We start from the raw sequence: 55,765 nt of genomic DNA, 5'->3' as shown, positions 1-55,765 counted from the left end.
GAGGGCGCGGACCACGCCCTGAGGGTCGGCCGCACCGCGGCCGTGGACCAGGCGGACACGCTCGCGCTGCTGCCCGCCGCGGTGGACCGGTTCCTCGGCCGGGTGCTCCCGGCCCGCTGAGCCGCGGCGGGTCTTCAGCGGCGCGCCCGGCAGGACTACGGTGAGGACCACAGCACACCGCGATCCGACCGCGAGCAGGGAGAGAACCGTCATGGCCCGCACCCCAGAGTCCCCCGACCCGGACCGGCCCGCACCCGCCCCCGGGGAGGAGCCGCGGTCACCGGCGCCGGACGGGTCCGGCCCGGCAGCACCGGCGGCCGGCCGGGAGCCGGCCGCCCGGCAGCGCGTCGGCACGGACCCGGCGCTGGACGAGCACCAGAAGCAGGGCGTCTCGGGAGCCATGTGGACGGCCCTGATCCTGGGACTGCTGGTCCTGATCCTGCTGCTGATCTTCATCCTGCAGAACAACGTCCCGGCGGACTTCACCTACATGGGCTGGACGTTCAGCCTCCCCCTCGGCGTCGCCATGCTCCTCGCGGCCGTCGCCGGCGCGCTCATCATGGGACTCGTCGGTTCCGTCCGGCTCTTCAAGCTCGGTCACCGGGTGCGCAAGCTGGAGAAGGAGCGCGCCGACATCAAGCGCGCCCTGCGCTGAGCCGGGGCCGGCCGGACCGGAGGCCAGGGGGCCGGCCGGCAGGCCCCGGGCCTCGACCCGGGACGCCGCGGAGCCCCGGACCCATTGCGCTCAGCGGATCAGGCAGTAGCCTGACAGCACCCCGAACGACAGGACGGATCCCATGAGCTCCCCCGCACCCCCTGACGACCGCCCGGCCGCCGAGGACGGTGACGCGATCGCCCCCGCGACCGCCGTCGACCTCACGAGCGGCACCGCCCACATCACTCCGGTGCTCGTCGACGGCGAGGCCCGCTACGCGGTGGACCTGCCCGAGCAGCCCCTGGCCCAGGACGACGTGGCGAGCCTCGCCGTCGCCCTGCAGGTCGCGCAGTCCGGCCCGGCCGTGCTCGTGGACGTCGAGGACTACCTCGGGGCGGAGGCACCGCCGGAGGAGGACGCAGGGCACCGGCCGCTCTGACCGGCCGGACCTCGGCCCGGAAGCCGTGGCGCGGCGGTACGTGCCGGGATGACGGCGCCCGGGCCTGCTGGCCGACGGATCTGACGGGCCCGCAGGCGCGCCCGACGCCGCGCATGCGGGACAATCGTCGGATGGACGATCTGCACGTTCCCCCGGGCCCCGGCGCGCCCCGCGGCCTCAGGGTGCCGGCGGGAGAGCTGGTCGAGCAGTTCTCCCATGCCTCGGGACCCGGTGGCCAGGGCGTGAACACCTCCGACTCGCGGGTGCAGCTCTCCCTCGACCTGGGGACGACGAGCGCACTCACCGACAGTCAGCGCGCCCTCGTCCTCGACCGGCTCGCCGGGAGGCTCACGGGCACCGTGCTCACCGTCAGCGCCGCGGAGCACCGTGCGCAGCGCCGCAACCGCACGGCGGCGAGACAGCGCCTGGCCACGCTCCTGCGCGATGCCCTGGTCCCGGATCCCGTCCGGCGCCCCACCCGGCCCACGCGCGGGTCGCGCCGCCGGCGGCTCGAGGTCAAGCGCCGGCGCTCCGAGACCAAGCAGTACCGCAGGCGGCCCGGACACGAGTGACGGGTGCGCCGGTGCGGACCCCGGCGCTCAGACGTTGAAGCGGAACTCCACCACGTCGCCGTCGCGCATGACGTAGTCCTTGCCCTCGATCCGGACCTTTCCGGCGGCCTTGGCCTCGGCCATGGAGCCGGCGGCGTCGAGGTCCTCGAAGGAGACGATCTCGGCCTTGATGAAGCCGCGCTCGAAGTCGGTGTGGATGACCCCGGCCGCCTGCGGGGCGGTGGCACCCACGGGGATGGTCCAGGCCCGGGACTCCTTAGGGCCGGCCGTGAGGTAGGTCTGCAGCCCCAGGGTGGAGAACCCCGTGCGGGCGAGCTTGTCCAAACCGGCCTCTTCCTGCCCGGACATCTCCAGCATCTCCTTCGCCTCGTCCTCGTCGAGCTCCACGAGCTCCGCCTCGAGCTTCGCGTCGAGGAACACGGCGTCGGCCGGCGCCACGAGCTCGCGCAGCTGCTGCTGCTTCGCCTCGTCGCCGAGCACGCCGTCGTCGGCGTTGAAGACGTAGATGAAGGGCTTGGCGGTGAGCAGGCTGAGGTCGCGCAGCTGGTCGACCTCGAGCTTCTCCTGCTCGGCGGCCCCGAAGATGGTGTCCCCGCGCTCGAGGATCGTCTGCGCCTGCTGCATGGCGGCGAGCTTGGCGGGGTCGGCCTTCTTGATCTTGACCTGCTTCTCGAGGCGCGGGATCGCGTTCTCGAGGGTCTGCAGGTCGGCGAGGATCAGCTCGGTGTTGATCGTCTCCATGTCCGAGGCGGGGTCGACCTCGCCGTCGACGTGGATGACGTCCGGGTCGTCGAAGGCCCGGACCACCTGGGCGATGGCGTGGGCCTCCCGGATGTTGGCGAGGAACTGGTTGCCCAGGCCCTCCCCCTCGGACGCGCCCTTGACGATGCCGGCGATGTCCACGAAGGACACGGTCGCGGGCAGGATCCGCTCCGAGCCGTGGATCTCCGCGAGCCGGTCCAGCCGCGGGTCCGGCAGGTTGACCACGCCGATGTTCGGCTCGATGGTCGCGAACGGGTAGTTCGCCGCCAGGACGGTGTTGCGGGTCAGCGCGTTGAACAGGGTGGACTTGCCGACGTTGGGCAGTCCGACGATTCCGATAGTAAGAGCCACGGGAGACCATCCTACCGGCCGGGCGAGCCCGCACGCCCCTCGGGCTTGGGGGCCCGTGACGGAGGTCATGGGCGTGTCGTGGCCCGCGGAGCTTCCGGGACGGCCCGCGGTGGAGCAGAGTCGGGGCATGAGATCCTCCCCGGCTTCCAGGACGGCGCGGCACGCGGTCGCCGAGGGCTCCCCCGCGGTCGACGTCACCGGGGTCCGGAAGGGCTTCGGGCACGGCGAGCGCCGGGTCCGGGCCGTGGACGGCGTGAGCCTGCGCGTGGAGCGCGGCGAGGTCGTCGCGCTCCTGGGGCCCAACGGCGCCGGGAAGACCACCCTCCTCGACATGGTGCTGGGCTTCACCGACCCCGACGACGGCACCGTGCGCACCCTGGGTGCCGCGCCGCGCGAGAGCGTGCGGGCCGGACGGATCGGCGCCGTGCTCCAGACCGGGGGTCTGCTCGACGACCTCTCCGTGCGCGAGACCGTCGCGATGGTCGCGACCCTGCACCGCGACCACCTTCCCGTGCACGAGGCCCTGGAGCGGGCGGGGGCCGCCGGGTTCGCGCGGCGGAAGGTCTCCAAGTGCTCGGGCGGGGAGCAGCAGCGGCTGCGCTTCGCGCTGGCCCTGCTGCCCGAGCCGGACCTGCTGGTCCTGGACGAGCCGACCGCCGGGATGGACGTCGGCGCCCGGCGGGACTTCTGGGCCGCGATGCACGCCGAGGCGGAGCGCGGCCGGACGGTGGTGTTCGCGACCCACTACCTCGGCGAGGCGGAGGAGTTCGCCGCGCGCACCGTGGTGCTCAAGGGCGGGCGGGTGGTCGCGGACGCCCCCACCGCGCAGGTGCAGGCCATGGCCGGCCACCGGGTGGTCAGCTTCCGCTGGGCGGGTCCGGGACCCGTCGTCGTCCCGGGGGCGGCCCCGCTGCCGCCCGCCGGCGGGCGGCAGCGGCTCACCGGACCGGACACCGACGCCATCGCCCGGCACCTGCTCGCGACCCCGGGGGCGAGCGAGCTCGAGATCACCCACGCCGGCCTCGAGGAGGCCTTCCTGGGCCTCACCGCCGACTGACCCCGCCGACCGACCCCGCCCGCGGGACCGCGCCCGGCTCCGCCCTCAGGAGGACGAGCACCATGAGCATCGCCTACGCCGCCCACGACCTGCGCCGCACCGTGCGCATGGTCGAGAACACCTTCTTCATCGTGGTCCTGCCCGCCGTGCTGTACGTGATGTTCACGGCGCTCGGGGACTTCTCCGACCTGCCCGTGGGCCACGGCAACGCCGGCGGGTACAACATGATCTCCATGGCGGTCTACGGGGCGGTCACCGCGACCACCTCCATCGCCGGGTCCGCGGCCGTGGAGCAGGCCCGCGGCTGGGGCCGGCAGATCGGGCTCACCCCGGCCCCGCGGCACGGGTACGTCCTGGCCAAGGTGGCCGTGGCCCTGACCATGGCCGTGCTGCCCGTCCTCGTGGTCTACACGGTGGGGGCCCTGACCGGTGCCGAGCTGGGCGGCTGGCGCTGGCCCGTCACCGCCGTGATCGTGGTGGCCGGGTCCTCGGTGTTCGCCCTCTACGGGCTGGCCGCCGGACTGCTGTTCCGCTCCGAGTCCGCGGTGGGAGCGGCCTCCGGGATGCTCGTGGTGCTCAGCTTCTTCGGCAACCTCTTCGTCCCCCTCACCGGGGTGATGCTCGACATCGCGCGCTTCACCCCGCTCTACGGCCTCGCCGGGCTGGCCCGGTACCCGCTCGTGGAGGGCGACGTGGTGGCGACCAGCGGGCCTCCCGTGGAGTCCGACCCCCTGTGGGCGCTGCTGCTCAACGCCGGGCTCTGGACGGTGGTCCTCGCCGTGGTGGTGCTGCTGGCCGCGCGCCGCACCACGGTCCGGCGCTGAGCGCTCACCGCCCGCCCCGCGGAGCGGGCGGCGCCGGGCGCCGCTGCCGTGCGGTGTCCGGCCGGCGTGCCACACTGCTGGGCATGACCGTGAGCCTCGTCGTCGTCCTCGTCCTGTTCGCCCTGCTCGTGGGCGCCCTCCTGGGCGCCGCCGTCGCCCGGGCCCGCGCCGCCCGGGAGCTGCGGACGGCGGCGGAGGAGCGGACCGGGCTCCAGGCCGAGCTCGCCGCCGTCCAGGACCGGCTCGTGGACCTGGCCGGCGAGCGGGCGGCGGCCGTCGAGGCGCGCGCCCAGCTCGAGGAACGGCTGCGGGAGTCCGACGCCCGCTCCGTGCAGGACAACAACGTGCTGCGGGCCCTGGCGCCGGTGGCCCACCAGCTGCGCTCGGTCGAGGAGCACGTGAGCGCGCTCGAGCGGGACCGGGCCGAGCAGTACGGAGGCATCACCCAGGCCCTCGCCCACACCCGCGAGGTCGGCGACCACCTGCGCACCGCCACCACGTCCCTGTCCTCCGCCCTGCGCTCGGGCTCCGCCCGGGGCACGTGGGGCGAGGTGCAGCTGCGCCGGGTGGTCGAGGCCGCGGGGATGACGGCGCACGTCGACTTCCGGGAGCAGGTCGCCTCCACCGGCACCACCGCGGACGGCGAGCGCAGCGCGATCCGCCCGGACATGGTCGTGCACCTGCCGGGGGGCCGCGACATCGTCCTGGACGCCAAGGCGCCCATGACCGCCTACCTGCGCGCCCAGGACGCCGAGGACGACGCCGGGCGACGGGCCCAGCTGGCCGGCCACGCCAAGGCCGTGCGCGGGCACGTGGACGCGCTGGCCTCGAAGAAGTACTGGGAGGCGCGGGACTCCTCCCCCGAGCTGGTGCTGTGCTTCCTGCCCGCCGAGTCGGCGCTGTCCGCGGCCCTGGACGCGGACCCGACCCTGCTGGACCACGCCGCGGGCCGCAACGTGGCGCTCGTCTCCCCGGTCTCGCTGCTGGCCTCGCTCAAGGCGGTCGCCTTCACGTGGCGGCAGAACGGGCTCACCGAGAACGCCAAGGAGCTCTTCGACCTCTCCCGCCAGCTCTACGAGCGGCTGGGCACGGTCGGCAAGCACCTCGACGACATGGGCCGGTCGCTGCAGAAGTCGGTGGAGACCTACAACCGGCTCACGGGCTCCGTGGAGACCCGGGTGTTCCCCACGGCCCGGCGGATCAACGACCTCGACCCCACGCTCGCGGAGGACGAGCGGCTGGTCACCCGTCCGCTCGTGGTGGCCCCGCGCCCGCTCACGGCCCCGGAGTTCACCGCGGCGGCGCAGCCGCCGGAGTCCGCGGCCCCGCCCGAGGCCGGGACGCCGCCGGAGGCCGTGACCCCGCCGAAGGCCGGGGGGCGTCCGGGCCGCACCGGCCCGGACGGGGCCGTGCCGCAGCGGCTCGGCGAGCGGGCCGCGGGCTGAGGGCGCGGGGCCGTCCGCGGCGCTGCCGCCGGACGGCGCCGCGGACGGGCCGCCGGACGGCTCGGCGGACGGGCTGCCGGACGGGCGGCTCCGTGGGCGGGGACCGACCGGCCGGTCAGCGGGTGGGGCGGGCTCCCCGGCCGCCGAGCCGGTGGGAGGTGTCCCCGGCGGCGGTGAGCCGGGCGCGCAGCTCCTTGGGCAGGGAGAACAGCACGTCCTCCTCGGCGGTGACGACCTCCTCGACCTCGCCGTAGCCGTAGTCGGCGAGCAGGCGCAGCACGTCCTTCACGAGGACCTCCGGCACGGAGGCCCCGGAGGTGACGCCCACGGTGGCGACGCCCTCGAACCAGGCCTCGTCCACCTGGTTCGCGAAGTCCACGCGCTCGGCGCGGCGGGCGCCGTACTCGAGGGCGACCTCCTTGAGGCGCACGGAGTTCGAGGAGTTCGCCGAGCCCACCACGATCACGAGGTCCGCGTCCGGGGCGATCTTCTTGATGGCGGTCTGCCGGTTGGAGGTCGCGTAGCAGATGTCGTCGCTGGGCGGGTCCTGCAGGGAGGGGAAGCGCTCGCGCAGCTTCTGCACGGTCTCGAGGGTCTCGTCCACGCTGAGGGTGGTCTGGGACAGCCACACCACCTTGTCCGGGTCGCGGACGACGACCTGGTCGACCTCGTCGGGGCTGTTCACCACCTGGATGTGCTCGGGGGCCTCGCCGGAGGTGCCCTCGACCTCCTCGTGGCCGTCGTGGCCGATCAGGAGGATGTCGTAGTCGCTCTTGGCGAAGCGCACGGCCTCGCGGTGCACCTTGGTCACCAGCGGGCACGTGGCGTCGATGGTGCGCAGTTCCCGGGCCTGCGCCGACTCCACCACGGCCGGGGAGACGCCGTGGGCGGAGAAGATCAGCAGGGAGCCCTCGGGGACCTCGTCGGTCTCCTCGACGAACACGGCGCCCTGCTCCTCCAGGGTGCTGACCACGAACTTGTTGTGCACGATCTCCTTGCGCACGTACACCGGGGCGCCGTAGTGCTCGAGCGCCTTCTCCACGGCGATGACCGCGCGGTCCACGCCGGCGCAGTAGCCGCGGGGGGACGCGAGCAGGACCTTCTTGGGCCCGGCCACGGGGGCGGCGGCGGCCACGTCCTCGGGCGAGCGCCGGGCACGGGGGACGGTGGGCATGGAGAGCGCAACGGTGGTCGGCATGGCCTCCATGCTACGCGGTGGGGCGGCGCCCGCGCCGTGATCCGCCCGACACCAGGATGGCCCCGACGAGGCCGACCACGCCGGTGACCCCGGCGGCCCACGCGGCCGTGGCCATGTGCTCGCCGAGGGAGCCGGTGAGCAGGACGGCCACGCGGTCGACCGCGAGCCGGACCACCGGGTCCGAGCCCAGGGCACCGGCCGCCCGCTCCACGCCGTGCTCCACGAGCAGCCACACCCCGCCCAGGCCGGCGAGCGCGCCCAGCCCCATCACGGCGAGCACAGCGAAGCGGTGGCGGGCCACGACCAGCGCGAGGACCCCGAGCACCGCGGCGACCCAGGTGAGCGGCACGGCGAGGTCCGTGAGCCGGGTCCCGGCCTCGATCAGGGGCCCGGTGCGCGAGCCCGGGACGGTCATCGTGCCCTCCCGGTCGGAGAGCCCGACGTCCACGCCCGCGGTGCGCTCCACGGCCGCGTCCACCTCGCGGAGCATCGGCCCGAGGTCCAGCACGAGGTCCCGGGGCGCCTCCGCCACCCCGCCCTCGGCCGGGACGTTGGCGGCGTGCGTGCGGGCCAGGCTCTGCGTCCAGGCGCGCTGGTAGGACGGGTCGGACGTCAGGCCCACGGCGACGTCCGCGGCCCGGCGGGTCAGGTTCTCCAGGGCCCGGTCCAGGAAGGGCACGCCCGTGGCCCGCTCGCCCAGGAACCGGTCCGTGGCCTGTCCCACGGCCGTGCGGGCCAGCTCCTCCTGGAACGCCCGGTCCTCGGCCAGGGTCCCCACCACCTGGGTGAACCCGTCCCGGGACACCACGGTGTCCTCGGCCCAGTGCAGGGGCACGAGCAGCGCCACGAGGGAGGCGGTGGCGAGGCCGAGGACGGTGCCCAGGCCGGTGCGCAGCACGGTCGTGGCACGCCGCCGGGAACGGTGTGCGGTGGCGGGGGGCGCGGAGGACGTCACGGAACCACTGTACGCACGGGCAGCGCGCGCACGGCTGTCCCCGCCGGGTGGTATGCATGGGGGATGACGTTTCTGGAGCCGCCGCAGGACGCGCCGGCGGGTGCCGCACGGGAGCTGCCCGCACGGGCGGACCGCACCACCCCGGAGAACCCGTGGCCGCTGCGGATGCTCTCGGAGAACCTGCACGCCTACATCGCCCGCTGCGCGCCCACGTGGGTGGAGGGGCAGATCATCGAGCTCAACCGGCGGGCCCGCGTCACCTACGTGACCCTGCGGGACGTCGACGCCGAGATCTCCGTGCCCGTGACCCTCTTCGCCCAGGAGACCGCCCACCTGGACCGCCCCCTGGAGAAGGGGATGCGGGTCGTGGCCCAGCTCAAGCCGGACTTCTGGGCCAAGACCGGCCGCCTGTCCATGCTGGGCCGCGGCATCCGCCCGGTGGGACTCGGGGACCTGCTGGAGCGTCTCGAGCGGCTCCGGCGCGCCCTCGCGGAGGAGGGCCTGTTCGACGCCTCCCGCAAGCAGCCGCTGCCGCTGCTGCCCCGCCGGGTGGGCCTGGTCACCGGGCGCAACTCCGACGCCGAGAAGGACGTCATCCGCAACGCCTCCCTGCGCTGGCCGGCCGTGGACTTCGAGGTGCGGGAGGTCGCGGTGCAGGGCTCCGGCGCGGTGCGCGCCGTGACCCAGGCGCTGCGCGAGCTCGACGGCCTGCCGGAGGTGGACGTCATCGTGATCGCCCGCGGCGGCGGCTCGTTCGAGGACCTCCTGGCCTTCAGCGACGAGTCCCTGATCCGCGCCGTGGCGGCCGCGCGGACCCCGGTGGTCAGCGCCATCGGCCACGAGAACGACCAGCCGCTGCTGGACTGGGTGGCGGACCTGCGGGCCTCCACCCCCACGGACGCCGGCAAGCGGATCGTGCCCGACGTGGTCGAGGAGCGCGCCGGGGTGGCCCGGGCGCGGGCGGGCCTGGACCGGGCCGTGCGGGGCTTCCTGGAGCGGGAGGCCTCCGGGCTGGCCGCCGTGCGCTCGCGGCCCGTCCTGGCCCAGCCGGAGGACATGATCCTGCTCCGGGAGGAGGACGTGGACCGGTGGCGCACCCGGGCCCTGTCCGCCGTGGACTCCCGGGCGCTGCGCGAGCTCGACGCCGTGCGGCACCTGCGCGCCCGGGTGCGGGCGCTGTCCCCCCAGGAGACCCTGCAGCGCGGCTACTCCGTGGTCCTGGACGCCTCCGGCGCCGTGGTCACCGACGCCGCCGCGGTGCGGACCGGGGACCTGCTCGGGGTGCGCCTGGCCGCCGGAGAGCTCGGCGTGCGCACCGAGACCGTCTCCGCCCGCCGGCCCGGCGAGCAGCCCGGCTCCCCCTGACCCCCTTCCGACCCCTCCGGGCACCGTCCGTCCCGACCGTCCCGTCCCGTTCCGTCCCGATCGAGAGGCGCCCCCATGGCGAACACCGACCACCCCGCAGCACCCGACCTGTCCGACATCGCCGGCCTGGGCTACGAGCAGGCCCGTGAGGAGCTCGTGCAGGTCGTCTCCCGGCTCGAGACGGGGGGCACGTCCCTCGAGGAGTCCCTCGCCCTGTGGGAGCGCGGGGAGGCCCTGGCCGCCCGGTGCGAGCAGTGGCTGGACGGCGCCCGCGAGCGGCTCGACGCGGCCCGCGCCCGGCGCGCCGACGGCGACGGGAGCGGCGAGGACGGGGACTCCGCGCGCGGCTGAGGCCGCCTCCCGGGTCCGGACACCGGGCCCGCCCGGGGTTCCGGGGCCCGCCGGCGCTGCCGGTCAGAGCTCGGCGAGGCGCCGGCGGGCGTCCTCCACGTCGTAGCCGGGCTCCGGCCAGTCGAGGCGCAGGTCGCGGAGCGCGGAGATCAGCAGCTCCTGGACCACGGCCCGGGCGTACCACTTCCGGTCGGTGGGCACCACGTACCAGGGCGCGTGGTCGGCGTCGGTGGCGTCGATCGCTCGCTCGTAGGCGGCCATGTAGGTGTCCCACCGGCTGCGGGCCTCGAGGTCCGCGGGGTCGAACTTCCACTGCTTCGTCCGGTCCCCGATCCGGGAGAGCAGGTTCTCCCGCTGCTCGTCGAGTCCCAGGTGCAGGAACACCTTGACGAGGACCACCCCGTCGTCGGAGAGCTCCTGCTCGAAGTGGCGGATCTCGGTGTAGCGCCGTTCGAGGTGCCGGTCGTCGAGCACGTCCCGCACCACGGGCACGAGCACGTCCTCGTAGTGGGAGCGGTCGAACGCGCCGATCACCCCGGGGCGGGGCAGCTGGCGCCGGACCCGCTGGAGGAAGTGCTGGGCCGCCTCCTCCTCGGTGGGCCGGCCGAAGCCGTGGGTGTGCACGCCGTGCGGGCTCAGCCCGCCGAGGACGTGCTGGATGACACCGCCCTTGCCGGAGGTGTCCATCCCCTGGAGCACCAGCAGCAGCCGGTGCCGGGCGCCCACCGTGGCGTTGGCGTAGATCTGGCGCTGCAGCGCGGACAGCTCCGCGTCCCGGGCGGCCCGCAGCGCGGTCCCGCTCCGCTTGTCGCCCGTGAACCCGGGGGTGGAGCCGGTGTCCACGGCGTCCAGGGACAGACCGGGCCGGACCCGCAGCAGGACCCGCACGTCCTGGTCGAACCCGTCGCACGGGTTCCGGCCGGCTGCGCTCATGCGGGACCTCCTGGGGTGCGGGGCAGGCCGCGGCGGGCGGCCCGCCGGTCTACTGGCGGTAGCTGCCGAGGAACTCCTCGATCCGGTCCAGCGCCGTGGCCAGCATCTCCACGGACGGCAGGGTGACGAGCCGGAAGTGGTCGGGCTCGGGCCAGTTGAACGCCCGGCCGTGGCTGACGAGGATCTTCTGCTCCTTGAGCAGGTCCAGGGCGAACTTCTCGTCGTCGACGATGCCGAACTTCTCCACGTCGAGCTTCGGGAACAGGTACAGGGCGCCGTCGGCCTGCCGGCAGGTCACGCCGTCGATCTCGTTGAGCCGCCGGTGCGCGAGGTCGCGCTGAGCCTTGAGCCGCCCGCCCGGCAGGATCAGGTCGTTGATCGACTGGTAGCCGCCCAGAGCGGTCTGGATCGCGTGCTGGGCCGGGACGTTGGCGCACATGCGCATGTTGGCGAGCAGCTTGATGCCCTCGATGAAGCTCTCGGCCTTCCAGTTCGGGCCGGTGATCGCCAGCCACCCGGCCCGGTACCCGGCCACCCGGTAGGCCTTGGACAGCCCGGAGAACGTCAGGCACAGCACGTCCTCCCCGGTGAGGGACGCGGTGTTGATCATCTCGGCGGCGTCGTAGGTGATCTTCTCGTAGATCTCGTCCGAGAACAGGATCAGCTCGTGCTCGGCGGCGAGATCCACGATGGTCTGCAGCACCTCGCGGGAGTACACCGCGCCGGTGGGGTTGTTCGGGTTGATGATCACGATGCCCTTGGTGTTGGGTGTGATCTTCGCCGCGAGGTCCTCGAGGTCCGGGTTCCAGTCGTTGTCCTCCTCGCACCGGTAGTGCACGGGGGTGCCGCCGGACAGGGCCACCGACGCCGTCCACAGCGGGTAGTCCGGGGAGGGGATGAGGATCTCGTCGCCGGGGTTGCACAGCGCCTGCAGCGTCATGGTGATCAGCTCGGAGACCCCGTTGCCCAGGTACACGTCGTCGGTGTCCAGGTTCATGATCCCGCGCGTCTGGTAGTACTGCACCACGGCGGTGCGCGCCGAGTAGATGCCGCGGGAGTCCGAGTAGCCCTGCGCGTTGGGCAGGTTCTTGATCATGTCCACGAGGATCGCGTCGGGTGCCTCGAAGCCGAAGGGTGCGGGGTTGCCGATGTTGAGCTTGAGGATCCGGTGGCCCTCCGCCTCCATGTGCTCCGCCTGCTCCAGCACGGGGCCGCGGATGTCGTAGAGGACGTTCTTGAGCTTGTCGGACTGCTTCACCACTGACATGCGGTACACCTTACCCCCGGGCCGGGCGCCGCCCGCGGCGCCGCGGGGCGGGCCGATCAGGTGTCGTCCCCGCCCTCGAGCCAGTACCGCGCCGCCTCCTCCGGGGTGTACGGGTCCCGCGCGGAGGTCATCCGGGTCATCAGCACCAGGTCGTCGGTGCCGATCTGCGCGGAGACCGTGTCGACGACGTCCGCGGCGGCGTCCGGCAGGCCCTCGGCGGCCACGGGGACCACCCGTTGCGGCACGAAGTTGTTGAGGGGGTCGGCCAGGACCACCAGGGCGTTGTCCTCGATCGCCGGTGAGGCCGTGAACAGGGCCGCCGCCTGCACCCGGTCCCGGAGCAGCGCGTCCACGAGGTCCTCCTGGTCGGCGAACGGCACGAACCGCCCGGGCACGCACTCGTAGGCCTCCTCCAGGCCCCGCGGACCGTAGGAGCGGCCCGCGAAGTCGAGGTCCGTGCCGAGGGCCAGCTCGTCGCACACCGGGCCCAGGTCCTCCAGGTCGGAGAGCTCGTGCTCGACGGCGGTCGGGCGGGTCACGACGACCGCCACCGTGTTCTCCGCGGGCGCCGGCTCGAGGGTGCGCAGCCCCTCCGGCAGCACCTCCTGCACACCGGCCAGCACGTCGTCGTCGTCGGCGCGCTCCTCCCCCAGCCCCAGCAGCTCGGAGAGGTCCTCCGCGAGCCCGCCGTCCTCGGCGGACGGCGACGGCGTGGGGGTGGGGGCCGCGCTGTCCGTGGGCGCCGCCGTGGCCGGCCCGACGGGGGCCCGCCCCCGCAGGTGCAGGTAGAGGTTGCCGGAGTAGTCCGCGGCGACCTCCACGTCCCCCCGCTCGAGGGCGCCGAGGTAGTCGGAGCGGTCGGGGCCGGGGTCGACCACGCTCGCCTCGAAGCCGGCCTCCCGCAGCCGCCCGGCGTAGACGTGCGCGAGCACGGCCGTCTGCCCGGTGGGTCCCGCGGCGATCCGGACCGGCTCCCCCGGGGTGGGCGTCCCGCTCACCGGCGGCGGCGCCGGGGTCGTGCCCGGGCCGCCGCACCCGGTGAGCGCCGCGACGGCGAGCAGCCCCGCGGCCGCGCCCCGGCGGCTCACCGGTGCTCGCCCGTCCCCGCGGGCAGCGCGTCGACGAGCCCGGCCAGCTCGAGGCCCACGGGCACCAGGCTGACCAGGGGCAGCTGCGGCAGGGCGGTGAGGGGGACCCAGCGGGCCTCGTCGGAGGAGCCGTCCAGCTCCGAGGTGAGCGTGCCGCCGGTGATGTGGGCGCGGTAGATCACGCGCAGGGCGTGGAAGGGCCGGCCGCGGCCGTCCAGCCGTTCCTCGGGCGCCATGTGCCGGCTGTGCACGCCGAGGAGCTCGTCGAGCTCCACCGTGAAGCCGGTCTCCTCGTGCACCTCCCGGACCGCGGTCTGGGCGGGCTGCTCCCCGATCTCCATGCCGCCCCCGGGCAGGCTCCACGCCCCCCGCAGCGAGGGGTGGCGGGGGTTCCAGTGGCTGAGCAGCACCGCCCCGTCCCGGACGATGACGGCGTAGGCACCCACCCGGGTGTCCATGGGGAAACTCATGCCCCCCATTCTAGGAACGCCCGGACGGTGCCGGGCACGCCGCGCGGTGCGCGGGCACGGCCGTCCCGGGCCGGGGACGGCGGGCCGGGGATAATGGGTGCGTGAGCATCGTCGACAACGCCGTCTACCGGGGCGGGCAGCGCATCGCGTCCCCCGCCACGCTCGAGGAGACCTACCGGCTGCTCGCGCGGCTGCGCGCCGAGGACCCCCGCTGCGCCGATCCCGGTGCGCACTGTCTCCTCGCCTGGATCGGCCTGCACCGGCCATCCCCGGACGAGCTCGACTCCCTGGCCGGGCAGTTCGGTCTGCACGAGCTCGCCGTGGAGGACATCCGCCAGGCCGAGCAGCGGCCCAAGCTGGACCGCTACGGGGAGATCCTGTTCACCGTGCTGCGCCCCGCCGTGTACCAGGACGCCACCGAGACGGTCGACTTCGGGGAGATCCACATCGTGACGGGTCCCGGCTTCGTGATCACCGTCCGGCAGTCCGAGCACGGGCGGGTGGGGCGGGTGCGCTCCCGGGTGGAGTCGCAGCCGGCCCTGCTGGGCACCGGCGCCGAGGCCGTGCTGTACGCGGTGCTCGACCAGACCGTGGACGACTACTACCCCGTGGTCGAGGGGCTCGAGAACGACATCGACGAGATCTCCGACGCCCTGTTCTCCGGCTCGGGGGACGGGGTGGTCTCGCGGCGCATCTACCAGCTCACCCGGGAGGTCAGCGCCTTCCACCGGGCGGTCGCCCCGCTGGAGATGGAGCTGCGCCAGTTCCTGGAGGAGCTCGACGGCGCGGGCGCGGACCCCGAGCTCCGGCACAGCCTGCGGGACGTGCTCGACCACCTGATCTTCGTCACCAACAAGGTCGAGGCCTTCCAGTCCTCCCTGACCAACGCCCTGATGCTGGACTCCACCCAGCTCGCCGCCCGGCAGAACGAGGCCGCGATCGAGCAGAACGAGCAGATGAAGCGGATCTCGTCCTGGGCGGCGATCCTCTTCGCCCCCTCGATCATCGGCTCCGTGTACGGGATGAACTTCCACGTCATGCCGGAGCTGTCGTGGGTGTGGGGGTACCCCATGGCCCTGGTGCTGATGCTGCTGACCGGGGTGGTGCTCTACACCGTGTTCCGGCTCAAGCGGTGGTTGTGACCCCCGTGCTCACGGCTCTCCCCGTTCGCGGCGGGCGGCGTCCGACAGGCCCCTGCGGTTGCGCAGCACCCGCTTGAGCACCCACCAGCCGAGCAGGAGCGCCACGGTGACGACCACGATGCGGGAGAAGACGCCGGCGTACTGCTCGGCGATGTGCCAGTTCTCGCCCAGGTAGTACCCGGCCAGCACGAAGATGGTGTTCCAGATGAGGGAGCCCGCCGTGGTGAGCAGCACGAACGCCCCGAAGGACATCCGCTCGATGCCGGCGGGCACCGAGATCAGCGACCGGAAGACCGGGATCATGCGGCCGAAGAAGACCGCGGCCTTCCCGTGCCGCTCGAACCACGCCTCCGTGCGGTCCAGGTCGTGCAGGTCCACGAGGGGCATCCGGTCCACGACGGCCCGCAACCGGCGGCGGCCGAGCGCGGCGCCGATCCAGTAGAGCGCCACGGCCCCGACCACGGCCCCGAGCGTGGTCCAGAAGATCGCCCCGCCCAGCGAGAAGCTGCCCTGGCTGGCCGTGAAGCCGGCCAGGGGGAGGATCACCTCCGAGGGCAGCGGGGGGAAGAGGTTCTCGAGGGCGACGAGCAGCCCGGCGCCCGGGGCCCCGATGGCCTCCATGACGTCGACCGCCCAGGCGGCGATCCCGCTCAGCGCCTCGGTCCCCGAGGTGCCCGAGGCGAGGACGGCCGTGCCCGGGTCGAGGGCGTCGTGGGCGGCGGTCGGGGCGGGGCTGGGGGCAGTCATGGGTCCTCGGGGTGGTCGGGGTGCGGTGGCGGCCCGGCGGGCGCGACCCCCATTGTGCCCGACCCGCCCCGGCGGCGGCTGGACGGGTCCCGAGCGGCGGACATCGTTCGTTACGCTTCCCCCATGCTCTTCCCCGCTCTGCTCCCCCTGTCCTCCCCCGTGCCGTCCCTGGACCCGATGTGGCAGTTCTGGCTCGACAAGCCCCTGCGCATCCTGCTGGTGCTGGTGGGCGCCTCGATCCTGGGCGCCGTGGTGCGGCTGCTGATCCGCCGGGTCACCGGCGGGATCGCGCGGGGCAGCCGGTCCCGGATCGTCCGCCGGATGGAGCGGGGTCGGCCCCGCTGGGTCGAGGACACGGGCCTCGCCGGCGCCCGGCAGGCCCAGCGCGCCCACACCATCGGCTCGGTGCTCTCCTCCGTGGCGACCGTGGTGATCTGGGCGGTCGCCCTCGTGATGATCATCTCGGAGCTGGACTACGACATCGGGCCCGTCCTGGCCTCCGCCGGCATCGCCGGCGTGGCCCTGAGCTTCGGGGCGCAGTCCCTCGTGAAGGACTACCTGTCCGGGATCTTCATGGTCGCGGAGGACCAGCTCGGCATCGGGGACGTCGTCGACCTCGGCGAGGCGAGCGGGACCGTCGAGTCCGTGGGGCTGCGCGTGACCCAGCTCCGCGACATCAACGGCACGCTGTGGCACGTGCGCAACGGGGAGATCCTGCGCGTGGGCAATCAGTCCCAGGGCTGGGCCCGCTGCGTCCTGGACCTGCCGGTGCCCTACGACACGAACATCGAGCTGGTGACGGAGCTGATCCTGCACGAGGCGGCTCTGCTGCGGGACGACCCCAAGGTCGGCGAGTACATCACGGAGGACCCCGAGGTGTGGGGCGTCGAGGCCGTGACCGGGGAGTCCGTCACGGTGCGCGTGGCCGTCCGCACGGTCCCCCTCAAGCAGTGGGACGTGGCCCGGGCCCTGCGGCTGCGGATCAAGAAGATGCTCGACCGCGAGGGCCTGCACGTGCCGCTGCTCAACCAGACGGTGATCCGGCACGCCGAGGACGGAGCCGCCGTCCCCGCTCCGCCGGAGACCGGCCAGGTCCGGTCCGTCCGGCGCAATGTGCCAGGATCGGACGCATGAGCATCGTCAAGATCAACGCCATCACCGTCCCCGCGGACTCGGGCGACGAGCTGGGCCGGCGCTTCGCCGCCCACGGCGGCTCCATGGCCGGGGTCGCGGGATTCGAGGGCTTCGAGCTGCTGCAGCCCACGGACGGGCGCACGCAGTGGCTCGTGCTGACCCGCTGGGCGGACGAGGAGTCCTACGGGGCCTGGCGGTCCTCGCAGGACTTCGCCCGCTCCCACGGGGGCGGCCCCGCCGGAGAGGGCGAGCGACCCCGCCCCGTGGGCACCGCCTCGGAACTGTGGTCCTACACGGTGGCCGTCGCGCAGGCGTAGCCCGCCGGGCGGCTCAGCGGCGGCCGCGGCCGCCGCTCCGGCGCCCGCCCGCGGGCCCGCCGCGTCCGCCCCGGGGCCCGCCCGCCCGGCGCGTCGCCGGCGCGGGCCTGCCCCCGCGGCGCGCCGACGACGCCCGCGAGGACTTCTGGCCCGGCGCCGGCCGCTCCTCCGTCGCCGGGGGCGCCGGGGAGCCAGTGCCCCGGGAGCTGTTGAGCCCTCGGCCGCGGACGACGCCCACGAAGTCCTGCACGAGCTCCTCCTGGTCCTGCGGCAGGTCCTGCGGCCACACCAGTGCCACGGGCACCGCCGCGGCGTCCGGCACCACCCGGTGGACGAGGTCCTTGCGGTGGTGCAGCCGCGCGAGGGACATCGGCACGACCACCAGCCCGAGACCCGCGGCGACGAGCTCGACGGCGTCCCGGGTGTGTCGCATCGGGGGCAGCGGGGCGTCGGCGGCCACGGCCGCCGGGGAGCGCAGCCGCTCCCGCTCGGGCAGGGTCGCGGGCTCCTGCAGCAGCACCTCGTCCACGAGCTCCGCGACGGGCACCTCCTCCAGCAGGGTCAGCTCGTGGTCCCGGGGCAGCACCACAACCTGCTGCTCCGCGTAGAGCTCGACCGCCCGGTAGCGCTCGCGCAGCGCGGTGAGGTCGTCGACCCCGGGCCGCGGGTGGGAGGGCAGCCGCACGAAGCACGCGTGGGCGCGCCCCTCGGCCAGCTCGTCTCGCCACGCGTCCGTCTCCAGGGGGTGCTCGGCCAGCACCCGGCCGGGGTTGCGGTCCCGCCACCGGAAGAACCACTTGCCGGGCATGACCCCGGGGACGAAGGCGACCACGAGGTCGGCCGGTCCACCCGGCCCCTGGGCGCGCCCCGCCCGGCGCCCCTCGGCGTCCGGCGCGGCGGAGGGGTCCTGGGTTCCGGGCGTGTCGTCCATGGCCGCCAATCTACCCACTGCGGGGACCGCTCCCCGACCACCGGCGGGCGGCGCCCCGGACGCGCCGAGCGCCCGGGATGCGAAACCGGCGCGGGATGTATAGGATGGAACGGTTGCTCCGGGGCTATAGCTCAGTTGGTAGAGCGTTTCGTTCGCAATGAAAAGGTCAGGGGTTCGATTCCCCTTAGCTCCACGGAACGAGGAAGCGGGACATCCCACCGGGATGTCCCGCTTCGTCGTCTCCTGGGCCCGGCGGCCGGGCCGTGTCAGGCGAGGTCCTCCCGCAGCTGGGACAGGAGCACCCCCACCACGTCCGCGGCGCCGTCGGTCCCGGCGCGCAGCCGGGCCGCCTCGGCGCCGTGCAGCACCCCGACGGCGTAGCGGTCCACGCCGGACCGTGCGAGCGCCCCCGCCGTGGCCGCGAGCCACCGCTCCACCACCGCCGCGTCCATGACCTGGCCCAGCTCGTCCTGGTAGTCCTCCGCGTCCCGGGCCGCGCGCCGCAGGCGCTTGCCCGGGCGATTCCCGGTCCGCTGCAGCACGGCGTCGACGTAGCGCACGCGCTTGACCGCCTTGCGCACGTCGTGCAGGTGCTCCAGCCGCTGCGGAGCATCGGTGTCCCCGGCCTGCTCCGCCTCGGCGACGCCCTCGGCCACGCGCACCACCTTCCCGAGCGCCCGGCGCACGAGCGCGTCGGGGACCTCGCGACCCGAGAGCCGGGCGCACTCCTCGGTCACGGGCGGGGCGGCCGCGATCTCCCGGACGTCCGCGAGGAGCCGGAGGTGGTCACGGCCGGTCACGTGCCGGCGCGCCCGACCGGCGGCCGTCCGTGCCTGCTCCTCCGCCCGGCTCCGCAGGTCCTCCGCCGCCGCCGGCCCCACCAGCCCGTCGAGGTCGGCCACGCGCCCGGACAGCAGCTGCGCGGTCACCTCCGCGTCCCGGGCCGCGGACAGCGTGCGGGCGAGCTCCCGCAGCCGGGCGTCCAGCTCCTCGACCACGTCCGGGTCGAGCATGGGCGCGGCCGCCCGGAGCACGCTGCGCAGGGAGCGGGACGTCACGCGCAACTGGTGCACCGCGTCCGGCACGTCGAGCCGGAGCTTGAAGTCCCAGAGCACCAGCTGCTCCGCGAGCTCGGACAGCACCGCGCGCAGCACGTCCGGCCCGGCGTCCGCGGCGGCCTTCTTCCCCTTGGCGCCCTTCTTCCCCGCGGCGGCCTTCTTCCCCTTGGCGCCCTTCTCCTCCTTGGTGCCCTTCTTGCCTTCGGAGCCCTTCTGGCCTTTGTCCTTGCCCTTCTTGCCGTTGCCCTGGTCCTCCGTCCTTGCGCCCTTCCCTGCGCCCTTCCCGGTGCCCCGGCCCGAGGACCGGCCGGACGTCCCGTCCGCCGCCGCTCCCGGTTCCTGCGGCTGCTCCGGTCGGGAGCCGGCCGCGGCGTCGTCGTCCTCCTCGCCGAGCGCGCGGGCGATCTTCGCCCGGGAGCTGGACGGAGTCCCCCCGGCGGCGCGCACCACGGCCTCGACCGCGGCGAAGACCTGCTCCTGCCGCTCCTCGGGCATCGTGCCGTCGAGGAGCTCGACCTCCCACTCCGACCAGGACCGGCGCGTGCCGGTGCGCTCGTCGACGGCCTCGACGGCGTCCACGGCCAGCTCGGCGACCTCGGTGCCCGTGCTGTCGCTGATCGTGCGCACCTGCCGGTCGGTGCGCAGGGTCGCCACCGGGCGCAGGTCCTGGCCGCCGGTCAGCCCGGCGAGCAGGTTCCGCACGGACGCCGGCATCCGGTCCGGCGTGCGCAGCAGCGGCACCTGCAGCTCGTGGCGTCCGCCCGGGTCCTGGAACTTCACGTGCCAGCCGTCGTCGGCCCCGCCCCGGCGCCGGCGCAGGGCCACCAGCCGGCGGCCCAGGGCCATGTCCTCGGTGTCGTGGTAGACGGCCTCCATCCGGTGCTCCACGGGATCGGCCGAGACCGTCCACCCCTCCAGCCTGCTCCAGTCGACGCGGGCCTCCGCGCCCTCCGGGAACTCGTACTTGCGCTCGACCTCGCGCTGGGCGACGGCGGTCATGGGGGTCCTCCTGCTCGGGGCCACCGGCCGCCGGTGCCGGCGGCCGGCCGTTGCGGCGATGATACCGGGACCGGTGCACCGCCCCGGGAAGCACGAACCGCCGCGGCCCCCTGGGGTGGGGACGCGCGGCGGTCCGTGCGGCCCGGTTCCCCGGGCCCGGCGGTACGGGCGGTCAGGCGCGGCGGCGCTTGAGGACGTCGTCGAGGTCGAGGGCCGCGCGGCCCTGCTCCTCCCCCGTGCGTACGGCGTCCTTCAGGCTCGCGGCGCGGGCGGTGGGCTGCTCCGGCACCGGGAGGGGCTCCGGCTCGGGGCGCTGGACCACGGGGGCCTCGGCGTAGGTCGGCCGAGGCACGGGGACCGGCTCCCAGGTCCGGCCGGGTGCTGCGGACTCCCGCGCCACGCGGAGCGCCTCGGCCCGCAGCTCCTCGACCGTGAAGGCCGCGGGGGCGGGAGGGGCGGGCCGTTCCTCGGCGGCGGGCAGGTCGAGGTCCTCGGCGGTCGCGCGCGACTGCTCGCGGGCCTCCTCCGCCACGGCGTGCTCGTGGTCGAACAGGGCCACGTCCTCGCGCGGGGCGTGCGGCTGCGCCTCGGGCGCCCGGACCACCGGGGCCTGCTCGCGGCGGGCGGCCCGGTCCTGGACGGCCAGGTAGCGCAGGGCCAGGACGGAGCCGGTGCCCAGCAGCAGCAGGAACACGGGCCACGGCCAGCTCACGGCGGCGGAGAACGGGGCGACCGCCGCCGTGACGAGCGCGCCCAGCAGGGCGGCGCACCCCGCGAGGAGGATCCCGGCGCGGTCCCGCCTGATGCGCAGGGGGCGGGGGTCGCCGTCGGCGGGCCGGGAGACGGTGTCGGTGGTCGCCATGATGTTCCTTCGTCGGCGGGACGCGGGCGGGGACTGCTCGAGGGGCGCGGGGTCGTGGTCCGGGGCGGCCCGGGACTCGGCGGCCTCCCGGCGGTGCTGCAGCCGGGGCACGACCCAGAACAGCGAGAGGGCGCACACGACGGCCAGCACGGCCGAGCTGGACACCCAGATCATGGTCGCGGTCCTGCCTCTGCGGTCACGGGTTCGAACGGACGGAAGCCGCCGGCGGGGTGCGCCGGCGTGTCCAGGGCCCGGGCTCGGGCCGTGAGGAACAGCCTACTACCGCGAGGGCGCGCCTGTGGGTATCCCTGTGGACACGCCCGCCCGGGTCACCGCCAGACGGCGGGCCGGTCCGATCCCGTGAACCGGCGGACGAGTCCCTCGGGCACCTCGGGCGCGGTGAGCGCGAAGCTGCGGTGGTCCGTCCAGCGCCCGTCGATGTGCAGGAAGTCCTTGCGCAGCCCTTCGTCCCGGAACCCCAGTTTCTCCACCACCCGCAGGGACTTGGTGTTCTCCGGCCGGATGTTGATCTCCATCCGGTGCAGACCGAGGCCCTGGAAGCAGTAGTCGGTGGCCATGGCCACCGCCATCGGGGCCACGCCGCGGCCGGCCTGGTCCCGGTCCACCCAGTAGCCGAGGGACGCGGACAGGAACGACCCCCACGCGATCCCGGAGACGGTCAGCTGGCCCACCAGGCCGAACTGCTCCGTGCCCGGGACCCGCTCCGTGATCAGGAAGGGCAGCGCCGTCCCCTGCCGGGCCTGCTGGTCCAGGGTCCGCACGAACTGCCCGAACGTGGGCGGTCGCCCCCCGGGAGCGGGGTTGGTGGCCTCCCAGGGGTCCAGCCAGTCCCGGTTGCGCCCGCGCACGGCGTCCCACTCCCGGCGGTCCCCCCGGGTCAGCGGGCGCAGCCGGAGCTCCCCCCAGGAGACGGTGACGGGCCACCGGAGCTGTCCGGCCACGGGCGCGTGGCCTCTCAGCCGACCGGCAGGGACCGGGTGTACTCCCGGAGCCACTCGCACAGCTCGGGCCCGAGGTCCTCGCGCTCCGAGGCCAGGATGATGTTGGCCTTCAGGTAGCTGAGCTTGTCACCGGTGTCGTAGCGGCGTCCCTTGAAGACCACCCCGTAGACCCCGCCGCCCTCGCCCTCGCGCCCGGCGAGGGTCTGCAGCGCGTCCGTGAGCTGGATCTCGTTGCCGCGCCCGGGGGCGGTGTTCTCGAGGACCTCGAAGACGTCGGAGTGCAGGACGTAGCGGCCGATGATGGCCAGGTTGGACGGGGCCTCCTCCGGGGACGGCTTCTCCACGAGCCCGTTGATCCGCACGTAGTCCTCACCCTCCACGGGGGTGACGTCGGCGCAGCCGTAGGAGCTGATCTGCTCCTGCGGGACCTCCATGAGCGCGACGACGGAGCCGCCGGTGCGCTCCTGCACGGCGATCATCTGGGTCAGCAGGTCGTCCCGGGCGTCGATCAGGTCGTCGCCGAGCAGCACCGCGAAGGGCTCGTCGCCGATGTGGATCTTGGCGCGCAGCACCGCGTGCCCCAGACCCTTGGGGTCGGCCTGGCGCAGGTAGTGGATCTCGCCGAGCTCGGAGGCGTGCTCCACCTCGCGCAGCAGCTCGGTCTTTCCGGACGCCTCCAGCTGGTGCTCCAGGGCGGGCACACGGTCGAAGTGGTCCTCCAGGGCCCGCTTCGAGCGGCCGGTGATCATCAGGACGTCCTGCAGGCCGGCGTCGACGGCCTCCTGGACCACGTACTGGATGGCCGGGCGGTCCACGACCGGCAGCATCTCCTTGGGCATGGCCTTCGTCGCGGGCAGGAACCGGGTGCCGAGCCCGGCGGCGGGGATGACGGCCTTCCGGACCGTCCGGGGGTTGCTGTTTCCACTCATGGGCACAGGCTAACGGATCGAAGCCGCCCGCCAGCGGATTCCTGTCCGGGCCCGGTTGCCCGCCGCGGCGGCCCCGGCTAGCCTCGCACCACCGGCCCGGGCGGGCCGGTGCGCCCGGGGCCCGCCCCGGCCCGGGCGCCGGACGAGGAACGGATCCCACGATGACCGATCCCGGTGGTCCCGCCGCGGCCAAGGCCCGGCTGCGCCGCGAGCTGCGGGCCGCCCGCGCGCGGCGGTCCCGGGCCGCCCGGGAGCACGCCGCCGTCGGCTTCGGCCGGCACCTCGCCGAGCTGCTCGCCGACCGCCCGCACCTGGACATCGCCGCGTACCTGCCGCTGCCGACCGAGCCGCCGCTCGAGCCGGCCCTGGTCACCGCCCACCACCGCGGGCACCGGATCTGGGTGCCCGTGTGCGAGCCGGGGCGCCGGCTGTCGTGGGCGCACTGGTCGCCGGGGACGCCCGAGCGGGCCGGGGTGGCCGGCGGGCTGCGCGAGCCCGTCGGCGCCCGGCACGGGGCGGAGGTCATGCACTCCGTGGGTCTGCTGCTCGTGCCCGCGCTGGCCGTGGCGCCCGGCGGCGCGCGGCTGGGCTTCGGCGGCGGCTACTACGACCGCTTCCTCGCGACGCTGCCCCGCACGGCCCACCCGGAGCTGCGCACCGCGGTGTGCGTCTTCGCCGACGAGGTCCTCCCCTCGGGGAGCGTGCCCATGGAGGAGCTCGACGCCCCGGTCCCCCTGGCCCTCACGGAGAACGGCCCCGTGCGTCTGGACGGTCCCGCCGCCACGGCCCCGGGAACACGGTAGAATCAGCAGTCGACCCCTGCGAGTGCCAGAGTGCGCGCTCGTCGACCCTTCTCAGGAGGACCCATGCCCGTCTACGCCTACGCCTGCAAGGACTGCGGCCACGCGTTCGACATCCGTCAGTCGTTCAGCGAGAGCGCCCTGACCGTCTGCCCGGAGTGCGAGGGTGGCCTGCGCAAGAAGTTCAACACGGTGGGCGTGGTGTTCAAGGGCTCCGGCTTCTACCGCAACGACTCCCGCGGCACCGGCTCGACCGGCACCGACACGTCCGGCACCAGCTCGTCCGGCACCGGCTCGCGCGGCGGCGGGGACTCCGGCGACTCCTCGTCCTCGGCCGCTCCGGCGGCTCCCGCCCCGGCGACGGCCGCCGCGGGCGCGTCCTCGTCCGCCGGTGCCTCGGCGGGCGGCTCCTCCGACTGAGCCGCACCGTCCCGGCATCCTGACTGCACGGGGCCGAGGACACCCCGCCACGGGGTCCGCTCCGCCACAGGCGGCTCCGGTGCTCGACGCCCCGGGGCGCCCGCGTCCTAGGGTGCGGCGCATGAGCCCACGCCCCCGCCCCGTCCGGCGCCGCTACCCCCTGTCCCTGCGCCTGCGCTCGGTCCTGTCCCGTCGCCGCCGCCTGGTGGCCGCCCTGCTCCTCGGCCTCGCGGTGGGCCTGGTGGTCCTGCGGCTCGGCCCGCCCCGGGGCAGCACGGTCCCGGTGGTCACGGCCGCGGAGGCGCTGCCCGCCGGGGCCGCGGTCTCCCCCGAGCGGCTCGCGGTGGCCTCCTATCCGCCGGACCTGGTGCCCGAGGGTGCCGTCGCCGACCCCGCGGTGCTGGCCGGGCGGGTCCTCGCCGGGGCCGCGGGCCCGGGGCAGCCGCTCACGGAGAGTGCCCTCGTGGGACCGGGGCTGCTGACCGGCCAGGCCCGGGGCGTCACGGCGGTCACCCTGCGCATCGACGATCCGGGGGCGCTGCGGCACGTGCGCGCGGGGGACCACGTGGACGTCGTCCACCTCCCCGACGGCGCGGCGCCGGGTGAGCGCCAGGTCCTGGGCCGGGGCCTGCCCGTGCTGTGGGTCTCCTCCGCGGACCCCGTCGGGGACGCCGGGCTGCTCGCGGGACCCGCCGGGGGCGAGGAGGAGGGGCTGCTCGTGGTGGGCGCCCCGCACGAGGAATCGGCCCGGCTCGCCGGCGCCGGGGGCGGCGGGCGCACCACCGTGGTCCTCGTGCCGGCGCCCGTCAGCCCCAGTGGGGCGGCCGCTGCGCCCTGAGCCACTCCTCGTGGGCCTGCTCCCCCGCCCGGTGCCCCGGCTCCTCGTCCGCACGGGGCGCGGAGCCCGGCAGACCGGGAAGGCGGGGCTCCGCCCCGGTGGGCGTGCCGCCGGTGGCCCGCCGCGGCCCGCGCCGGCGGGGTCGCGGCCGCCCGGGCCCCGCGCCCGGCTCCCCGGATCCCGGGCCCGGCGCCGTCCCGGGCGCGGGGTCCCGCTCAGCCGGCACGGCTGCCCCGGCCCTCGCCGGCGGGCAGGCCGAGGTAGCGCCGGATCAGCTCGGCCACGGTGTCCGGGTCCGTGAAGACCTCGATGGTCCACAGGGTGAGGTAGTTCCAGCCGGTCCGCTCGAGCTGCTGGGGCCGCAGCCGCGAGCGCTCCCGCACGGACAGGGCGGCGTTCTCGGCCGAGCCGTCCGACTGCCCGGCCACGGGGATCCGCAGCGGAGCGCCCTCGGCGCGGGCCCGGCCCGGCACCACGGCCCCCGCGGACATCGACTCGGTGCCGGCCCACGCGACCAGGTCCAGCACGCCCGCGTAGCCCAGCCGCACCGAGGCCCCGCGCTCCTCCAGGCGGCGGGCGAGGTCGACCACCAGGGCGTCGTCGTGGGTGTCCCGCGCGGTGTCCTCGCGCGGGGGCGGCCCGCCGAGGTGCGCGGCGAGCACGCGGGCGAAGTCCCGGGCCCCGTGCTGGAGGCCCTTGCCCTCCATCTCGCCGGGGTGCAGGGAGGTCACGATGCGGGTGGCGTGGCGGGCCCGGGTCATGCCGAGCACGAAGTGCTGGCGGCCGTGCCGCTCGGACAGCGCCCCGAGGTAGGGCACGGTGCGCCCGTTGGCCGTCTTGCCGAAGCCCAGCGAGAAGATGACGGTGTCCCGCACGATGCCCGCCGCCCGGTGCAGGTCGACCACCCGGAACGATTCGGGCCCCGGTGCGAAGAAGGCCGCGGCGCCGGGCTCCTCGCGCATCCGCTGCCGGACGGCCTGGGCGATCCGCGCCGCGTGCACCGCGCTGGCCGTGACCACGGCCAGGGACCGGCGCGGGTGGCGGGCCGCGTGCTCGAAGACGAGCTCCACGACGCGCCGCACCTCGGCGGCGGGCGCCTGGATGCCCTCGATCCCGGCGGTGAGCGCGCCGACCCCGTCCGGGACGTACTCGACGTCGAGCACGGGGGTGGCCCCGGTCACGGACTCGCCGTGCGGGATCCTGGTCAGCCGGCCGCCGTAGAACTGCTCGTTGAGGTGGCGGAAGACCTGCTCGTCCATCGAGCGGTAGACGGTCCGCAGCGCCCGCTCCGGCACCACGCGGGAGAGGGCGTCGAAGGCGCTGTCCACCTCCACCACCGGCTGCGCACCCGGGGCGGGCGCCGCGGTGGGGGCCACTGTGAACGGCTGGGGGCGGCCCAGGTGGGGGTCGCCGAACGCGATGACCTGCCGGCACCGGGTCAGGGCGGGCAGCACCGCCGCGAGCGGGGAGCTCTCGGCGTCGAGCACCACCACGGCGTCGAACTCGTGGTCCTCGGGCAGCGCCGCGGAGAGCACGAGCGGGCTGGCCGTCCACACCGGCACCAGGGAGCCGATCAGCTCGCCCGCCGCGCCGCCGAGCTCCTCAAGCGGAGCGGCGCCCTCCCGCAGCATCCGGCGCAGGGCCGCCGCCGCACGCGGGGAGCGCCGCAGGGTGCGCTGCCAGCGGTCGGCGAGCTCGGCCAGCAGGCGCCCGGCGCCGGAGGCCACGTGCGCGGCGTCGGCGCGGCGGAACGCGGACTCGGCCTTGCGCAGGGCGTGGCCGCCGGGCATCGCCAGGAAGTCGTCGCCGCTGATCATGGCCTCGAGCGTGGACTGCCACCAGGCGAGGTCGAACTCCCCGGGGACCTCCGCCCGGGGCACGGTGCGCCGGACGAGGTCGTCCACGAGCTCGCCGAGGCCCTGCCCGCGCAGCTCGTCGAGCAGGACGGTGCGCTCGGGCAGCACCGCGAGGTTGTCCTCGTCGTTGATCAGCCGGTCCAGGGTCTCCCGCAGCCGCTCGACGGGCAGGCCGAGGAGGTCCTCACCGGTGGTCGAGCCCTCGAGGGCGATGGCCAGGCCCTCGAGGTCCTCCACGAAGCGGGCCTGCACCGCCGCGAGCTCCTCGACCCGCTCGGAGACGACCGGGTGCTTCGAGGACGTGGCCCACTCCTGCCACCGCTCCCGCTCCGACTGCACGCGCAGCAGGGCGCTGTGCAGGTCCGTGAGGTGCACCCCGTGCCGGATGTACTCCTTCGCGGCCTTGCGCAGCCGCGAGCGCTGCAGCCCGGTCATCTCGATCCCGTGCTCGCGACGCCAGCCGGAGCCGGCGGTCGCGGCGACCAGGTCCGTGACCGGCCGGTCGTAGATGTCGGGGGTGAAGCGGGTCAGCGAGTCCTGGACCTCCTGCAGCAGCCGCAGCTGCCGGCCCCACTCGGGGACGGTCGTGCCGCCGCGCAGCCCGCTGGCGGCCAGCACGTGCCGCATCCCCGTCTCGAGGGTGGTCAGCTCGAGCAGCAGGGACTGGGCGAGCCGGTGCGCCTGGCGGGCCTCGTCCTCGTTGACCAGGCGCGCCCCGGTCCAGGGCCCGGCCAGGGTCCCGGCGTCGAAGGCCCCGAGCTCGGCGGCGCGCTCGAGCCGGGCGACCACCGCGTCCCGCTCGGTCAGCGCGTCGAGCACCGAGCGGGGGAAGCGCACGGACGTGGCGGGCGCCGGACGGCGGGAGGTCAGCTCGGCGAGCGCCTGCACGGCCCGGTACGGGGAGACGGACCAGCGCGGGCGGACGGTGTGCAGGGACCGCACGTGCTCGGCGAGCTGGTCGCGGCTGGCGCGCAGCGTCCCGTGCAGCTCGGTGAGGTCGGGGCGCTCGGCGCGCTCGTTGCGGGCGACCGCCCGGATGAGCTGCTGGGCCACGTCCGTGTCGCTGAGCTGGGAGGACAGCGGCAGGACGGCGGTGCCCAGGCCCAGCCCGTCCAGCCGCCGCCGGAAGGCGGCCAGCGTGGTGCGCCGCTCCCCCAGGACCAGGACGGTGCGGCCGGCGGCCACGAGGGTGCCCACCGTGTTGACGGCGGTGTCCAGCTGACCGGTCCCGGGGGCCGCCGTCACCACGAAGGAGTGCCCCTGCGCGGCGAGGTCGAGGACCTCCTGCTGGGGGCCGTCGGCGTCGAGCAGGAGCAGCTCGTCGGCGGGATCGCGCTCGTCGAGCGGGGGCGCGTCGTGGGTGATCTCCTGCACCTGGGGGACCCGCCCGACCGCGGAGTCCTTGAGCCGGGCGAGGTCCCGCACGAGGGCGGTGCGGGCCACGACCGAGAGGTCGGCGGGCCGGTCGTGCAGGTCCGCGAACGTGGAGACCAGCAGCTTGTGCTCGACGTGCATCCCCGGCACCGCCCCGGCGAGGGTGCGCAGCGTCTCGAGCGCGGGGGCAGGGTCGAGCCGCCGGGTGCCGTAGGCGAGCCGGGCGAGCTCCCCGGAGGTGAGGTCCACGCCGTGGTCCGCGGCCAGGCGGCGGACCATGGCGGGGTTGAGCCGGGCCGGACCGACGAGCTGGAGCTCGAAGTCGTCGAGGTCCGGGCGCGGCTTCAGCGCGAGGGGGGCGAGCAGGACGGGCGCGATCCAGCGGCGCTGGCCGGCGCCGGTCGGGTCCGAGCCCCGGGGACGGGCCAGCCAGGACGCGGTGCCGGCGGCGAGGTACGCGGCGTCGAGCCCGTGGTTGACCGACAGCTCGTGGGTCTTGGTGCGCAGGGCCCGGGCGGCGCGCACGGCCCGCCCGTAGGCCTCGGGCTCGTGCACGATCGTGGACAGGCGGGTGGGGCGGCCCATGAGCAGCTGCGCCTGGCCCGAGGAGTTCGCCTCGGTGAGGTCGATGCACACGTTGTCGACCTGGTTGAAGTCCAGCAGCGTGTCCGGGCCCGTGTAGGCGTCCATCTGGCGCGTCCAGGGCTGCAGCGAGACGTGCGGGGGCTGCGCCCGGGACGGGTCCGACTCCTGGGGGGTGCGGTCGGCTCCGATCGACATGGTTCTCCTCCTGCGCCTCGGCCCGGGGGCCGGGCACCGCTCACGGACGGGTCGAGCGGTCCGTGCGGACCGCTCGACCCCGGCTGCTCGTGTTCGGCCCGTGCGGGGCGGGCCCTGGGCCCGCCCCGGGGCCTACTCCCACTCGATGGTGCCCGGGGGCTTGGACGTGACGTCCAGGACCACCCGGTTGACCTCTTCGACCTCGTTGGTGATGCGGTTGGAGACGCGGGCCAGCAGGTCGTAGGGCAGCCGGGACCAGTCGGCGGTCATCGCGTCCTCGCTCGAGACCGGCCGCAGCACGATGGGGTGCCCGTAGGTGCGCCCGTCGCCCTGCACGCCCACGGAGCGCACGTCCGCCAGGAGCACCACCGGCATCTGCCACACCTCGTCGTCGAGCCCGGCGCGGGTCAGCTCCTCGCGGGCGATCGCGTCGGCCCGGCGCAGGATCGCGAGGTTGGTCTCGCTGACCTCGCCGATGATGCGGATGCCGAGACCCGGGCCGGGGAACGGCTGGCGGCCGACGATCTCGTGCGGCAGGCCGAGCTCGCGCCCCACGGCGCGGACCTCGTCCTTGAACAGCGTGCGCAGCGGCTCGACCAGCTCGAACTGCAGGTCCTCGGGCAGTCCGCCCACGTTGTGGTGGCTCTTGATGTTCGCGGCGCCCTCCCCGCCGCCGGACTCCACGACGTCGGGGTACAGGGTGCCCTGGACGAGGAAGCGCACGGGCTCTCCCTCCTGGGCGGCGGCCTTGGCGACCTCCTCCGCGGCGGCCTCGAAGGAGCGGATAAACTCCCGGCCGATGATCTTGCGCTTCTGCTCGGGGTCGGTGACGCCGGCGAGCGCGCTGAGGAAGCGCTCCTTCTCCTCGGCCACGTAGAGGTTCACCCCGGTGGCGGCGACGAAGTCCTGCTCCACCTGCTCGGCCTCGCCCTCGCGCAGCAGCCCGTGGTCCACGAACACGCAGGTGAGCTGGTCGCCCACGGCCCGCTGGACCAGGGCGGCGGCCACCGCGGAGTCCACGCCGCCGGAGAGCCCGCAGATCACGGACGCGGAGCCCACCTGCGCGCGGATCCGCTGGACGTGCTCCTCGATGATGTTGCCGGTCGACCAGGTCGGCTCGACCTGCGCGCCGTCGAACAGGAAGTGCTCGAGCACCTGCTGCCCGTGCACGGAGTGCTTGACCTCGGGGTGCCACTGCACGCCGTAGAGCCGGCGGGACTCGTCGGCGAACGCGGCCACGGGGGTGGTCTCCGTGGAGGCCAGGACCTCGAAGCCGGCGGGGGCCTCGACGACCGAGTCGCCGTGGCTCATCCACACGGTCTGGGTGCCCGGGGAGCCCTCCAGGATGGAGGCCGTGGGCCCGCCCACGGCGGTGGCGGTGGTCGCCCCGTACTCGCGGGCGCCGGTGTGGGCCACGGTGCCCCCGAGGGCCTGCGCCATGGCCTGGAAGCCGTAGCAGATGCCCAGGACGGGCACACCGGCCTCGAACAGGGCCGCGTCCTGCTGCGGCGCGTCCTCGGCGTAGACGGAGGACGGGCCGCCGGAGAGGATGATCGCCGCGGGGTTCTTGGCGAGGATCTGCTCGGTCGACCAGGTGTGGGGGACGATCTCGGAGTAGACACTGGCCTCGCGGACCCGGCGGGCGATCAGCTGCGCGTACTGCGCGCCGTAGTCGACCACCAGGACCGGGCGCTGCTCCAGATCGGTGCGGGTCTCAGCTGTTTCGGTCACGCCCTCCATCCTAGGCCAGGCGCGGGACCGGCTCAGTACCGCTTGGCGGCCCGCGGGTTGGCGCGCAGCTCGGCCGTGGTGGAGGCGTGGATCTTGCGCTCCACCACGAAGGAGAGGAAGGGCACCACGCCGCCCAGGGCCATGACCACGAGCTGCGGGAAGGGCCAGCGCATGAGCGTCCAGATCCGGAAGCAGGAGATCAGGTAGACCACGTAGAACCAGCCGTGCACGATGAGGATCCACGTGGAGATGTTCACCCCGCCCGCGAGGTTCTCGAGCTCGAGGTCCTGCCAGCCGAGGGCCACGGTCTGCCCGGTGGCGCGGTCCGTGCCGCCCGCGATCAGGTCGTAGCCCAGGCCGTAGCGGGTGATCATCTCGGCCACGAGCAGCAGCAGGAACGTCCCGGAGATCCAGGCGCAGACCATGTAGAAGCTCAGGGCGCCGCGGATCTGGGCCTCGGTGCCCCCGAAGCGGCGGCGCGGCTGCAGGGCGGCCGCCCGGCGGGGCACCCGTCCCGGGGACGCGGCCGCCGAGGGCCGGGCGTCCGGCGGCAGGGAGACCCGCACGCCGTCGGTGCGCTCCTTCGGGGTGGGGGTCGGCTGCGTGGGTTCAGTCATGATGGGCTCCGGTCCTGTCCTGGGTCCTGTCGTGGGGTCCGGGTTCGCGCGCCGGCCCGCCGGGCTGGTCGTCGAACCAGTAGTACTCCCCCGCCGCGGGGTCGTAGTAGTAGTAGCGTCCGCTCGCCGCGTCGTAGAAGTACTCGTCGACGACGCGCTCGTCGTGCACCTGCCCGCCGGAGCCGTGGGCGGAGGCGTCGCGGGGGGTGCCGCCCTCGAAGTAGAAGTACTCCTCCGGGTGCTGCTCGCGCTGCCACTCGTCGCGCACGAACCGCCACCAGATGTAGAGGGCGAACCCGGCGAAGACCACCCACTCCACCGCGTAGAAGACGTTGAGCAGGTTCACGGAGTCGTCGGTGGGCTGCTGGTCGATGTCGAGCCGGGTCAGCTCCGGGCTCAGCAGCGCGGCGCCGGGGGCGAGGGTGCCGTCCGGGGCGAGCTGCGGCGGCGCGGGGGCGGGGCTCTCGGCGAACGCGGCCACGTACCCGGACCACAGCGGGACGTCCCAGAGGTTGGTGAGCTGCGCCGGGGACACCGTGCGCACCTGCCCGTCGGGGAGCTCCTCGCCGGGTTCCGGGCCCTCCGCGGGCAGGTACCGGCCGACGACGTCGACGGCGCCCTGCGGCTCCGGGGGCACCGCGGCGGGGTCGGCGGTCCAGCCGCGGGCCACCGCGAGGGTCAGCTCGCCCCCGGCGTCCGGCCACAGGCGCTCGCTGTCCGGGACGGTGAGGGCGGAGACCGCCCACCAGCCCTCCGCGCCGTCCTGCAGCCGTCCGGGCACCAGCACGGTGGAGCCGTCCCGGTACTCGCCGGTCACGGTGACGAGCTGGTCGGCCTGCGCGGCGGTCACGGGGGCGCCGGCCTCGGCGGCCTCGGCGAGGGGGACGGCCACGTCCTTGGCGGGGTCGGAGACCGTGCGGGACTGCGCGCTGGACTCCAGCTGCCACTGGCTCAGGAGCACGAAGCCCACGGCCAGCCCGAGACTCACGATCAGGGCGAGGATCGAGCGGGGGCGCAGGGCGGTCGTGAGCACCCGTCAAGGCTAGTGGGCCTTCCTGGACGTTCGCCAGTTCCGCACCACCCGGTGCCGCGCCGGCGGGGCCCGGGGAGGGCCCCGCCGGCGCGGGGCGCGTCAGCCGCGGATGACCACCTCGGCGCGCTGGAACTCCTTGAGCTCCAGGTACCCGGTGGTGGCCATCGAGCGGCGCAGCGCGCCGACGAGGTTGGAGGTGCCGTCCACGTGGCGCGACGGCCCGAAGAGGACCTCCTGGAGGGGGCCCACGGTGCCCACGCGGGTGCGCAGTCCGCGCGGGAGCTGCTCGTGGTGGGCCTCGGCGCCCCAGTGCCAGCCCCGCCCCGGCGCCTCCTCCGTGCGGGCCAGCGCGGTGCCGAGCATCACGGCGTCCGCGCCCATGGCGAGCGCCTTGACGATGTCCCCGGAGACCCCCACGCCGCCGTCGGCGATGACGTGGACGTAGCGCCCGCCGGACTCGTCGAGGTAGTCCCGGCGGGCGGCGGCGACGTCGGAGATCGCCGTGGCCATGGCCGCGTGGATCCCCAGGGTGTTCTGGATCCGCATGGACGCCCCGCCGCCGAAGCCGACGAGGACCCCGGCCGCGCCCGTGCGCATCAGGTGCAGGGCCGGGGTGTAGCCCGCGGCGCCGCCCACGATGACCGGCACGTCGAGGTCGTAGATGAACTTCTTGAGGTCCAGCGGCTCCTGGTTGCGGGAGACGTGCTCCGCGGAGACCGTGGTGCCGCGGATCACGAAGACGTCCACCCCCGCGTCGAGGACGGTGCGGTAGTGCTCCACGGTGCGCTGCGGGGTCAGGGAGCCCGCAACGATGACGCCGGACTCCCGGATCTGCGCCAGCCGGGCCGTGATGAGCTCCGGCTGGACGGGGGCCTCGTAGAGCTGCTGCATCCGGCGGGTGGAGGCCGGGGCGTCCTCGCCGGAGAGCTCCGCGATCTCGTCGAGCACCGGCTGCGGGTCCTCGTAGCGGGTCCACAGGCCCTCGAGGTCCAGCACGCCCAGCCCGCCGGCCCGGCCGAGGGCGATGGCCGTCTCCGGGGAGGTCGCCGAGTCCATCGGGGCGCCCAGGAACGGGATGGAGAACCGGTAGGCGTCGATCTGCCAGTCGGTGGACACGTCCCGGGGGTCGCGGGTGCGGCGCGAGGGCACGAGGGCGATCTCGTCCAGGGAGAAGGTGCGACGGGCGCGTTTGGAGCGGCCGATCTCGATGTCGTAGCTCATGGTGTCCTTTCCGAACGGTGCTGCGGACGCTCGCTCAGCGCTGGTAGTTGGGGGCCTCGACGGTCATCGTGATGTCGTGCGGGTGGGACTCCTTGAGCCCGGCCGGCGTGATGCGCACGAACCGGCCCTGGTGCTTGAGCTCCTCGACGGTGTGGGCGCCCACGTAGAACATCGTCTGGCGCAGCCCGCCGTCGAGCTGGTGGACCACGGCCGAGAGCGGCCCGCGGTACGGGACCTGCCCCTCGATGCCCTCGGGGATGAGCTTCTCGTCGCTGGCGACGTCGGCCTGGAAGTAGCGGTCCTTGGAGTAGGAGGTGTTCTTGCCGCGCGACTGCATGGCCCCCAGCGAGCCCATCCCCCGGTAGGTCTTGAACTGCTTGCCGTTGACGAAGATCAGCTCGCCCGGGGACTCGTCGCAGCCGGCGAGCAGGGACCCGACCATCACGGAGTCGGCCCCGGCCACCAGCGCCTTGCCGATGTCGCCGGAGTACTGCAGGCCGCCGTCGGCGATCAGGGGCACGCCCGCCGGGATCGCGGCCTTCGCCGCCTCGTTGACGGCGGTGACCTGGGGGACGCCCACACCGGCGATGATCCGGGTGGTGCAGATGGAGCCGGGGCCCACCCCGACCTTCACGGCGTCCGCGCCGGCGTCCACGATCGCCTGGGCGCCGCGGCGGGTGGCCGCCTGCCCGCCGATGACGTCCACGTGCGCGGCGGCGCGCTCCGCCTTGAGCCGGGCGACCATGTCCAGCACGCCCTGGGAGTGCCCGTTGGCGGTGTCGATGAACAGGGCGTCCACGCCCGCCTCGACGAGGGCCATGGCCCGGTCGAAGCCGTCGCCGAAGAAGCCCACGGCGGCGCCGACGCGCAGCCGGCCCTCGTCGTCCTTGGTGGCGTGGGGGTACTGCTCCGCCTTGGTGAAGTCCTTGATCGTGATCAGGCCGGTGAGCCGGCCCGCGTCGTCGACCAGCGGCAGCTTCTCGATCTTGTTGGAGGCGAGCAGCCGGTGGGCGTCCTCCTTGGCCATGCCCACCTTGCCGGTGATCAGCGGCATCGGCGTCATGATCTCGTGCACCCGGCGCCGGGGGAACTCGCTCTCGGGCAGGTACCGGGTGTCGCGGTTGGTGATGATGCCCAGCAGCGTCTGCTCGGCGTCCACCACAGGCAGTCCGGAGACCCGGTAGTAGCCGCAGAGCCGGTCCAGCTCCTCGAGGGTCGCGTCCGGGGAGATGGTCACGGGGTCGGTGATCATCCCGGACTCGCTGCGCTTGACCCGGTCCACGTGCTCGGCCTGGTCCTGGATCGAGAGGTTGCGGTGGATCACGCCGATGCCGCCCTGCCGGGCCATCGCGATCGCCATCGAGGACTCGGTGACGGTGTCCATGGCGGCGGACAGCAGCGGCACCTCCAGCTCGATGCGCCGCGACAGCCGGGTGCGGGTCGACGCCTCGGACGGGATGACGTCCGTGTTGCCGGGCAGCAGCAGGACGTCGTCGTAGGTCAGGCCCGTGAACCCGAAGGGGTCCTCGGTCAGGGCGGTGGGAACGGGGGTGTCCGACACGGTGGCGCCTTTCGGGGTCGAGGGAGTCGCGCCCATTCTACGGGCCGCTCCCGGCCCCGCGGACGGCTGTGGCGGCGCTCACGGCCCCGCGGGGAACGGGGACCCGTCCGCCCGCAGGGCCGCCTCGACCCGCTCCACGAACATCGGGGCCAGCGTCCGGACGTACTCGACCGTGAGGTGGTTGTTGTCCCAGTAGGTGAACACGTTGCCGATGACCGGCGTGCAGGTGCCGTCCGGGCAGACGAGGTCCCCCAGGTCGACCATGGAGACCCGCGGCGACGCGGCCACCGGGTCCAGGGGGCTGTCCGGGTCCAGGATGACGTGGGAGGCGGTGCACTCGGGGGCGCCGGCCCCGTGCTCCGCGGCGCAGCGCGCGGGCACGAAGTCGAAGCGGGGGTTGTCGCGCAGGGCGACGACCTGGATGCCGCGCTCCGCCAGCCCCCGGATGCGCTGCTCCATCCCGGGGGTGAACTGCTCCTCGTTCTCGTCCGTGCTGCGGGTGCCCTGCACCAGCACCAGGTCCGGGTCCACGGCGTCCACCACGGGGTCGGTGCCCTCGAGCCAGCGGGCGCACGCCTCGTGGTCGGCCACCTGCTCCCCCGGCAGCCCGTACAGGCAGTTGCCCCGGATGTAGGTGACCACGCGCCAGTCGTTGCGCTCGGCCAGGCGCTGGACGGCCGGGATCCACTGGTGCACGTGGCTGTTGCCGATCACCAGCATCGTGGCCGCCGGCTCGGGGTCCGGGACCGTGTCGAAGCACCACTGCCGGTAGCGCTCGCCGATGCCCAGGGCGGGCGGGCAGGGCGTGCCGAGGCCGGGTTTCGCGTACGGCTCCCCGGTGATCACCGGGATGGTCTCGGCGTCCGGGACGCCCCCGTCCCGGAAGCCCGGCAGCAGGACGGCCGCCCCGGGGTTGTTGCGGTCGGCCGAGGCCGCGATCTCGAGGGCCCGGCGGTCCTCCGCCACCCGGGCCGCGGTCACGGGCACCGCGACCGTCGCCAGGCACACGACGATCACCCCGGCCAGCCGCAGCCGGCTGCGCTCGGGCCAGGACCAGCGCTTGAGCGGGTCCTCGACCACCCGGGTGACCAGGACCGCGAGCACCAGGCAGACCAGCACGATCGCCACCCCGGAGCGCGGCCCGGCCACGGGACGGTCCCGCAGCACCAGGTACGTGATCAGCACCGGCCAGTGGATCAGGTACAGGGCGTAGGCCGAGTCCCCGAGCCGCACGAGCGGCCGGGAGGCGAGGAGCCGGTCCAGGCCGAAGCGCGACCCGGACTGCCCGGCCACCACGACGGCCGCCGCCGAGAGCAGCGGCCACAGGGCGATCCACCCGGGGAACGCCCCCTGCACGTCGACCAGCACGCCCACCGAGACCATGCTGAGCAGCCCGGCCCAGCCGAGCAGCACGCGCAGTCCGCGGCCGGGCCGCAGATGGGGCACGGCGAGGGCCAGCAGCGAGCCCAGGGCGAACTCCCACAGCCGGGTGCGGGTGTCGAAGTAGGCGAACTCCTGCTGCGTGGCCGTGGCGTGCACCGACCACGCCAGGGAGACCACGAACACCGTGCCGAACATCGCGGCCAGGACGGGCACGGGGCGCAGCCTCCCCCGCCGGGTGAGCAGCCGGGCGGCGGCGAAGGCCAGGGGCCAGAGCAGGAACACCTGTCCCTGCACGGAGAGGGACCAGAAGTGCTGGAACGGCGAGGCCGTCGAGTGGTCGGCCGCGTAGTAGTCCACCGCGCTCAGGGCCAGCGCCCAGTTCTCCACGTAGAGCACCGAGGCCAGCGCCTCGGTCCGCCACCGCCCGGCGTCCCAGGAGGGGTAGAACAGTTCCACCAGCACCAGCGTGGCCAGGATCGTGAGCACCGCCAGCGGCAGCAGCCGCTTGAACACGTGCAGCCAGTACCGCCCCAGGTCCAGGGGCCGCCCGGCCTCGAGCTTGCGCACGAAGGACAGGGTCAGGAAGAACGCCGAGATCAGCAGGAAGACGTCTACGCCCCCGGAGACCCGCCCCAGGAACACGTGGTAGACCACCACCAGCAGCACCGCCGCCGCGCGCAGGCCCTGCACCTCGGGCCGGAACCCGGAGTACCGGCTGCCCGGACGCCGGGCCGTGTCCCGGCTCTCGGCGGTGCCGGTGGACGGTTGCGGGACGTGCAGGGTGGCCACGGGGGCACCTCCAGGGAAGGCGGCCCCGGCGCGGCCGGGCGGCGACGCCGGGGAGGAGGGACGGGGGGGGTGGGAGAGCACAGCGCGCGGCGGCGCACGGGGGAACCGGACGGGGGCGGCAGAGCTCAGGGGGGGGGGGAGAGCTCAGAGGGGGGTGGGAGAGCTCGGGGGAGGCAGGACAGGGGGGGTGGGGCCGGGGGGCGCCCGTGGCGACCCTACCGCACGGGCGACGGGGCGGCGGGGCCGCCTCGCGGGGCGGGGCGGGGCACCGGGATCACGGGCTCGTCGTCCGCAGGAGCGCCCCGGGCAGCCGCTCCTCGACGGCCGGCGCCATCGTGCGCGCATAGGTCCACGTCAGGTGGTGCGGGTCGAAGAACACGTACACGTTGCCCACCACGGGACGGCACACGCCCTCGGGACAGATCAGGTCGGTGAGGTCGAGCGAGGTGAACCCGCTCCGGTCCCGGAGGGCGTCGGCCGGGTTGACGGGGGCCAGCACCTGGTCGACGGGCACCCGGCACCGCTCGGCGTCCTGGCCGTGGCGCTCGGCGCACTCATAGGGGTTGGCGTCGAACCGGGGGTTGTCGCGGAACCCGACGACGTCGATGCCCTGGCCCGTCAGCCGGTCGACGAGCTCCGGGAACCCGCCGACCACGGCCTCGGCGGAACCGTCCATGCGGGCCGCGTAGGTGGAGGTGGTCATGACCGCGTCCGGGGACAGCCGCTCCACGTACTCGAGCGCCGCCTCGTTGGCCTCGTGGCAGGCGTCCCCCTCCGGGCGCACGGCGAAGGCGCAGCCCGGCTGCAGCACGGAGACGAGCTGCCAGCCGTGCTCCTCCGCGAGGGGGATCAGGGCGCCCATGAACTGCTCCATGTGGGAGTTGCCGACCACGGCGATCGTGCGCTCGGGGTCCGCGAGGGCGGGGGTCTGGCGGCAGGCCGGCTCGAGGATCTCCTGCTCGGGCGCGAACCGCCCGGAGCACGGCTCGGGCAGCGCGACCCACTCGTCGCCCAGGGCGGAGGCCAGGGGCAGGGTGGGGGCGTCCGGGTCGCCCCGGAACTCGAAGCCCGGGGCCAGCACCGCGGCCCCGGGGTTGTTGCGGGCGGCCTCCTCGGCGAGCACGGCGGCGCGGCGCGCGTCGGCCTGCTGCCACACCAGCACCGGCACGGCCACGAGCGCCAGGCTCACGGCCACCGACACCGCCAGCCGCCCCTTGGTGCGCTCCGGCCACGCCCACCGCTGGAACGGGCGCTCCACCAGCTTCGTGAGCAGCACGGCGAGCAGCAGGGAGACCACGATGATCGCCACCCCGGAGCGCGGCCCGGCCACGGGACGGTCGCGCAGCACCAGATAGGCGATCAGCAGCGGCCAGTGGACCAGGTACAGCGCGTAGGAGGCGTCGCCCAGCCGCACCAGCGGGGCCGAGGCCAGGATCCGGTCCAGTCCGAACGGGGACCCGGTCCGCCCGGCCACGATGATCGCCGCCGCCGAGGCCAGCGGCCACAGCGCGATCCACCCCGGGAACGCCCCCTGCACGTCGACCAGCACCCCCACCGAGACCATGCTGAGCATCCCGGCCCAGCCCAGCACCACCCGCACGGCCCGGGGCGGGTTCAGGTACGGCAGGGCCAGGGCCAGCAGCGAGCCCAGGGCGAACTCCCACAGCCGGGCCCGGGTGTCGAAGTAGGTGAAGGCCTGGTTCGTGGCCGTGGCGTGCACCGACCAGGCCAGGGACGCGGCGAAGATCAGGCCGAAGCACACCGCCAGCACCGGGACGGGGCGCCACCGGCCGCGTCGGCAGAGCAGCCACGCCGCCCCGAACACCAGGGGCCAGAGCAGGAACACCTGTCCCTGGACCGACAGGGACCAGAAGTGCTGGAACGGCGAGGCCGTGGAGTCGTCGGCCGCGTAGTAGTCCACCTCCGCCAGCGCCAGCGCCCAGTTCTCCACGTAGAGCACCGAGGCCAGCGCCTCGGTGCGGATCCGGTCGATCCGCGCCTCCGGGAAGAACCACCAGGCCAGCACGAGGGTGCCCAGGATCGTGAGCACCGCCAGCGGCAGCAGCCGCTTGAACACGTGCAGCCAGTACCGCCCCAGCGCCAGCGGCCGCCCGGCCTCGAGCTTGCGCACGAAGGACAGGGTCAGGAAGAACGCCGAGATCAGCAGGAAGACGTCCACGCCCCCGGAGACCCGCCCCAGGAACACGTGGTAGACGGCCACGAGCAGCACGGCCACGAACCGCAGGCCCTGCACCTCGGGCCGGAACCCCGCGTACCGGGCCACGCGCCGCGCCGTGTCCGTCCCGGCACCGGCGGGCGCGTCCTGCACACGGGGGCTGGTCATGGGGTTCTCCTGGGGTCGCGGTGCGGCCGCGGGCGCGGCGGCGGTCGGACGGACCCCCGCACTCTACCGGAGCCCCCGGCGCGGAGTCCCGGAACGGCGACGGACCCGCCCCACCGGTGGTGGGACGGGTCCGCGGTGCGGGACCGGTCAGTGCTGACGGATCAGTGCTGACCGGTCAGTGCTGACGGATCAGTGCTGGTGGCCGTGCCCGTCGTCCTCGGCCGGCTTGTCCGTCACGAGCGCCTCGGTGGTCAGCACGAGCGCCGCGATGGACGCGGCGTTCTGCAGCGCCGAGCGGGTGACCTTGACCGGGTCGATGATCCCGGCGCCGACCATCTCGACGTAGTCGCCGGTGGCGGCGTCGTAGCCGTGGCCGGGCTCGAGCTCGGCCACGCGGGCGGCGACCACGGCCCCGTCCTGGCCGGCGTTCTGCGCGATCCAGTACAGCGGCTGGCGCAGGGCGCGGCGGACGATCCCGAGCGCGGTCGCCGCGTCGCCGGTGAGCCCGAGGTCGGACTCGTCGAGGACCTTCGCGGCCTGCACCAGGGCGGTGCCGCCGCCGGAGACGATGCCCTCCTCGAGGGCCGCGCGCGTCGAGGACACGGCGTCCTCGATGCGGTGCTTGCGCTCCTTCGCCTCCACCTCGGTGGCCGCGCCGACCTTGATCACGGAGACGCCGCCGGCCAGGCGCGCGAGGCGCTCCTGCAGCTTCTCGCGGTCCCACTCGGAGTCGGTGCGCTCGGCCTCGGCGCGGATGGTGGCGACCCGGTCCTGGATCTCGGCCTCGGTCCCGCCGCCGTCCACCACGGTGGTGGTGTTCTTGGTGACCGTGACGCGGCGGGCGGTGCCCAGCTGCTCCAGGGTCACCTGGTCCAGGCTGATGCCCAGCTCGGCGGTGATGAGCTGGCCGCCGGTCAGCACGGCGAGGTCCTGCAGGATCGCCTTGCGCCGGTCGCCGAAGCCCGGGGCCTTGAGGGCCACGACGTCGAGGTTGCCGCGCAGCTTGTTGACCACGAGGGTGGACAGGGCCTCGCCCTCGACGTCCTCGGCGATGATGGTCAGCGGCTTCTTGGCCTGGAGGACCTTCTCCAGCACGGGCATGAGCTCCGGGACCGAGGAGATCTTGCCCTGGTACAGCAGCACCAGGGAGTTCTCCATGACCGCTTCCTGGCGCTCGGCGTCGGTCACGAAGGACGGGGACAGGTAGCCCTTGTCGAACTGCATGCCCTCGGTGACGTCGAGCTCCACCTCGGTGCTCGAGCCGTCCTCGATGGTGATGACGCCGTCCTTGCCGACGGTCTCGAAGGCGCGGGCGATGAGCTCGCCGATCGCCGGGTCCTGCGCCGAGATGGTCGCCACGTGGGCGACGTTGGCGCCCTCCACGGGACGGGCGTTCTCCAGCAGGCGCTCGGAGACGGCCTGGACGGCCTTCTCGATGCCGCGCTTGAGGCTCAGCGGGTCGGCGCCGGCGGCCACGTTGCGCAGGCCCTCCTTGACGAGCGCCTGGGCGAGCACGGTCGCGGTCGTGGTGCCGTCGCCGGCGACGTCGTTGGTCTTGGTCGCCACCTCCTTGGCGAGCTGGGCGCCGAGGTTCTCGTACGGGTCGTCGAGCTCGACCTCGCGGGCGATGGTCACGCCGTCGTTGGTGATCGTGGGGGCGCCCCACTTCTTGTCGAGCACCACGTTGCGGCCGCGCGGGCCGAGGGTGACCTTGACGGTGTCGGCGAGCTTGTTGACGCCGTTCTCGAGGGACTTGCGGGCGGCATCGTCGAATGCCAGCTGCTTGGCCATGGACAATGGCTCCTTCTGGGTGGCTGGGGTCGCCAGCGGGGGTCGGGGTTCGGGATCGGCGAAGGGTGCCCGCCGCGGGCCCGCCGGATCAGCGGGGCGCGCGGCGGGCACCCTTCGTCAGGACTGCGCGGTGTGCGCCGGGGTCGGGACCCCGGGTCTACTTCTCGACGACGGCGAGCACGTCGCGGGCCGGGAGCACCAGGTACTCCTCGCCGTTGTACTTGACCTCGGTCCCGCCGTACTTGGAGAAGATCACGACGTCGCCCTCCTTGACGTCGACCGGGATGCGGTTGCCGGAGTCGTCGACACGACCGGGCCCGACGGCCAGGACCTTGCCCTCCTGGGGCTTCTCCTTGGCGGTGTCCGGGATGACGAGACCGGACGCGGTGGTCTGCTCGGCGGCGAGCGGCTGGACGACGATGCGATCCTCGAGAGGCTTGATGGAGACCGACACGATCTCTCCTTGTCTGTAGGGGTGGAAAACGGTGGGCGACCGCGGGCGGAGCCCGCGGTCGAGCGTTCGGGCCGGGGGGCGCACCAACCGTCGTCGCGGTGCCGATCGATCGCCTGGCCCTTAGCACCCTCACCCGGAGAGTGCTAAGGCCGACTATAGGAGGGGCCTGGCAGTCGGTCAAGGCGAGTGCCAGCGCACCGACCCCCCGGGAACCACGGGCGAGCCATTAGGTCACACCGGTGTTCGCCAATGATTTGCCTCGGCTCGCCGGACGCTCTAGGTTGAGCGGTAAGGCAACCCTTACCTCGGCCGAGTCACGGTGCCCCTCCCTGCACGTCCCCGCACACCGGTGTGCGGCCCCGTCGTGCCCACCGGATCCCGCCGGCCCCCTCCACCCCGGAGCACGCCGGCGACCCCTGCCCGAAGGAAGACCATGAACCGCACTGCCCGACACCGCTCCACCGCCCTGCTGGCCGCCGCCTCCGTCCTGGCCCTCGCGGGCTGCTCGACCTCGGGGGCTGCGGCCACCGACGAGGACGCGCCGGCCGCCGCCTCGGCGGAGACCGTCAGCGTGGAGCACGCGCAGGGCACCACGGACGTCCCCGTGGACCCGGAGGACGTCATCACCTTCGACCTCGGGGTCCTCGACTCCCTGCGGGCGCTGGGCGAGGACGTCCAGGGCCTGCCCCGGAGCGGGAGCCTGCCCCAGCAGTTCGCCGAGTACGCGTCGGACGACTACGTCAACGCCGGGTCCATGAAGGAGCCCGATCTGGAGGCCGTGGCCGAGGCCGCTCCGGACCTGATCATCATCTCGGGGCGCACCGCCGACTTCTACGACGAGCTCGCCGAGATCGCCCCCACCGTGGACCTCTCGCTCGACCAGACCGACGCGCTGAACTCCTTCACCGAGCAGTCCGAGACCCTGGGCCGGATCTTCGGCAAGGAGACCGAGGTCGAGGAGCGGCTGACCGCCGTCGACGAGCAGATCGAGGAGACGAAGGCCCGCACCGCCGGGGCCGGCTCCGCGATGTTCCTGCTGACCAGCGCCGGCGAGGTTAACGCCTACGGCCCGGACTCGCGCTTCGGCAACATCGTCTTCGACCTGCTGGGCTTCGAGTCCGCCGCCGACGTCCAGGCCGAGGGCACCCACGGCGAGGCCGTCTCCTTCGAGGCGATCTCCGCCGCGGACCCCGACCACCTCTTCGTGCTGGACCGCGACACCGCCATCGGCCAGTCCGGCGGCGAGGCCGCCCGGCAGGTCCTCGACAACGAGCTGGTCGACGGCACCACCGCGGCGCAGCAGGACCGGATCACCTACGTGGACAGCGCGAGCTGGTACCTGGTCGGCTTCGGCCTGGACAACCTCCCGGCCATGATCGACGAGGTCCAGGAGTCCCTCTCCTGATCCGCCGACCGGGGCACGAGCGCGACCCCCGGGGTGCTCCGCACGGCGTCCGTGCGGAGCGCCCGGGGCCGCCTCGGCCCGCGGCCGCGACCCGCCCCTCGACCTCGGAAGGCCCCCGATGACCACCACGCCACGTTGAGCACCGTCGTGCCCCCCGCGCCGCGCCGCGCGAGCGCCGGCCCCGCACCGGCGCCGCCACCGGCGGGCTCCACCCCCGTGGACCCCGGGGCGTTGGCCCGGGCCAACGCCCGCCGGCTCGCCGCCGCGGGCGCCCTCGTGCTGGTCCTGGCGGTCGTCAGCACCTTCGTCGGGGTCCTGGACGTCACCCCCTGGTCCCTGACGGGGCAGCTGCTCGCCGGGGACCTCGAGGGCTTCCGGTCCTCGATGGAGATCATCGCGGTCTCCCGCTTCCCCCGCACCGCCTCGGTGGTGCTGGCCGGCCTGGCCCTGTCCGTGGCCGGGCTGATCATGCAGCTCATGGTCCGGAACAAGTTCGTGGAGCCCTCGACCGTGGGCACCGTCGAGTCGGCGCAGGCGGGCCTGCTCGTCGTGACCCTGCTCCTGCCCTCGGCCCCGCTGCTGCTGAAGATGGGCTCGGCCTCCGTGTTCGCGGTCGCCGGGACCGCCCTGTTCCTGCTCGTGCTCCAGCGCATCCCGCTGCGCGGCACCCTGCTGGTGCCGCTCGTGGGGATCATGCTCGGCAACGTGATCGCCTCCGTCACCACGTTCTTCGCCTACCGCTACGACCTGCTGCAGACGCTCAACGCCTGGATGCTCGGCGACTTCTCCGGCGTGCTGCGGGGCCGCTACGAGCTGCTCTGGCTCGTGCTGGCGCTCACGGCGGTCGGCTACGTGGCCGCGGACCGGTTCACGGTCGCGGGCATGGGCCACGAGTTCAGCACGAACCTGGGCATCGACCACCGGAAGGTCATGGCCCTGGGCATGACCCTGGTGGCCCTCATCGCGGCCGTGGTCGTGGTCACCGTCGGGTCGATCCCCTTCCTGGGGCTGGTCGTGCCCAACCTCGTGTCCATGCTGGTGGGCGACAACTCCCGCCGCACCGTGCCGTGGGTCGCCGTCCTCGGCGCCGGCTTCGTGCTCGCGTGCGACATCGCGGCCCGGGTGATCCGCTATCCGTACGAGATCCCCGTGGGCACCGTCGTCGCCGTGGTCGGCGGCGCCCTGTTCCTGACCATGCTGCTGAGGGGGCGTCACCGGTGAGCGCCGGCACCTCCGCCCTGCCTCCCGCCCTGGCCGCCGGCGGCCCCCGGCGGCCCCGCACGGCGCTCTCCCCCGGCGCCTGGATCGGGATCCTCGCCGTGCTGGCCGCCGCCGCGATCGGCCTGTACCTGACCGTGGACCTCGGCGGGGACCTCGGCTACGTCCTGCCGCGCCGGGTCAACAAGGTGCTGACCATGGTGCTCGTCGCCTACGCCGTGGGGGTGTCCACGGTCCTGTTCCAGACGGTCACCGGCAACCGCATCCTCACCCCGTCCATCATGGGCTTCGACGCGCTGTACGTGCTCATCCAGACGGTCCTGGTGTTCTCCCTCGGCTCCGTCGGCGTGGTCGCCCTCGGCGACGGGGCGACGTTCGGGCTCGAGCTCGCGCTCATGGTGGGGTTCAGCTGGCTGGTCTACCGCTGGCTGTTCACGGGCACGGGGAAGTCCCTGCACCTGGTGCTGCTGGTCGGCATCGTCCTCGGCACCGTCTTCCGCGGGATCTCCTCGCTGCTGCAGCGGCTGCTCGAGCCCAGCGAGTTCGTCGTCCTCCAGGACGCGATGTTCGCCTCGTTCGGCAACGTGGACACCGGGCTGCTGCGCCTGTCCGCGCTGCTCGTGGGGCTGGTCTCCCTCGTGGCGCTGGCCTTCCGCCGGCACCTCGACGTCCTGGCCCTGGGCCGGGACACGGCGATCAGCCTGGGCGTCGACCACACCCGGGTGGTCACGGCCGTGCTGGTGGTCTGCTCCGTGCTCGTGGGCGTGTGCACCGCGCTGGTCGGGCCCATCACGTTCTTCGGGCTCCTCGTGGCGAACCTCGCCTACGCCCTGTGCCGGACCTTCCGCCACCGGCACGTGCTCCCCATGGCCGTGCTGCTGGGGATCATCGCGCTCGTGGGGGGCCAGGTGGTCCTGGAGCAGGTCTTCGCCTTCGACACCGCGCTGAGCATCGTGATCGAGTTCGCCGGCGGGCTGCTCTTCCTCGTGCTGCTGCTGCGGGGATCCCTCAAGTGACAAGGAGCACATCGTGATCGAACTGACGGGCCTCACCAAGCGGTACGGGGCGCAGACCGTCGTCGACGGCGTCTCGGGAACCATCGAGGCGGGCGGGATCGTCTCGATCATCGGCGCCAACGGCGCCGGGAAGTCGACCCTGCTGTCCATGGCCGCGCGGCTGCTGCCCATGGACGAGGGCACCGTGTTCGTGGACGACCTCGACGTCCTCGGCACCCCCTCGGACCAGCTGGCCCGGAAGCTGTCCATCCTGCGCCAGGAGAACAGCCTGTCGGTCCGGCTGAGCGTCCGGGACCTCGTGGCCTTCGGCCGGCACCCGCACTCCAAGGGCCGGCACACCGCCGCGGACCGGGAGCACGTGGAGCGGGCGCTGCGCTACCTCCAGCTCGAGGAGCTCGCCGACCGCTATGTGGACGAGCTCTCCGGCGGGCAGCGGCAGCGGGCGTTCATCGCCATGGTCGTCGCCCAGGACACCGACTACGTCCTGCTCGACGAGCCGCTCAACAACCTCGACATGAAGCACGCGGTGGAGATGATGCGCCTGCTGCGGCAGATGGCCCACGACCTCGGCAAGACCGTGGTGCTCGTCATCCACGACATCAACTTCGCGTCCTGCTACTCCGACCGGATCATGGCCATGAAGGACGGCGCCCTCCTCCACCACGGCACGCCCGAGGAGATCATGCGCCCGGCCGTGCTGCGGGAGATCTACGGCATCGACATCCGCGTGGAGGAGGTCGACGGCCACCGCATCGGCATCTACTTCGTCTGACCCGCCCCCGACCCGAACGGCACCCATGAGCTCCGAGACCCCCGTCGACCCCCGCGAGATCGCCCCGCTGCTGACCCAGGAGGGCATGGCCCTGCTCGGCTCCCTGGGCCCCTACGACGAGGCGGACGCCCTGCGCACCGCCACCCGGCTGCGGGCCGCGGGGCACGACGCCGAGCTCGTCTCCGCGGTGCTCACCCAGGCCCGGCTCCGCGCCAGGGCGCAGGAGAAGTTCGGGGACTTCGCCGGCCGCATGCTCTTCACCCGCGCCGGTCTCGAGCAGGCCACCCGGCTGCGGGTGGCCGCCCTGCACGCGCGGCGCTTCGCCGGCGCGAATCTGACGCACGTGGCCGACCTCGGCTGCGGGATCGGCGCGGACGCGCTCGCGCTGGCCTCCCTCGACCGCCGGGTCACCGCCGTGGAGCTCGACGAGACCACGGCCGCGGTCGCCACCCTCAACCTCGCCCCGTTCCCCGAGGTCATGGTCCTGCACGCCGACGTCGAGCGGCTGGACCTCGCCTCCCTGCCCGGCGGGCCGCCGGACGGGGTGTGGCTGGACCCGGCCCGGCGCACGACGTCGTCGTCGGGCACCCGCCGGATCTTCGACCCCGAGGCGTTCTCCCCGCCCCTGTCCTTCGCCGAGGCGCTGGCCGGGCGCGGCCTGCCCGTCGGGGTGAAGCTGGGGCCCGGCATCCCGCACGAGGCGGTCCCCGCCGGGTGCGAGGCGCAGTGGGTCTCCGACCGGGGCGACGTGGTCGAGGCCGTGCTCTGGTTCAACGCCGTGGCCCGCCCCGGCGTGCGGCGGGCGGCTCTCGTGCTGTCCGCGCACGGCTCCGCCGAGCTCACCAGCGCCGAGGACCACGACCCCGCCCACGCCGACGCCGTGGTCGGGCCTGTGGGCGCGTACCTCTACGAACCGGACGGCGCGGTGATCCGGGCGGGCCTCGTCACGGACCTCGCCCGGCAGCTGGGCGCGCGCCTGATCCACCCCAGGATCGCCTACCTCACCTCCGACGAGCTCGTGCGCACCCCGCTGGCCCGCGCGTACCGCGTGCGGGAGGTGTTGCCGCACACCGTCAAGGTGCTCAAGCGGTGGGTCCGGGAGCACGGCGTGGGCACGCTCGAGATCAAGAAGCGCGGCACCGACGTGACCCCGGAGGAGCTGCGCCGCCGGCTCGCCCCGAAGGGCCCCGGCCGCGCCACGCTCGTGGTCACCCGGACGGCCCCGGGCCCGGCACCGGCCCCGGCGGCGGGAGGCCCGGCACGGGCCGGTGCGGACCCCGCGGAGCAGCGCGTCGTGATCGTCGTGGAAACCGTAGACTGAGGGCTCCGCGGGCCGTCCGGCCCGTTCCCGACCGGGCGCCCGCCCCCTCGACAGCACGGAGGACCTGCCGCGTGGAGATCTCGTTCGCCCGCTCCCACCAGTCGACGCTGGGCGTCGAGTGGGAGATCGCCCTCGTGGACGGCAGCACGGGGGACCTGGTGCCCCGGGGCCGGGAGACGTACGAGGCCGTCCTGGCGGACCATCCGGACTGGGGCACGGACGGCGACCACCCGCACCTCACCGGGGAGTTCCTGCTCAACACCATCGAGCTGGTCACCGGGGTGTGCCGGGACGTGGCCCACTCCACGGAGCAGCTGTCCACCATGATGGACGAGATCCGCAAGGTCACCGACCCGCAGGGCCTCGAGGTCTTCGCCGCGGGCACCCACCCGTTCGCGCGCTGGCAGGACCAGCAGGTCACCGACAAGCAGCGCTACCACAAGCTCGTGGACCGCGCCCAGTACTGGGGGCGGCAGATGGTCATCTACGGGGTGCACGTGCACGTGGGCCTCGACGCGCGGGCGAAGGCCCTGCCGGTGCTCGACGGCCTGCTCACCTACTACCCGCACCTGCTCGCCCTGTCCGCGAACTCGCCGTTCTGGGCCGGCGAGGACACCGGCTACGCGTCCCAGCGCTCCATGATCTTCCAGCAGCTGTCCACGGCCGGGCTGCCGTACCACTTCCCGTCCTGGTCGGCGTACGAGCAGTGCATCACGGACATGATCGCCACCGGCATCATCGAGGAGATGAGCGAGGCCCGCTGGGACGTGCGCCCCGTGCCGCGGCTGGGCACCGACGAGGTCCGCTTCTGCGACGGTCTCTCGACCCTGTGGGAGGTGGGTGCGCTGACGGCGCTCACCCAGTGCCTCGCGGAGTCCCTCTCCCGGGACGTGGACGCCGGACGCCCCCCGGCCCGCCTCAAGCCGTGGCACATCCAGGAGAACAAGTGGCGGGCGGCCCGCTACGGGCTCGACGCCGAGGTCATCACGGACCCCCGCAACCACGAGCGGGGCCTGCGCGAGGACCTGACCGCGCTGCTGGACCGGCTCGAGCCCGTGGCCGCCGAGCTGGGCTGCTCCCGGGAGCTCGCCGACGTGGAGCGGATCCTGCAGCAGGGCGCCGGGTACCAGCGCCAGCGCGCCGTGGCCCGCGCCCACGACGGGGACCTGCACGCGGTCGCCCTCGACATCGTCCGCCGCACCCGCGAGAACGACTGATCCTCGGGGGCGCCCGGCCCGCGGGAGCGACCGGCCCGCATGCCCGTGGGGCATGCGGGCGAGCGCTCACACGGAGACGGTGGTCACCGGCAGGGACGAGTCGGCGGCGAAGTCCAGCCCGGACGGCGCCCGCCCCCCGGCCACGACCCGCGCCGCGAGCGCGGCGACCATGGCCCCGTTGTCGGTGCACAGCGGCAGCCGGGGGACCACCAGCTCGATCCCGTGCTCGGCGCAGCGCTGCGCGGTGAGCTCCCGCAGCCGGGAGTTCGCGGCCACTCCCCCGCCGAGCAGCAGCGTCCCGAGCCCCTGCTCGGTGCACGCGAGCACGGCCTTGCGCGTGACCACGTCGGCCACCGCCTCCTGGAAGGACGCCGCGACGTCGGCCACCGGCACCGGCTCGCCGCGCGCCTCGTAGCCCTCGACGACCCGGGCCACGGCGGTCTTCAGCCCGGAGAAGGAGAAGTCGTAGCGGTGCGGGCCGGGCCGCTCGGCGGAGCCCAGGTACTTGCCCGCCGTCAGCCCGCGGGGCAGGCGGAAGGCGGTGGGGTCCCCGTCCCGGGCCGCGGCGTCGATGGCCGGGCCGCCGGGGTAGTCCAGGCCCAGGACCCGGGCGACCTTGTCGTAGGCCTCGCCGGCCGCGTCGTCGATCGTGGCCCCGAGCAGGCGCACGTCCCGGCCGATGTCCTCGACGGCGAGGATCTCGGTGTGCCCGCCGGAGACCAGCAGCGCCCCGAGGCCGCGGGGCAGCCCGTCGTCGAAGGCCCCCTGGAACCCCTCGATCCCCGAGTCCTCGAGCAGGCCCACGCTCACGTGCGCCACGAGGTGGTTGACGGCGTACAGGGGCTTGCCCGTGGCCACGGCGAGGGCCTTCGCGGCGGCCGTGCCCACCATGAGGGCCCCGGCCAGCCCGGGCCCCGAGGTCACCGCGAGGGCGTCGAGGTCGTCGAGGCCCACGCCGGCCCGGTCGAGGGCCTCGCGCAGGGCGGGCACGATCGCGTCGAGGTGGGCGCGGGAGGCGATCTCGGGGATCACGCCGCCGAAGCGCACGTGCTCGTCCATCGAGGAGGACACGACGTTGGCCAGCAGGGTGCGCCCCCGCACGATCCCCACCCCGGTCTCGTCGCACGAGGACTCGATGCCCAGCACGAGCGGTCCGTCGGTCATGGGGTCTCCTCCGTGGGGTGGGCCGGTGGGGTCGGGGCGTGCTGTGCGGTGAGGTCCAGGCGCATGATCAGCGCGTCGGCCCCGTCCCGGTAGTAGCGGGGACGGACGTGGATCTGCTCGTAGCCGACGCGGCGGTAGAGCCGCTGGGCCCGCGGGTTGTCGGCGCGGACCTCGAGCAGCACCTCGGTGGCGCCGAGCTCCCGGGCCCGGTCGTGCAGGGTGCGCAGCAGGGCCGAGCCGATCCCGCGGCCCTCGTGCTCGGGGACCACCGCGATGGTCTGCACGTCGCCCACGGGCGGCAGGCACATCAGCCCCGCGTAGCCGACGATCGCGCCGTCCTGCTCCGCCACCCAGTACCGGCAGACGGGCTGGGCGAGCTCCGCGGTGAACATCTCCAGCGGCCACGCGTCCACGGGGAAGAGCCGCCGCTCGAGGGCGTGCACCGCCGGGACGTCCGCGGGGACCATCCGGCGCAGGGTCCAGGGGCCGCCGCCCGGTGGGGGGCTCACGCGCTCGCCCGCTTCCGCGGGCCGGGGACCTTGGCGTCGGACTCCCGCAGGTACAGCGGGGTCGTGTCCGGGCGCAGCGGCTCCCCGCGGGCCGCGCGGCGGGCCGCGGCGAGTCCCAGGGACGACGCCGTGGGCTGCGCCCCGGCGAACTCCGGCACGGGCGCGGCCAGCCGGTCGGCGTAGATCCCCGCCCCGCGGCCGTAGGCGGGCAGCGCCGGGAGCTGCTCGGCGGCCGCCACCCCGGGGCCCCCGGCCGGGCGCGGGCCGTCCTCGGCCAGGACGAAGCGGGCCCAGTAGACCTCGAGGCGCCGGGCGTCCGTGAGCACGAGGAACTCCGGGTGACCGGCCGCCCGGGCGTGCCCGGCCGCGTCCTGGGCGAGGGCCTCGAGGCTCATCAGCCCGTGCAGCGGGAGGTCCCACGCGAAGGCGAGCGCCCGCGCCGTCGCGATGCCCGCGCGCAGCCCGGTGAAGGGCCCGGGGCCGGTGCCGACCAGCACCCCGTCGAGGTCGCCGCCGGTCACGCCGGCGGCGGCCAGCAGGTCCCGGACCGCGGGGGCGAGGACCTCGGCGTGGGAGCGGGTGTCGGGGCTGGCGAAGGCGCCGAGGACCTCGCCCGCACCGGTCACGAGGGCGGCGGAGGCGACGGCGGAGGAGTCCAGGCACAGGAGGAGCACCCGACCAGTGTAGTGCCCGACCGGCGGGCCCGACCGGCGGCCGGGGGCCGGCTCAGCCCAGCTGCGGCGGCCCGCCCGCCCAGCGCGGGCCGAACCCGGTGAGGGTGATCCGGCGGGGCTCCTCGTCCGGGTCCTCGTCCGGGTCGGACCCCTGGTCCGGGTCCTCGTCCGGGTCCCGGCCGGGCGCGGGGGCCGCACCGGGGTCCGGGAGCGGGGACCCGTCCGCCCCGGCTGCGGCCCCGCCCGTGGCCCCGGCCGCCCCGCCCGTAGCCCCGGCGGCCCCGAGGGTGCCGGTGCCCACGGCGCGCTCCAGGACGATCTCGAGCCGGGACTCCGCCAGGTGCTCGACCTTCCCGGCGCCCCACTCGACCACGGTCACGGCCGTGTCCACCGTGTCCTCCAGGTCGATGTCGTCGACCTCCGCCGCGGAGCCCAGCCGGTAGGCGTCCACGTGCACCAGGTCCGGGCCGCCGGGCCGGGGCCCGTCCGGGAGGCTGGGGTGCCGGCGCACCAGCACGAACGTGGGCGAGATGATCCCCTCGCGCACCCCCAGGCCGCGGCCCAGGCCCTGGGTGAACGTGGTCTTGCCCGCGCCCAGCTCGCCCGTGAGGACCAGCAGGTCCCCGGCGCGCAGCTGTCGGCCCAGCCGTTCGGCCAGGGCCTGGGTCCGCCCGGGCCCGTCCACGGTCACCGTCTCCGTCCACTCGCTCATCGGCGCTCTCCTCCCCGGCCCGGACCGCCCGGGTCCTCCGCGGCGTGCAGGTGCACCCGGGGCACGCGGGGCGAGACGCGGGTGACGATCTCGTAGTTGATGGTGCCCGCGGCCTCCGCCCACGCGCTCGCCGAGGGGTCCTCCCCCGCCCCGAACAGCACGGCCTCCGCGCCCAGCAGCCCGTGTTCAGGGGCGGAGCGGCCCGGGACGCCGAGGTCCACGACGATCTGGTCCATCGCGACCCGGCCCACCTCCCGGTAGGTGCGGCCCTGGATCCGGACCGGGCCGCCGGTGCCGGTGCGCGGGACGCCGTCCGCGTAGCCCAGCGGCACGAGCGCCAGCGTGGTGGGGCGGTCGGTGACGTAGCTCAGCCCGTAGGAGACGCCCTGCCCGGCGGGCACCTCCTTGACGGCGCTGACCGTGCTCCGCAGCGTCATGGCCGGCACCAGGCCCAGCTGCTCCGGGGTGCGGTCGGCGAACGGGGAGAGCCCGTAGAGGGCCACCCCGACCCGGACCATGTCCAGGAGCATGTCCTCCGGGCGCTCGAGCGCGGCGGCGCCGAGCAGGCCCGGGGAGTTCGCGGCGTGGCGCAGCGCGGGCCGCAGCCCGGCGGCGCGGGCCGCGGCCACGGCCGCCCGGAAGCGCGCGAGCTGCTCCCGGGTCTCGGGCCGGGCCGGTTCGTCGGCCACGGCCAGGTGCGTGAAGACCCCTACGACCTGCACCAGCCCCTCGGCCTCGGCCCGCGCGGCGTCCCGCACGAGCTCGGGCCAGAGCGCCTCCGTGGCGCCGTTGCGGCCCAGGCCCGTGTCGATCTTCAGGTGGATCCGGGCGGTGCGCCCGAGGGCGCGGGCGGTCTCGGTGATCGGGGCGAGCTCCCAGCCGCTGACGCCCAGCTCCACGCCCGCGGCGAGCGCGGCCCGGAAGTCCGTGTCGACGGTGTGCAGCCACGCGAGCACCGGGGCGTCGACGCCTGCGTCCCGCAGGGCGAGGGCCTCGCTCACGTGGGCGACGCCCAGGGCGTCCGCGCCGGCCTCGAGGACCGCGCGGGCCACGGGCACGGCGCCGTGGCCGTAGGCGTCGGCCTTGACCACGGCCATCAGCCGGGCGGGGGCGGCGAGGGCACGGAGCCGGCGCACGTTGGCGCGCACGGCGGCCAGGTCCACCACGGCGCTGCGCTCGCACCGGGGAGGAGGCGGGAGGGAGCCGCCGGACGGGGCGGCCGGGACGGGATCAGCACGGTTCACGGGTCCCATTCTCGCACCGGGCCCGGCGCGGCCGGCGCAGCGGCGGGCGCCGGGGGCGGACCTCAGGGGGCGGCGGCTAGAGTTGAGCCGTGTCCGCCGCGCTCCGCCACGTCCTGCTGATCAGCCTGCACACCTGTCCCCTCGAGCAACCGGGGTCCGGTGACGCGGGCGGGATGAACGTCTACGTCCGCCACCTCGCCGAGGCCCTCGTGGACGCCGGCCACACCGTGGACATGGCCACCCTCGACCGGGGCGCCGGCGCCCCACCCGCCGCGGGCGTGCGCAGCACCCGGATCCGCGAGGGCCTGCGGCTGCTCACCGTCTCCCTGCCCGGGGCCGCCGGGGCGAGCAAGGAGGACCTGCCCGGGTTCACCGCGGCGTTCGCGGACGTGCTCCGCACCGGTGCCGAGCGCCCGGACGTGGTGCACGCCCACTACTGGCTCTCCGGCGCCGCGGGCCGCGAGCTCGCCGACGCCTGGGGGGTCCCGCTCGTGCTGACCCTGCACACCACCGCGCGCGGGAAGAACCTGCGCGCCCGCACCGGCGAGGGGCTCGAACCGGCCTCCCGCGCGGAGGCCGAGGCCGAGCTGATCGCCCGGGCCGAGGCCACGGTGGTGAACACCCGCACCGAGGCGCTGCAGATGATCGAGCTCTACGACGCCGACCCGGGACGGCTGACCGTGATCACCCCCGGGGTCGACCTCTCCGCCTTCACCCCGGACCCCGCCCCCGGGGAGTCCCGCCGCGCGGCCGCGCCGCCCCCCGGCACGCCCGGCCGTCCGCTGCGGGTCCTGTTCGCCGGTCGCCTGCAGGCGCTCAAGGGCCCGCACGTGCTGGTCGACGCGCTCGCACGGATCCGTGCGAGCGATCCCGGGCTCGCCGTGCAGCTGGACGTCGTGGGGGTCGGCACGCGCGGCTTCACGGCCGCGCTGCGGGATCGCGTGCAGGAGCTGGGCCTGGAGGACGCCGTGCGCTTCGGCCCCGCCCTGCCCGCCCCGCAGCTCGCCGCCCGGATGCGGCAGGCCGACGTCGTGGCCGTCCCCTCCTCCTCGGAGACCTTCGGCCTCGTGGCCCTGGAGGCCCAGGCCTGCGGCACCCCGGTGCTCGCCACGGACGTCGACGGGCTGCGCACCGCGGTGCTCGACGGGCTCACCGGCCGGCTCGTGCCCGACCGCGACCCCGGCTCGTGGGCGCGGGCCCTGCTGGCGCTGGCCGCCGACCCGGCGGCGCTGGCCCGCATGGGCGAGGCCGCCGCCCGGCGCGCCCAGGGCCACTCGTGGGAGCGCACCGCCCTGTCCACGGCCGAGGTCTACGCCCGCGTGCGGGCCCGGGCGGGGGTACGCGACGGTAGCGGCCGGCGGCTGAATACACTCGAACGGTGACGACTCCCCCCCTCTCCCCCACGGACCTCGCCCGCCACCTCGACCGGCACCGCATCACGGGCGCGGTGGCCACGCCCCGCGAGGCGAACCTGCGCAACATCCAGGGCTTCCTCGACGGCGACCAGCACCAGCACATGGGCGTGGTGCGCACCCGGCAGTGGAGCTTCGACGACGTGTTCGCGCTCATGCGGGACCGGGTCGGCATCTCCCCCGACCGGGCGCACGTCGAGGGGCAGGACACGATCTCGGCGGCACGCACCGTCGCCGCGCTGGAGCGCTACGCCCGGGTCCTCGGGCAGGTGGTCTCCGGCGGCGGCCGGGTGCTCTTCGCCACCGGACACCCGGCCGGGCTGTTCCCGGTCTACGCGCAGCTGGCCCGGGTGGCCCGCCGCGCGGGCGCGCACGTGGTGCAGGTCCCGGACGGCTTCCCGTTCGAGGACGGCGACGTCCGGCAGATCGAGAGCGTCGTGATGGTCGAGCAGTACGGCGGGCTGCGGCACACCCACTTCCCCGGGCCCATGTCCCTGACCCTGGAGAAGCTACGGCGCGACGGGCAGAACCCGCCCGACCTCGTGGTGGCCGACCACGGCCTCGCCGGGGCCGCCGGGTCCCGGGGACTGCGGACCGTGGCGGTCGCGGACTGCAACGACCCCGGCGTGTTCGTGGCCGAGGCGCAGGGCCAGGTCGAGGTTGCCGTGCCGCTCGACGACAACCTCCCGCCCCGCGTCTACGAGCCGGTCACCGAGTTCGTGCTGCACCGCGCCGGCCTGGCCGACTACATCTGAGGGCGCCGGCGGCGCCCCGACCGCACGCGCAGGCCCCCGCACCGTCCGGTGCGGGGGCCTGCGCGTGCGGGGGAGGCGGGCTCAGCGTTCGCGCTCGCCCCGGATGAAGGCCTCCAGGTCCGCCCGGGCCACGTCGTCGGGCAGCTGCTCGGCCGGGGACTTCATGAAGTACGCCGAGGCCGAGGTCAGCGGACCCCCGATGCCCCGGTCCAGGCCGATCTTCGCCGCCCGGATCGCGTCGATGATCACCCCGGCCGAGTTCGGCGAGTCCCACACCTCCAGCTTGTACTCCAGGGAGATCGGCGCGTTGCCGAAGCCGTGGCCCTCCAGCCGCACGAAGGCGAACTTCCGGTCCTCCAGCCACGGCACGTGGTCCGAGGGGCCGATGTGCACGTCCTTGGTGCCGAACTCCCGGACCACGTTGGAGGTCACCGCCTGGGTCTTGGAGATCTTCTTCGACTCCAGCCGGTTGCGCTCGAGCATGTTCATGAAGTCCATGTTCCCGCCCACGTTGAGCTGGTAGGTGCGGTCCAGCACGTAC

The 55,765-nt window shown here is 74.7% G+C and carries 51 protein-coding genes, 1 tRNA gene and 1 pseudogene (1 of these 53 cut by a window edge); 24 read left to right on the top strand and 29 right to left on the bottom strand.

Going from position 1 to position 55,765, the window contains the following annotated elements:
* The 4 genes from QYM41_RS02675 to arfB all read left to right on the top strand — a co-directional run.
* On the top strand, positions 1-120 hold the final stretch of the coding sequence (locus QYM41_RS02675) for an alpha/beta hydrolase family protein (protein ID WP_368798194.1). It extends 549 nt beyond the left edge of the window; only the last 120 of its 669 coding nucleotides appear in the window; its start codon lies beyond the left edge, outside the window; its stop codon occupies positions 118-120.
* A gap of 91 nt (positions 121-211) precedes the next feature.
* Positions 212-655 carry a LapA family protein gene (locus QYM41_RS02670; RefSeq protein ID WP_368798193.1) on the top strand — a complete coding sequence of 148 codons (444 nt, stop codon included), beginning with the start codon at positions 212-214 and terminating at the stop codon, positions 653-655.
* 142 nt (positions 656-797) lie between these two features.
* Positions 798-1,094 (top strand): hypothetical protein, encoded by a 297-nt coding sequence (locus QYM41_RS02665; protein ID WP_368798192.1) that lies wholly within the window; start codon positions 798-800, stop codon positions 1,092-1,094.
* A 131-nt stretch (positions 1,095-1,225) separates the two neighbouring features.
* Positions 1,226-1,666, top strand: coding sequence for an alternative ribosome rescue aminoacyl-tRNA hydrolase ArfB (gene arfB, locus QYM41_RS02660; RefSeq protein WP_368798191.1), 441 nt, complete (start codon positions 1,226-1,228; stop codon positions 1,664-1,666).
* A gap of 27 nt (positions 1,667-1,693) precedes the next feature.
* Here arfB and ychF read toward each other — a convergent pair whose 3' ends face one another.
* Entirely contained in the window at positions 1,694-2,779 is a 1,086-nt protein-coding gene (gene ychF / locus QYM41_RS02655; protein ID WP_368798190.1) for a redox-regulated ATPase YchF, read from the bottom strand.
* Positions 2,780-2,906: 127 nt separating this feature from the next.
* Here ychF and QYM41_RS02650 point away from each other — a divergent pair, with 127 nt between their 5' ends.
* The 3 genes from QYM41_RS02650 (at position 2,907) to QYM41_RS02640 (ending at position 6,105) form a co-directional block, all read left to right on the top strand.
* A complete protein-coding gene (locus QYM41_RS02650) occupies positions 2,907-3,836 on the top strand; it encodes an ABC transporter ATP-binding protein (protein ID WP_368798189.1) in 930 nt (309 codons plus the stop codon).
* 62 nt (positions 3,837-3,898) lie between these two features.
* Entirely contained in the window at positions 3,899-4,660 is a 762-nt protein-coding gene (locus QYM41_RS02645; RefSeq protein WP_368798188.1) for an ABC transporter permease, read from the top strand.
* 83 nt (positions 4,661-4,743) lie between these two features.
* The gene (locus QYM41_RS02640; RefSeq protein WP_368798187.1) at positions 4,744-6,105 is read left to right on the top strand and encodes a DNA recombination protein RmuC; all 1,362 of its coding nucleotides are present in this window, start codon (positions 4,744-4,746) and stop codon (positions 6,103-6,105) included.
* 115 nt (positions 6,106-6,220) lie between these two features.
* Here QYM41_RS02640 and QYM41_RS02635 read toward each other — a convergent pair whose 3' ends face one another.
* Both QYM41_RS02635 and QYM41_RS02630 read right to left on the bottom strand, forming a co-directional pair.
* Entirely contained in the window at positions 6,221-7,303 is a 1,083-nt protein-coding gene (locus tag QYM41_RS02635) for a 4-hydroxy-3-methylbut-2-enyl diphosphate reductase (protein ID WP_368798186.1), read from the bottom strand.
* Positions 7,304-7,313: 10 nt separating this feature from the next.
* Complete coding sequence (locus tag QYM41_RS02630; protein WP_368798185.1) at positions 7,314-8,258, bottom strand: hypothetical protein; 945 nt, start codon at positions 8,256-8,258, stop codon at positions 7,314-7,316.
* A 63-nt stretch (positions 8,259-8,321) separates the two neighbouring features.
* Between QYM41_RS02630 and xseA the strand changes: the two genes are divergently transcribed.
* Both xseA and QYM41_RS02620 read left to right on the top strand, forming a co-directional pair.
* Positions 8,322-9,623 (top strand): exodeoxyribonuclease VII large subunit, encoded by a 1,302-nt coding sequence (gene xseA / locus QYM41_RS02625; RefSeq protein ID WP_368798184.1) that lies wholly within the window; start codon positions 8,322-8,324, stop codon positions 9,621-9,623.
* A gap of 75 nt (positions 9,624-9,698) precedes the next feature.
* Positions 9,699-9,974 (top strand): exodeoxyribonuclease VII small subunit, encoded by a 276-nt coding sequence (locus tag QYM41_RS02620; protein WP_368798183.1) that lies wholly within the window; start codon positions 9,699-9,701, stop codon positions 9,972-9,974.
* A 63-nt stretch (positions 9,975-10,037) separates the two neighbouring features.
* On the opposite strand, the gene QYM41_RS02615 is transcribed toward QYM41_RS02620, so the two are convergent.
* From QYM41_RS02615 to QYM41_RS02600, 4 genes are read right to left on the bottom strand one after another with little or no spacing between them, the layout of a single operon-like run.
* The gene (locus QYM41_RS02615) at positions 10,038-10,907 is read right to left on the bottom strand and encodes a PPK2 family polyphosphate kinase (RefSeq protein ID WP_368798182.1); all 870 of its coding nucleotides are present in this window, start codon (positions 10,905-10,907) and stop codon (positions 10,038-10,040) included.
* Positions 10,908-10,956: 49 nt separating this feature from the next.
* Complete coding sequence (locus QYM41_RS02610) at positions 10,957-12,174, bottom strand: pyridoxal phosphate-dependent aminotransferase (RefSeq protein WP_368798181.1); 1,218 nt, start codon at positions 12,172-12,174, stop codon at positions 10,957-10,959.
* A gap of 56 nt (positions 12,175-12,230) precedes the next feature.
* Entirely contained in the window at positions 12,231-13,262 is a 1,032-nt protein-coding gene (locus QYM41_RS02605) for a glycine betaine ABC transporter substrate-binding protein (RefSeq protein WP_368798180.1), read from the bottom strand.
* Positions 13,259-13,732, bottom strand: a complete 474-nt coding sequence (locus QYM41_RS02600) for an NUDIX hydrolase (protein ID WP_368798179.1) — start codon at positions 13,730-13,732, stop codon at positions 13,259-13,261. The genes QYM41_RS02605 and QYM41_RS02600 overlap by 4 nt, the downstream gene beginning before the upstream one ends.
* Before the next feature lie 101 nt (positions 13,733-13,833).
* Here QYM41_RS02600 and QYM41_RS02595 point away from each other — a divergent pair, with 101 nt between their 5' ends.
* Positions 13,834-14,874 (top strand): magnesium and cobalt transport protein CorA, encoded by a 1,041-nt coding sequence (locus tag QYM41_RS02595; RefSeq protein ID WP_368798178.1) that lies wholly within the window; start codon positions 13,834-13,836, stop codon positions 14,872-14,874.
* A 9-nt stretch (positions 14,875-14,883) separates the two neighbouring features.
* On the opposite strand, the gene QYM41_RS02590 is transcribed toward QYM41_RS02595, so the two are convergent.
* Positions 14,884-15,621 (bottom strand): DedA family protein, encoded by a 738-nt coding sequence (locus QYM41_RS02590; protein WP_368798177.1) that lies wholly within the window; start codon positions 15,619-15,621, stop codon positions 14,884-14,886.
* 123 nt (positions 15,622-15,744) lie between these two features.
* Between QYM41_RS02590 and QYM41_RS02585 the strand changes: the two genes are divergently transcribed.
* Both QYM41_RS02585 and QYM41_RS02580 read left to right on the top strand, forming a co-directional pair.
* Positions 15,745-16,755: a mechanosensitive ion channel family protein gene (locus QYM41_RS02585; protein ID WP_368798176.1), complete on the top strand. Its 1,011-nt coding sequence runs from the start codon at positions 15,745-15,747 to the stop codon at positions 16,753-16,755.
* Positions 16,752-17,072, top strand: a complete 321-nt coding sequence (locus QYM41_RS02580) for an antibiotic biosynthesis monooxygenase family protein (RefSeq protein ID WP_368798175.1) — start codon at positions 16,752-16,754, stop codon at positions 17,070-17,072. Before QYM41_RS02585 ends, QYM41_RS02580 begins: the two co-directional genes overlap by 4 nt.
* A 13-nt stretch (positions 17,073-17,085) precedes the next feature.
* On the opposite strand, the gene QYM41_RS02575 is transcribed toward QYM41_RS02580, so the two are convergent.
* Complete coding sequence (locus QYM41_RS02575) at positions 17,086-18,003, bottom strand: LysR family transcriptional regulator substrate-binding protein (RefSeq protein ID WP_368798174.1); 918 nt, start codon at positions 18,001-18,003, stop codon at positions 17,086-17,088.
* Positions 18,004-18,123: 120 nt separating this feature from the next.
* On the opposite strand from QYM41_RS02575, the gene QYM41_RS02570 reads away from it, so the two are divergent.
* Positions 18,124-18,196, top strand: a tRNA-Ala gene (locus tag QYM41_RS02570).
* 73 nt (positions 18,197-18,269) lie between these two features.
* Here the strand turns inward: QYM41_RS02570 and QYM41_RS02565 are convergent.
* The 4 genes from QYM41_RS02565 to galU all read right to left on the bottom strand — a co-directional run bounded on the left by QYM41_RS02565 (position 18,270) and on the right by galU (position 22,813).
* Positions 18,270-20,060, bottom strand: coding sequence for a CYTH and CHAD domain-containing protein (locus tag QYM41_RS02565; protein WP_368798173.1), 1,791 nt, complete (start codon positions 20,058-20,060; stop codon positions 18,270-18,272).
* A gap of 172 nt (positions 20,061-20,232) precedes the next feature.
* Positions 20,233-21,096, bottom strand: a complete 864-nt coding sequence (locus QYM41_RS02560) for a hypothetical protein (protein ID WP_368798172.1) — start codon at positions 21,094-21,096, stop codon at positions 20,233-20,235.
* 155 nt (positions 21,097-21,251) lie between these two features.
* Positions 21,252-21,884: a GNAT family N-acetyltransferase gene (locus tag QYM41_RS02555; protein ID WP_368798171.1), complete on the bottom strand. Its 633-nt coding sequence runs from the start codon at positions 21,882-21,884 to the stop codon at positions 21,252-21,254.
* A gap of 14 nt (positions 21,885-21,898) precedes the next feature.
* On the bottom strand, positions 21,899-22,813 hold the full coding sequence (gene galU / locus QYM41_RS02550; protein WP_368798170.1) for a UTP--glucose-1-phosphate uridylyltransferase GalU: 915 nt from the start codon (positions 22,811-22,813) through the stop codon (positions 21,899-21,901).
* A gap of 161 nt (positions 22,814-22,974) precedes the next feature.
* On the opposite strand from galU, the gene QYM41_RS02545 reads away from it, so the two are divergent.
* The 3 genes from QYM41_RS02545 (at position 22,975) to QYM41_RS02535 (ending at position 24,871) form a co-directional block, all read left to right on the top strand.
* Positions 22,975-23,616, top strand: coding sequence for a 5-formyltetrahydrofolate cyclo-ligase (locus QYM41_RS02545; protein WP_368798169.1), 642 nt, complete (start codon positions 22,975-22,977; stop codon positions 23,614-23,616).
* 63 nt (positions 23,617-23,679) lie between these two features.
* Positions 23,680-24,033, top strand: coding sequence for an FmdB family zinc ribbon protein (locus tag QYM41_RS02540; RefSeq protein ID WP_368798168.1), 354 nt, complete (start codon positions 23,680-23,682; stop codon positions 24,031-24,033).
* A gap of 121 nt (positions 24,034-24,154) precedes the next feature.
* The gene (locus QYM41_RS02535) at positions 24,155-24,871 is read left to right on the top strand and encodes an SAF domain-containing protein (RefSeq protein WP_368798167.1); all 717 of its coding nucleotides are present in this window, start codon (positions 24,155-24,157) and stop codon (positions 24,869-24,871) included.
* Positions 24,872-25,086: 215 nt separating this feature from the next.
* Here the strand turns inward: QYM41_RS02535 and QYM41_RS02530 are convergent, their stop codons facing one another.
* From QYM41_RS02530 to groES, 10 genes are all read right to left on the bottom strand, one after another.
* Entirely contained in the window at positions 25,087-28,881 is a 3,795-nt protein-coding gene (locus QYM41_RS02530) for a hypothetical protein (protein ID WP_368798166.1), read from the bottom strand.
* A 132-nt stretch (positions 28,882-29,013) separates the two neighbouring features.
* Positions 29,014-30,621: a glutamine-hydrolyzing GMP synthase gene (gene guaA / locus QYM41_RS02525; RefSeq protein WP_368798165.1), complete on the bottom strand. Its 1,608-nt coding sequence runs from the start codon at positions 30,619-30,621 to the stop codon at positions 29,014-29,016.
* Positions 30,622-30,644: 23 nt separating this feature from the next.
* Positions 30,645-31,229, bottom strand: a complete 585-nt coding sequence (locus tag QYM41_RS02520; protein WP_368798164.1) for a DUF3817 domain-containing protein — start codon at positions 31,227-31,229, stop codon at positions 30,645-30,647.
* Positions 31,222-32,262 carry an SURF1 family cytochrome oxidase biogenesis protein gene (locus QYM41_RS02515; RefSeq protein WP_368798163.1) on the bottom strand — a complete coding sequence of 347 codons (1,041 nt, stop codon included), beginning with the start codon at positions 32,260-32,262 and terminating at the stop codon, positions 31,222-31,224. Before QYM41_RS02515 ends, QYM41_RS02520 begins: the two co-directional genes overlap by 8 nt.
* 99 nt (positions 32,263-32,361) lie before the next feature.
* A complete protein-coding gene (locus QYM41_RS02510) occupies positions 32,362-33,483 on the bottom strand; it encodes a GuaB3 family IMP dehydrogenase-related protein (protein WP_368798162.1) in 1,122 nt (373 codons plus the stop codon).
* Between the two features lie 34 nt (positions 33,484-33,517).
* Positions 33,518-35,080, bottom strand: a complete 1,563-nt coding sequence (gene guaB, locus QYM41_RS02505; RefSeq protein ID WP_438612537.1) for an IMP dehydrogenase — start codon at positions 35,078-35,080, stop codon at positions 33,518-33,520.
* Between the two features lie 42 nt (positions 35,081-35,122).
* Positions 35,123-37,216, bottom strand: coding sequence for an acyltransferase family protein (locus tag QYM41_RS02500; protein ID WP_368798161.1), 2,094 nt, complete (start codon positions 37,214-37,216; stop codon positions 35,123-35,125).
* Between the two features lie 274 nt (positions 37,217-37,490).
* Positions 37,491-39,560, bottom strand: a complete 2,070-nt coding sequence (locus QYM41_RS02495) for an acyltransferase family protein (protein ID WP_368798160.1) — start codon at positions 39,558-39,560, stop codon at positions 37,491-37,493.
* Between the two features lie 189 nt (positions 39,561-39,749).
* A complete protein-coding gene (gene groL / locus QYM41_RS02490; protein ID WP_368798159.1) occupies positions 39,750-41,351 on the bottom strand; it encodes a chaperonin GroEL in 1,602 nt (533 codons plus the stop codon).
* Positions 41,352-41,508: 157 nt separating this feature from the next.
* Positions 41,509-41,805, bottom strand: coding sequence for a co-chaperone GroES (gene groES / locus QYM41_RS02485; protein WP_047801805.1), 297 nt, complete (start codon positions 41,803-41,805; stop codon positions 41,509-41,511).
* Positions 41,806-42,238: 433 nt separating this feature from the next.
* Here groES and QYM41_RS02480 point away from each other — a divergent pair, with 433 nt between their 5' ends.
* The 6 genes from QYM41_RS02480 to QYM41_RS02455 all read left to right on the top strand — a co-directional run bounded on the left by QYM41_RS02480 (position 42,239) and on the right by QYM41_RS02455 (position 48,754).
* Positions 42,239-43,210 carry a siderophore ABC transporter substrate-binding protein gene (locus QYM41_RS02480; RefSeq protein WP_368798158.1) on the top strand — a complete coding sequence of 324 codons (972 nt, stop codon included), beginning with the start codon at positions 42,239-42,241 and terminating at the stop codon, positions 43,208-43,210.
* A 135-nt stretch (positions 43,211-43,345) separates the two neighbouring features.
* On the top strand, positions 43,346-44,431 hold the full coding sequence (locus tag QYM41_RS02475) for an ABC transporter permease (protein WP_368798157.1): 1,086 nt from the start codon (positions 43,346-43,348) through the stop codon (positions 44,429-44,431).
* On the top strand, positions 44,428-45,444 hold the full coding sequence (locus tag QYM41_RS02470) for an iron chelate uptake ABC transporter family permease subunit (protein WP_368798156.1): 1,017 nt from the start codon (positions 44,428-44,430) through the stop codon (positions 45,442-45,444). The genes QYM41_RS02475 and QYM41_RS02470 overlap by 4 nt, the downstream gene beginning before the upstream one ends.
* A gap of 13 nt (positions 45,445-45,457) precedes the next feature.
* Positions 45,458-46,216, top strand: a complete 759-nt coding sequence (locus QYM41_RS02465) for an iron ABC transporter ATP-binding protein (protein ID WP_368798155.1) — start codon at positions 45,458-45,460, stop codon at positions 46,214-46,216.
* A gap of 25 nt (positions 46,217-46,241) precedes the next feature.
* Entirely contained in the window at positions 46,242-47,537 is a 1,296-nt protein-coding gene (locus QYM41_RS02460) for a THUMP-like domain-containing protein (protein ID WP_368798154.1), read from the top strand.
* Between the two features lie 71 nt (positions 47,538-47,608).
* Positions 47,609-48,754, top strand: a complete 1,146-nt coding sequence (locus QYM41_RS02455; protein WP_368798153.1) for a glutamate--cysteine ligase — start codon at positions 47,609-47,611, stop codon at positions 48,752-48,754.
* Between the two features lie 66 nt (positions 48,755-48,820).
* Here the strand turns inward: QYM41_RS02455 and tsaD are convergent, their stop codons facing one another.
* From tsaD to alr, 5 genes are read right to left on the bottom strand one after another with little or no spacing between them, the layout of a single operon-like run.
* The gene (tsaD, locus tag QYM41_RS02450; RefSeq protein ID WP_368798152.1) at positions 48,821-49,918 is read right to left on the bottom strand and encodes a tRNA (adenosine(37)-N6)-threonylcarbamoyltransferase complex transferase subunit TsaD; all 1,098 of its coding nucleotides are present in this window, start codon (positions 49,916-49,918) and stop codon (positions 48,821-48,823) included.
* The gene (gene rimI / locus QYM41_RS02445) at positions 49,915-50,385 is read right to left on the bottom strand and encodes a ribosomal protein S18-alanine N-acetyltransferase (protein ID WP_368798435.1); all 471 of its coding nucleotides are present in this window, start codon (positions 50,383-50,385) and stop codon (positions 49,915-49,917) included. Before rimI ends, tsaD begins: the two co-directional genes overlap by 4 nt.
* Before the next feature lie 38 nt (positions 50,386-50,423).
* Positions 50,424-51,101, bottom strand: coding sequence for a tRNA (adenosine(37)-N6)-threonylcarbamoyltransferase complex dimerization subunit type 1 TsaB (gene tsaB, locus QYM41_RS02440; RefSeq protein WP_368798151.1), 678 nt, complete (start codon positions 51,099-51,101; stop codon positions 50,424-50,426).
* 52 nt (positions 51,102-51,153) lie between these two features.
* Complete coding sequence (tsaE, locus tag QYM41_RS02435) at positions 51,154-51,813, bottom strand: tRNA (adenosine(37)-N6)-threonylcarbamoyltransferase complex ATPase subunit type 1 TsaE (RefSeq protein WP_368798150.1); 660 nt, start codon at positions 51,811-51,813, stop codon at positions 51,154-51,156.
* The gene (gene alr / locus QYM41_RS02430) at positions 51,810-53,066 is read right to left on the bottom strand and encodes an alanine racemase (RefSeq protein ID WP_438612536.1); all 1,257 of its coding nucleotides are present in this window, start codon (positions 53,064-53,066) and stop codon (positions 51,810-51,812) included. Before alr ends, tsaE begins: the two co-directional genes overlap by 4 nt.
* 80 nt (positions 53,067-53,146) lie before the next feature.
* On the opposite strand from alr, the gene QYM41_RS02425 reads away from it, so the two are divergent.
* Together QYM41_RS02425 and QYM41_RS02420 are read left to right on the top strand one after the other, a co-directional pair.
* Positions 53,147-54,439, top strand: a complete 1,293-nt coding sequence (locus tag QYM41_RS02425; RefSeq protein ID WP_368798149.1) for a glycosyltransferase — start codon at positions 53,147-53,149, stop codon at positions 54,437-54,439.
* The gene (locus QYM41_RS02420) at positions 54,436-55,224 is read left to right on the top strand and encodes a phosphatase (protein WP_368798148.1); all 789 of its coding nucleotides are present in this window, start codon (positions 54,436-54,438) and stop codon (positions 55,222-55,224) included. The genes QYM41_RS02425 and QYM41_RS02420 overlap by 4 nt, the downstream gene beginning before the upstream one ends.
* A gap of 81 nt (positions 55,225-55,305) precedes the next feature.
* Here the strand turns inward: QYM41_RS02420 and QYM41_RS02415 are convergent.
* Positions 55,306-55,765 (bottom strand): annotated as a pseudogene (locus tag QYM41_RS02415) (inositol-3-phosphate synthase); the annotation flags it as partial.

The organism is Kocuria oxytropis (assembly GCF_040981195.1).
Taxonomy (GTDB): Bacteria; Actinomycetota; Actinomycetes; order Actinomycetales; family Micrococcaceae; genus Kocuria; species Kocuria oxytropis.
This window is presented reverse-complemented; position numbering and strand designations above follow the sequence as displayed.

Coding starts and splice junctions, on each gene's coding strand:
- QYM41_RS02640 (WP_368798187.1), top strand. CDS start 4,744: ATGACCGTGAGCCTCGTCGTCGTCCTCGTCCTGTTCGCCCTGCTCGTG.
- QYM41_RS02600 (WP_368798179.1), bottom strand. CDS start 13,732: ATGAGTTTCCCCATGGACACCCGGGTGGGTGCCTACGCCGTCATCGTC.
- QYM41_RS02520 (WP_368798164.1), bottom strand. CDS start 31,229: ATGACTGAACCCACGCAGCCGACCCCCACCCCGAAGGAGCGCACCGAC.
- guaA (WP_368798165.1), bottom strand. CDS start 30,621: ATGGAGGGCGTGACCGAAACAGCTGAGACCCGCACCGATCTGGAGCAG.
- xseA (WP_368798184.1), top strand. CDS start 8,322: ATGACGTTTCTGGAGCCGCCGCAGGACGCGCCGGCGGGTGCCGCACGG.
- QYM41_RS02620 (WP_368798183.1), top strand. CDS start 9,699: ATGGCGAACACCGACCACCCCGCAGCACCCGACCTGTCCGACATCGCC.
- QYM41_RS02460 (WP_368798154.1), top strand. CDS start 46,242: ATGAGCTCCGAGACCCCCGTCGACCCCCGCGAGATCGCCCCGCTGCTG.
- QYM41_RS02610 (WP_368798181.1), bottom strand. CDS start 12,174: ATGTCAGTGGTGAAGCAGTCCGACAAGCTCAAGAACGTCCTCTACGAC.
- QYM41_RS02495 (WP_368798160.1), bottom strand. CDS start 39,560: ATGACCAGCCCCCGTGTGCAGGACGCGCCCGCCGGTGCCGGGACGGAC.
- QYM41_RS02545 (WP_368798169.1), top strand. CDS start 22,975: ATGACCGATCCCGGTGGTCCCGCCGCGGCCAAGGCCCGGCTGCGCCGC.
- QYM41_RS02540 (WP_368798168.1), top strand. CDS start 23,680: ATGCCCGTCTACGCCTACGCCTGCAAGGACTGCGGCCACGCGTTCGAC.
- groL (WP_368798159.1), bottom strand. CDS start 41,351: ATGGCCAAGCAGCTGGCATTCGACGATGCCGCCCGCAAGTCCCTCGAG.
- QYM41_RS02585 (WP_368798176.1), top strand. CDS start 15,745: ATGCTCTTCCCCGCTCTGCTCCCCCTGTCCTCCCCCGTGCCGTCCCTG.
- QYM41_RS02565 (WP_368798173.1), bottom strand. CDS start 20,060: ATGACCGCCGTCGCCCAGCGCGAGGTCGAGCGCAAGTACGAGTTCCCG.
- QYM41_RS02575 (WP_368798174.1), bottom strand. CDS start 18,003: ATGGACGACACGCCCGGAACCCAGGACCCCTCCGCCGCGCCGGACGCC.
- QYM41_RS02635 (WP_368798186.1), bottom strand. CDS start 7,303: ATGCCGACCACCGTTGCGCTCTCCATGCCCACCGTCCCCCGTGCCCGG.
- guaB (WP_438612537.1), bottom strand. CDS start 35,080: ATGGGCGCGACTCCCTCGACCCCGAAAGGCGCCACCGTGTCGGACACC.
- QYM41_RS02560 (WP_368798172.1), bottom strand. CDS start 21,096: ATGATCTGGGTGTCCAGCTCGGCCGTGCTGGCCGTCGTGTGCGCCCTC.
- QYM41_RS02665 (WP_368798192.1), top strand. CDS start 798: ATGAGCTCCCCCGCACCCCCTGACGACCGCCCGGCCGCCGAGGACGGT.
- QYM41_RS02580 (WP_368798175.1), top strand. CDS start 16,752: ATGAGCATCGTCAAGATCAACGCCATCACCGTCCCCGCGGACTCGGGC.
- QYM41_RS02535 (WP_368798167.1), top strand. CDS start 24,155: ATGAGCCCACGCCCCCGCCCCGTCCGGCGCCGCTACCCCCTGTCCCTG.
- QYM41_RS02480 (WP_368798158.1), top strand. CDS start 42,239: ATGAACCGCACTGCCCGACACCGCTCCACCGCCCTGCTGGCCGCCGCC.
- QYM41_RS02530 (WP_368798166.1), bottom strand. CDS start 28,881: ATGTCGATCGGAGCCGACCGCACCCCCCAGGAGTCGGACCCGTCCCGG.
- QYM41_RS02510 (WP_368798162.1), bottom strand. CDS start 33,483: ATGAGCTACGACATCGAGATCGGCCGCTCCAAACGCGCCCGTCGCACC.
- QYM41_RS02590 (WP_368798177.1), bottom strand. CDS start 15,621: ATGACTGCCCCCAGCCCCGCCCCGACCGCCGCCCACGACGCCCTCGAC.
- alr (WP_438612536.1), bottom strand. CDS start 53,066: ATGGGACCCGTGAACCGTGCTGATCCCGTCCCGGCCGCCCCGTCCGGC.
- QYM41_RS02670 (WP_368798193.1), top strand. CDS start 212: ATGGCCCGCACCCCAGAGTCCCCCGACCCGGACCGGCCCGCACCCGCC.
- QYM41_RS02645 (WP_368798188.1), top strand. CDS start 3,899: ATGAGCATCGCCTACGCCGCCCACGACCTGCGCCGCACCGTGCGCATG.
- tsaE (WP_368798150.1), bottom strand. CDS start 51,813: ATGAGCGAGTGGACGGAGACGGTGACCGTGGACGGGCCCGGGCGGACC.
- QYM41_RS02650 (WP_368798189.1), top strand. CDS start 2,907: ATGAGATCCTCCCCGGCTTCCAGGACGGCGCGGCACGCGGTCGCCGAG.
- tsaD (WP_368798152.1), bottom strand. CDS start 49,918: ATGACCGACGGACCGCTCGTGCTGGGCATCGAGTCCTCGTGCGACGAG.
- arfB (WP_368798191.1), top strand. CDS start 1,226: ATGGACGATCTGCACGTTCCCCCGGGCCCCGGCGCGCCCCGCGGCCTC.
- QYM41_RS02615 (WP_368798182.1), bottom strand. CDS start 10,907: ATGAGCGCAGCCGGCCGGAACCCGTGCGACGGGTTCGACCAGGACGTG.
- rimI (WP_368798435.1), bottom strand. CDS start 50,385: ATGGTCCCCGCGGACGTCCCGGCGGTGCACGCCCTCGAGCGGCGGCTC.
- galU (WP_368798170.1), bottom strand. CDS start 22,813: ATGAGTGGAAACAGCAACCCCCGGACGGTCCGGAAGGCCGTCATCCCC.